Source organism: Brevibacillus brevis (assembly GCF_900637055.1).
GTDB lineage: Bacteria > Bacillota > Bacilli > Brevibacillales > Brevibacillaceae > Brevibacillus > Brevibacillus brevis.
The window spans coordinates 1,233,864-1,289,011 of sequence record NZ_LR134338.1 but is presented as its reverse complement, the minus strand read 5'-3'; the positions used below and the strand labels follow the sequence as shown (position 1 = coordinate 1,289,011).

Below are 55,148 nucleotides of genomic sequence, written 5' to 3'. Positions count from 1 at the left end.
CTTCTAGTAAATGGGTCGAACCCTCATCCAAAAGCCCTGATACGCTAGTCGTGCCGTCCTTAATAGCCCCGCCTGTAAATGTGAACGTTTTACTAAAGGACAGAGGATTTACCCCATCAGCTGATGCTTGCATGATTAGATAGTTAACACCTTTATTTACACGTACATAGACAGAAACGATATCACCAGGATCGGTGTCCAATGTGGTTCCTGTCACCGTATAGGTGTTGCCCACAGACAATTTGATTCCGTTTGCTGGTGCTGAAAGTGTCAGTGTCTGACCAAAGTTGTCTTCATAAGTAACGGTTACGGTATAAGCATAGTAGTAGGTAAAGTAAGTTTGAGAAGGACCATAGACTGTACCGGAATAGCTTTGCGAGTAATTGTAAACCCGTGTGTCCGGCTTTGAAACCTGTCCAGAATAGTTCCCTGTTGCGGAAGCTGTATACAAATACTTGCCGTCTCCATAATAATAGCGTTGGCAAGATCCAACAGACGTCCCAGTCCGTTGCAAAACCCCTGAATACCCTTCACCGTCTGAATAAGATACAGAGGCTGGCAGATTCGCTAATGCACCGCTTTGCGCCTGCGAACAATCTATCGCGCGTTCATGAGAAGCTGATCGAGTATCAGATGCTGTTTTTTGACCGGGAGGACTGCCACTCACGACAAAGGAGGTTGAACTTCCTGACTTGGACAATGTTCCGCTATAAGTACCATCGTTGTAACTGATCGACGATGGAAAACTATCAGTGCTGCTGGTACGAGTATCCGATACGGTTTTTGTGTTCGGGCTGCTGGATGTGGTATATCGGGTATATGAGCCATCGCTGACATTGACCGTCACTTCGCTGCCATTGACAGAGTGTGTAACTTTGCCCGTATTGACTGCAACAGAGACAACTCGTTTTAGGTTTGGGATGGTTATCTTTTGTGATCGACTCTGTGATGTAGACTCAGGGATGCTAACAACGGTTGATTTACTAGCCATCTAACCGCCTCCTTTCTTATGTTACGGCTATTTTCACACTATAAGTATCGATTGACCCTCGTCGCATACGTTTCGCCGCTGTATCAATTTCCACGGTTGACCTTGCCAGGATGGCATTTGCAGAATAGGTTGCTGCTGGAGCTGCGTTTAGTGTGATAATTTTTGTAGACGCATTAATTGCTGTGATCATACGCTCCTCCTGATTGTTGACCGAGGCTAACGTAACCTCTTGCCCCACTGCAAAGCCTGTCACCGATGCAACGGTAACATTCGAACCAGAAATAGACTGAATTGTCGTTCTCGTCTTATCCAAGGAAATGACCGCATCCTGGATGCCGTCAAACAAATCAACAAAAATTCCACTATTCCCCGCAGTCCTGTCTCCTGTCGTGATCTTGGCGTGCAGGTAGAGAATGCGATTTTCTAATCTGATAACAACGCCATCGATGTCCTTAATACCTTCTTCTATGTGATTCATACGCCGTGCGGTAAAACGAGTACCATCTTGGATCGTTTCACCTGTTTCCGTATTTACAAGTCGGTCAGTCCAATATTGCCGATCATAGGGCATTTCACACACTCCTCACTTCGAAAGGGATTTCGAATAGCAACAATGCCCCTGTTTCGTGCGAGGTAATCTGTGCATCAGAGGTAATCATTGCTGTCCCGCTTGCGTCCACTAGTTTTGCCTCTGTAATGGTGCCTGCTGCATCCACGACGTCCAAGTAGACGTACAACTGCACAACTGTTTTCTGGGCACTGGTAAGATGCTTCGTCAGTGTAATTGGATGAATGACAGGTTTCCCGTCCACGGTGATTGTGGCGTTACTTATTTTTGCGCTCACTGTATTTCGGATGAATTCCAGGAAAGCAGGTTCCACTTTAATAGCCATTTGGATCACCCTTTCCCATAAGCGCGAAATGGAGAAGTTGTTTTGATGATGACTTGGGTAAACGGCTCAAACGATTCTTCAAACACTTCGCCTTCTTTGACCGTAAAAGTGTAGTTGTGAATCGTAAATGTCAGATCATTCGTTCCGTCATTTTTAATGACAAAGCCATGCATTTGCTCGGTGAAAATATGATCTGTGTCAGTTGAGCCGCTAATAGGCTCTTTCGCAGATAAGCCGCGAAGTTGCACAAACATAGCTCCTTTGTTACCCTGAATTTCCTGAAATTCATCCTTCGTAACATTGAAATATTGCGGGACCGGAAGTAGACCGCCGTCACGTAATATATGTCTTGTGCCAATTGGCATTTGATACCCTCCTTCATCATTCCGTTGCTGTAAACATAGGCATGCCAGGCGCAACAAAGACGGGCAAGCTTGGAGCATTGACAACAATTTCGTCAGGGTAGAAGGTATTGCACACAAAGTAATCAACGATAAATCTTTTAGCAGAAACATCTACTCTGATCGTGGTGGCTATGATCTTGAACACAATGTCATCCAACCAAGAGCTCTTGCGCTTCACACCTTCCACCAGACGACGGAACTTTGCCAGATCCCCCGGCTCAAAAATCAACTGTTCTGTCTCGATTCGAAAATGATGCGGTTCCCCACCGTATTCGAACCATTCGCGGACCGATGAATTTTTGAACAAAATAGATGCGACCTGTTCGATTGCCCAGGGCGTTCCCTTATATCGATGAGCTCCTATTGCCGTTTTGACGAGCTCCCTCCGACTTTCAAGAGATAACGATGAATCATAGAAATCGACGTGCAATTGGTGGGCCAGGATGTCCACCACCTCTGAATCTAGTTCATCGATCCGGGAAAACATAAGCACCAGTTTCATATCAGAGGATATGTCCTGCATTTCCTTTGTAATGGCTGCAGCCAACGCTCGAATCTTCTTGTCTTCTTTTATGGACGATGGAAGGATGTCCGACAGCTTTGCGTTGTAGATATCAACCACTTTCCAACCCTCCATACACCACATTGACCGTGTGTTCTTTGGCTACTTGCGATTCAGTCAGTGTGGTAAAAACTGGACTTGTCACAGATACCCGTTTAGCTCCCGCCTGCTTCATGAGGAAAACAAGCTCAGACGGATCAATGTCACGGCCAAGCTTGGCTCTTTGCCAAAGTTGATAGCTAGCAACGGCTTTATTCACATTTGCCTGAATCGTGGTGACAGCACTTTCCTTGTCCGTATCAATCCAGTATGTGGCCTCGATGTTGTATGTTTTTTGAGTCGGGGCCAAAACAAAAACTTGGTCAGTGAGTGGCCGAATCTTTCTATCGTTGCAAACAGCCGCGACTTGATCGAGGATTGTCTGATCAGGTATCTCTCCCGTTTTGAGTAGAGGTCGAATCTCCACCACTCCAGCCCTTGGGCTTGATACATTCACATCCCCCAGAAGGGTACTGGCTGACTTTGCCCAAAACTCGTAAGCTCCAGATGGACCAGCTACAGAAAAGCTCTCTGGTGCCTGCCGGATTCGTTCTGCGTATGAATCGTCGTCCTCTTCATCTGCCCCGCCGCCCGATTCTGTGACATTAGAAACCGATTGGACAAATGGCAGAGGGTCAACCAATTGGTTCAGTTTTCCCACTGGATACCCATTGCCAATCACACCCACGGAAACGCATTCCGCTTTGACCTCTACTTTCGTCTCCCCACTTGTGACTGTGACGTCCGCTGTTGTTGCAAAAAATACGTTGTCCCCTGCTGTAACTCGGGTCCCTTTCGGTATGATCTGAGATACTGGTGTCGATAAGGTAAAACGAACCGTAGTCTTAGCCTTTGTAGCCAGTATTCTTAATACGTTCAGCAAGATACCAATGAGGTCCAGGTACTTACCTCTCGCATATTTAAGCAAGTTCTGTTTTGCAGAGTCGTCGATAATGACTCTTTGCTGTACAAAAAAAGGCACGATGCTCTTGATAAAGAGTCGTACCGGATCAGCTGCTGCAAGTGGTTTTTTGTATTCTTTTTCATAGTTTGCGATCAGATCCGCTTCGATCTGTTGCGGCGATTTATTGGCGAATGATACATCTGGTAAAAAATCAAACCTAGACACCTTTTATCGCCACCTTTACCAAAGGTTTTAACATCCCGTTTTCATCACCTTTATACGTAACTTCCTGGACCTCTGCGCGTGGTTCATATTGTTGGATTTTTTCAATGAGTCGTGCCGAAGTGATTGCCATATAAGCATTAACAGGTGCGTCGATGTTAGGGTCCCAACCAAATGATCGGTACATCGGAGATGTATGAATCATGCTCAGCATGATGGTCCTCACGTTTTGGATCACTTCTGTTTCTCCGGTCGCGCCGAAAATAACCTCTTTAAAATCACTTGTAATCGTTACGATTTGAGCCATTAGCTTCCCGCCTTTTTCGGATACTCCTTGAGACGCAGCTCAACGTTAACAGATAGTAAACGACCACGACCGTCATAGTTTTTGTGTTGTTCGCTGACCGACTCGGTAATCCATTGGCTGGTTGAAACAGGTTTGTTTCCGATGACCAATAAATCCCTTTGGCCCGTATCCCTTTTGATCCGCAATGTTTTCAGCTCCGCTTCTGGATCAACCCCGAGCGAGGCTTTCAACTGAATGGAAAGACTAATTTCTTCAAGCCCCGGACCAACGAATTCAGGAATCGGTTTGTTTCGATGGATGTCATGGGTTACCCACCGGCTCGAGCCGTTTCTTGTCATATCATCAAAAGTACGAACACGCTGGGAAGATACTTCAAAAATCACTTCTCCAAGACTTCCGATGACCGCCATTCTGGTTCACCTCGCTGCGTCGTTTGGTTGTTTATGATATTGGTGTTATTAAAGACGATTTTCCCAGGATGAAGAAAATCGACTGTCAGGGTATGCGTTTCTCGATCATAGTCGATGAATGTCCCATCACCAAAACGGATGTGGCGTTTATTTTTGTTCTTGATTGGCACTAGGTCCTCTTGATTGTACGTTGATCCGAGAATAATCCCATCTGCATTCCCTGTCGGCAAAAACAGGCACCATACCTGTTCATTCACATCCGGCAGCCAGTAATCTTTTAACAAAAAAGAACCACGAGAAAGGATGTCCATTTTGTAGGACACCACATCCTCGCGGTCACCAAAGACGACCCTTGCTGTCGCATCCCTCTCGTCTACGCTCGATACAATGCCGACACGCAATATGTTTTTCATATCCATTACCAGCCCAATACCTTTCTGCATTCAAGCGAAGTTTCGTAGCCATTCCCGCTATAAGCATGAACAGCCTGGGTAATGATGTATTTCCCGCTCACAGCCCCAAAATTGTTCAGCATAAACGTCATACCAGCTACCAGGTTAACGTCTCCCATCAAGGTAATGCTTGCCTTGTGCTGCTCCTTATTCGCTTGGCGCAGCGCACTTTTGGCTTTTCGTTCTGCCTGACGTCCATCCTTTACGCGCTCATTGATATACAGCGTACGACCCGTTTTTGGGGCGTTTGGGGGCATATAGGTGTAGTGGATCTTCTTTTTCCCTTTTGGACTGTGATAGTTCACAACAGCCCGACTATAGATGCCTGTCGTGGTCACCTGTGCCGAAAAGCTTTTGATCTTGGACGTTGCATAATTGAGCGAAAAAGCAGGAGGTTTCTCCTCGTATTTGGCTTCATCAAATAAACTGATCTGTTTGCCTGTCAGCTTAACAGCAATGCCAGCATCATCGCACAGGCGCATAAGGAAACCAAGATCGGTTTCCTCTGTCTGTTCAATCCGATCGTAGTCCTCGTCTTCTGCATCAAAAAGAAGTTTGAGCCCATTCTTGCCTGCAATATCTTTTGCGATCACAGACAAACGTGTTTGCTCCCATGCACGGAATTTTCGTTGTGCCCGGATCGTTGACGAATCTGGCACAGACACGCCTTGGATACTGACGGCATTGGGTGGACTTGTTAGGTTGATCTCGTTGATTTCGAAATACCCGCAATTTAGAGCATCCGTTTTCCCGTCATCGATCCAGTTTTCACGAATGATTTTTGCCTTTATGCTTGCATACAATTCTGGCATCCACGCTGCCCACCACAGGCGTTCCCGGTCTGCTAGGTTGATAGATATGGTATCCGCCGTGCCAGAGAGATTGTCGGTGTACTCAAACGAGATGAGGTACGGCTGCAGATCATTCGAAATGTTCTTGTTGTCATAGAGTAGTTCAAATTTGACTCGTCTTGGCTGTGCCATTCGTCGTCACTCCCTCTTCCAAGGAGGCAGATTTGATGTGTCCTGCGCCATGCCATCGTCATTGTCTGGAACAACCAGGACGATTCCGGATGAAAAGACTACCGTCTCTCGATGCTTTAGATTGGCTTCAATTAACTGTGGCATGAAGTACTCGCTGCCCATCGTTTTATACGCGATCCAGTCCCACATGTCACCTGCATTCGTTGTATATGTTCCAGCCATCAGGAAAACCTCACCGCCCTCTCATTCCTTATGAACCGCTGCATATTCGTTTTGAATTCATGATAGGAGTCTCGGAGCATCGATTCGTTTTCTGACCGATTTCCGCCAGAAAGGTTTGGCGAGAACTGAAAAACAAGCGTTTGATTTCCGTTGCGTGACGACATCGCCTGATTTGCTCTCGACCATAGATTGGAGTCGAGATTACGATTCTGTTGGGCAGTCAATACACGTTCCCCTTTATGAAGCTCCGCTCGGTATCCATCGAACGGGACATAAGATAATCCGTTTGCATGGGAACCATTTACCCAATCCCACGCTTTTTCGTACCATGCAGGTTCCGGCCCTGCTGTCATGGTTGCGTTTGGCCCACCATAAACAGGCGTAGTGGTCGGATCTTGACCAGCAGCCCTCATGCTCTCTATTCGGGCTTCCAGTTTGCTAAAGGGAGTCTCCAGCTTGTTTTCTCCCCACATTCCATCCCAAATGCCTTGAATAATCGATTTGCCGACATCATATCCTACGTCCTTGGCGATTGGAATGAGAGGTACAGCTGCCGCTTTGATCAACTCACCGAGCTTCGATGCAATTTCATAAGTGACACGTTGTGTAGCTTCACTCCCTCCGGAGCTCCACCACTTGTTGAATGTATCGTATACATCCGCTACGATAAACTCGATTTTCCCCCAAACATCCAACTTCTTATATTCAGGATTATTGAAAATCGTCTGTAGCTTATTAGATGCAAACTGGACGGACTTGGTAACAGTTCGTCCCATTTCCGCAAAAGCATCTGAGCCCAGCTTCGACAAATCCTGAAACGCTTCTGTCTTGGTCAAATTGTCGATTTCTTTTAGCGTTGGTTTCAAAGCGTCTAACGCTTCTACCCCCATTTTCGTCCAGGTCAGTTGAAGCTTTTCCACGAGCTGTTCATACATAACAAGACCAGTTGTATCCACATCACTCAACAGCTTGGCATCGATGTTCTGTTTATCTAGCAGCTCATTCATGCCCTTGATAATGCCGTCAATTCCCGATTTGGCAAACTTCTTGATGTCTGACCTTGGCATGTTAAAACGCTCAACGATAGACTGAGTATCGCCAATCAATAACTCGTTGAGAGCGATCGCCGCCCCCTGCATCCCCTGTTGTTTATTGATCGTCCCTAGCTTCTCGGATATATCAATCAGCCCTTGGACTTGCCTCAGGTCCTTCGTTTTAAACAAAAATGCCTGGCCGGATTCGAAAAAGTCCGTCATCCCGAAACGGGATTCAATGGCGCGCTTCTCCATCCAGTTGAACAACTGATCTGCTTTCTTTTGGTCCCGGAGCAATGATTGGATGACTTCGATGTTGTATTCTCGATCAGCCGCTTTGCTGACGCTATCCATCATCAAGTCAAAAGCAGATTTCGCAGTCTTTGCTCCGACAGCAATCCCAGCCAGACCAACCCCAACCGTACCAAGATACCCTCCAACAGGTATCAATGCAGCCCCTGCCAACGCAATTTCCCCTATGGAGACTCCCGCAGCAAGTGCGTTTGCCTCCATGGTTTGAAGTTGGCGAGAATAAGCGTTCAGATTGTTTGATTCACTTCTCATTTCTCTATTTAATTCGGCTATGTTCCGTTTAAACTTATCGACCTGTGAGGCTGCTCTCTTTTGTACGTTGGTAAACCGTTGAAGATCGTTTTGCAGCTTCTGGCTTTCCCGTCTGTACACCTCTTCGCTGATCGCGCCACTTCGGTATTTCCGCTCCAAAGAGGAAAGGCCACGCTTGGTTTTCTCTATCGCTGCTGACATTTTCGAGTGCAAGGTTGACATGGATTGCAGTTTGCCATTTGCCTTCTCAATAGATGCCTGATACTCGCTGATTTTTTTTCGCATATCCTGCATACGGCGGGAAGCGTTATCGAACGCGCTGGTGAACGATCTATTCATTTTCCCAGACATCTTGATTGTGAATTCATACAGTTTCCTACCCATCCGTTTCGCCTCCCTCCGTAATTTCCATGGCTGCTGTTACCCATTCATTTAAATCGTTCAAAGTCATGCCAAGGAAAAACTCCATGCTGGTATGCGTGTTCCTCGCCATATTGAGTACAAGTTTCCGTAACTCTCTTATTCCTCCGTCTTCTCTATCTCCTCCATCTCCTTCAAATCCATACCGAGCAAAAAAGCATGCGCCGCCGTTACTGCTCGGTAAAAATCCCGTGCTCCCAGTCTTAATAGATCATGGTAGAGGACTCCGCAAGCTTTTGCGGCAAGCACCGCCCGGAAAGCCGATGATTGCATGTCATTCGGGGAAAATCCGATAATCTGACGGGCCTCATCAGTAGCATTAATAATATCCGCGCCTGTCAGTTTATCGAACTCGAACGTGAGGGAGGTTATCTCCTTATCGTCTACCCTCAATGGTTTTTCCAATGGCAGTGGTAATTTCATTTTTGCAAAACTCCCTTCTATAGCCCAAGCGCCCGACGCGTATCAGCCAGCTGATCCTTGCCGTTCACTCGATAGATGTAATTTAATTTGTCGAGCTCCAGAACGTTCTTTCCGTCCATGTCGATCTTGATGTAGGTGATTTCCAACTCTGTACTACTGTCTGTGGTTGTGCCCTTTTCTAACTTCCCAAGTTCGCCACTGGTTGTATTCCCTTGAACGACTATTCGTAGCGCACGGGTAATCAAGCGACCAGAGCCACGGTCATGCTCTTGGAGAGCTCCACGACAATCTAGTCGATGAGCACCGAGCTCCAGAAAGTCAAACAATCTATCTGTGATCGAGTGCCAATTTAAGGTGATTTTTTGGCTACCGAAAGAACCAACAGAGGTTTCAAAGCTGCCAAATACACCAGCTCCTTTGACTTCCTCCGTACCAAAAGAAAAGGATGGCAATTGGATATCTGCCACCCCCACGAGGTCAGTTGTGCCGTTTTTGTATACCATGAAATCCTTTAAGCGATCAGGAATTGCTTTGTTAGCCATTGTTTATCCACCTGCCTTGTATGATTAGGCTGCAAAGAGATTTTGAAGATAGGCCACATCAAATTCAAGTTTGAACTCAATGTTTTCAGCCGGTACGGGAGCCGCCAGGAACAACCGATAAGAAACTTTTCCGTCCAGCAGCGATGTGACCGGATTATCCGCTGCTCGGAATTCTACACGTCCGCCGAGTATGGAACCTTGCGCTGTCAGTCCATTCAGCCAGATGTTTGTTGAGTCCACAACCGTGTCAATCAACCTTCTGTTTGTCGGGTCGTCCACTATTTTCCAGTGTGTCAGGATCAGCGTACTTCCGATCCAGTTGAACATCTGACGAACGGAAATAAATCTGTCCTTCACGTCTGTATTGGATGGATAAGCAGACGTGTTGTTTCCCCACAGCTTCCATCCGCCGACGAAATTGATTGCCGTAACAATCCCTTCGCCGTTGAGGAAGGCCGCCTGATCCACGCCAAGATTGATCTCAGCTCCTGCTTCGTTAACCACAGCGTTTGCTTGAATGCTTTTGTTGGAAGGCGACACGTAGGGGACGTTCCCATTGTCAGCAATGACTTTGCTGTTCAATGCTGCAAATTGCGTAGACAGATGATAAATCTCGTCACCCAATTTCGGTTTCAAATAGCAGGCAACGAGGTGTGGGTCGCTATAATTGTTGGAGTTTTTCCATGTCGGTGCTTCTGTGTAAACCGCGGCACCTGTTGAAGAAGAATCAATATCGGCAATGGCCATCGCTTTAAACAAACTATTAATGCCAGTAGACTTTGCTTTCATGACAGCTGCAACGGCTGGCTTTTTTGAATGCTTCGGTACGACTATTTGCCCTGGGACTAGTCGATACAACGGGAATATCTTGTTGATCAACTCTAGTCCTGTCACCTTGCCTGTTGCTGAATCGATTCCACCAATGATTTGTGCATCTGTTACGGTGGAAGGCGTGAGTTTATCGTAGGATACAGTCAATGAGGTTTGGTTCGCTGGGATATCCCCACCATCCACGCGAGAAATGACGGGATGCCCGGATCCATTGAATACAACTGTATAGTCCTTATTTCGCACCAAGGCATTACCCGCACCGGTGAGTTTTACGACCAGGGTCGACAGCAGCACGCCGTCAACAGCAATTGTGTATTTACCTGATGAGAGAGTAATTGCGCTGTCCGCCACGTTCTCCTTGTGGATGGAAGGATCAAGCACGTTGACAAATACAGCAGGCGCAACGTTAAAAAGCTGAAATTGAGCTTTGATAGCCTCGCATAGTGTATAGTCGTTCCAGTCGGAATGGTATCCAAGAGCCTTTACCGCTTCCTCATAGCTGTAGGCCAGTACCGGCTTATTCACATATGCGGATGGATTGTCTGTCAAATGGATAGGAGCCGTACCGAAATAGACGGGCAATCCGGCTGCAGCTTCAACAGGCGAAAGGACACTCGTACCACTTTCTGAGATAGATACCTGGTGTTTATAGGCCACTATTCTTCAACTCTCTTTCCTGCGGCGTAATCAGCGGTCTGCTGGAAAAAGACGCTCTCCGGTGTTCCATGATCTCTGATCGCCGCTTCTGCTTGGGACAGCTTTTCTACAGGCACAAACATTTTCTTGATGGCAGGGCACGCTTCGATGTGCTTGCTCAGATGTTGTGGAATTCCGTCCGTAAATAGCGCGTATCGATGCAGAGTGCCATCACGTAAACTACTCCCGCAGTAGATGACGTGCATTGGTTCTTTAGCAGTCACCTTTGATTCTGCTTTGCTCATTTATAAAATACCTCCCAATCAAATTCGGACTGTACTTGTGGAATCAGTACGTCGAACGTGATGTATGTCGCCCATTCTGGGAATGGCTGCTCGTCCGGTTGCTCTGTTTCGAAAGATTCGTCATCGATCTGAAAGCGATCGTCAATGATCGGATCTCTTTTTAACCCAATCTTTATCCGATTCGCTACATTCAGGCTATCAATCCAGCCGTTTTGTTCATCTTCGCTGTATGTGATGACGATTACACGAATTTTAACAATGTTTGCCTGCCTCCCGTCGTTCTCTCTCCGAAAACGAACAACAACGGCGGGCAGCTCCGCTTTGATTTCTTGCGGATCGGCTACCGGTGATTGCTTGCTCTCACTCAGGAACCCGCTGACTACCTGTGGTGCTTTGTAATCGTGGCCATTTACGTTGGTGGGTAGCACAAAATCTTTTACAAGCGTTTCAATACGCTCTTTCAGCTTATTAACTAGGACAACATTAACCATCTAGCACCCGTCCTATTTCATGCTCGAGACGCTTGTCTAATGTCTCCAGCATTTTATTCTGTATTGATTTTCGTACCTTCTCGTTGTCTAGCATTTGCGGTACAGCAGGTGCATAGAGTCCTTTGATTGGAAACCTCTTTGGTGTCGTGCGTCTGTATACGGAGGCCACATTTCTGACTTTTGCAACAAACGCACCAGGAATCGGAGATTTCCCGCCAGCTCGTAATACTTGGGCCAAGATCGGTTTTTTTCTACCAGGCTGCGGCGATTTCGGCGTGACACGAAAACGAATCAGTGGCATCACATGGCCCTTTGATTCCAGACTGCCGTCCAGATTATTCGCGGATGCTTTTTTGAGCTCCATCGTCTCGCTGACGTCTCTTTTTCGGACAAGGTACGTATCCCTCACCCTGGCAGCCGCTTCCGTTTTCCCGCTGGACAGGGCACGGTTCATTGCCCGTGCCTGTACCTTTGGAATTTGCTTCGGAATATGTGCCAAAAGATTTGCCGCTTCATTCAGTCTCTGTTTGATGGAGTTGTCGAAATCAATCATGGGTTTGAATTCCCTCCAAGACGGATTTCCAAAATGCCCTCAAGATCAGAAGGTGGAGCTACAATTACATACGCTTTTTTGTTTATTTTTAACGTGTGTCCAACTGGTGGAATGAATGTAAAATCGGCTCGGCTCACATAGAGCATTATTTCTTCCGTGTATTCGCGGTCATGGGTCGGGTAGGAGTACGATCGATTCCCCCCACCAATCGCGACAGGCTCAATCAATCCCGTAATCTTCTTCCCGTCGATGTCAATTTCATCTGCAAATTCGCCTGTATTGAGAAAGACAGTGGCATCCGCCTTTAGTTGGTCCTTGAATGTGCTCATTTGGGCGCGTTTACAATCAATTTGTCCGTATCAAGATTTAAATTAAGCTCTTGATTATCGTCAGAATGCCCGTCCTGTTCCGTATCCTCGCTCGTTATTCCACCAGAGCCTACATCACTATCAGTTTTTCTGTCAGGTTCAGTCTCTTCAAACTGCACTACTGCCCCTTCACCGATCAGATGCGCTACATCCTTTTTGTGAGCATTAAAAATGGCGCCCTTCTCATGAAAGACACCATTATGCTTCACTATTCCAATTTGCACTTGAAATCGCATGATAGTTTCCTCCTACGCGCGCGTTTTGATAACAGACCATGCAGATACGTCAAACGGCTTCGGCAATGGACGGCTCTTCACAATAAGAGATTTCACATCGGTCTCATGGTTGACTGTTACCTTTGTCGCACGAGGCCCTGCTACAGTAACATAGTTGATACTACCTTCTGGGATGAAGGTATTTGCACCGTACAAAAGCTCCCCGATATTTCGTGGCGCGACAATGACCTTTTCGGGGTCGATGTATGGTTTAAGAGACTGCGTTGTGTCATCATAGTACCACGCATCATATCGGTACACATCGAGTCCAAGTTCGGTTAAACGGCCAATGTAAGTATAACCATTTCCATTCTCAATGCTGAGCTGGGGATTGATCGTTCCGAATTGCGCGTATCGCAGGTCCATAAACTTCGTCATGAAATTATCGTCTGCTCGAAGATTAGCCCACGCCTCATCACCAAGGAGGGCGACAGTTGGATTGTATCCAGCCTTTCGAGATTTTCTGACCGCTTCCTCCAAGTCTTCATACTTTTTGGACGTAGTCTGGTTCCATTGGCTTCCGGCTGTAAGGTTGATCATGTTGTCAAACCCAAAGTCGATGGTATCAGTACGAACAATCGTTGCGGCATCATCAATGTAACCGGATACTGTTAGTTTACCCGTCTGCAGAAGTTCTGCACCCATTAACTCTTCGCGGCGTGTGACCATGTCGGAGAGCTCCAAAAAGTCGCGGTTCATCTGTTGTACAGCCCGCTCATCTGGCGACATACCGCCAAATACCGCTTCCCCAGGCATGCGAGTTTGTAGCATGCTGATGTCAATTGGGGAAGATAGGTTGATAAAAGGTGGCGTATAAATTTTCGTTTCAAATCCATCTCGCTTGATATTAATTGGCATACTGCCTTCTGCAACAAGTGGTGCAACACGTTGGCGGTTTTTGTAGAAATCCACTAGAACATGCTTTGTATCGAAAGTCTCCTCTCCAGGGAAGAACATGTCCCGAAGGAACGTTGTAACTGGCATTCTTCGTTGAAACGATGGAAGCATGGTTTGTGGTTCGTAGATGCTAATGCCACCACCTGTAACAGTTGCGGCATTTTGCGGACTCATAAAACGTCCTGCGATGGCAGATTGTTTAATTTTCACGGTTGTTTACCCCCGATCAGTTTTGTAATGGATATTGACGGTGCGAAGCTCATCTTTGTGGTTGGCCACTGAATCGCCGGCCGCCACTTTCAGAGCGTCATATCGAAAAACACCCGTTTTATACGCTACTGCGTTTACATCAGCTCCGGTTGTGTCCACGTCCTCAGATAAAACCAATGACGCGATCTGACTTCCGTCTGTTGCTGCTTTATTTACCAACGCATACTTCCCGTTGGCGGTGATCTTGCCAAGTACCGATCCGCGTTTGAGCTTCCCTTGACCAGCAAGTAATGTCACAGATGTGGTCATTGCGGACACTTCCGTTCCCGCGAAAAAGGACTGATTATCCACCGTGCCAAATGTAGTAGAAATGTTTGCCATGGTTATTCCTCCTTATTTTTGTAGGCGCTGCATTGAATGCGCATGTGCGAGTTGCTGGAAGACTGCATTCACGTCTTTCAAGTTGTTCAAGTCATACTCTTTTTCCGTGTTTTGTTGTTGTGATTGAGCTGTCACACCAGGAGCTCCAGACGCTTGATTAGCTGCTACTGCCGCATTGAATATGCCGTTATTGATCATCTTGCCCTCTTGTATAGCTTTGAGAGCAAGATCAGCTGCTGTCATTGGGTTTTCCCCATACTTCGCTTCGTTGACTAAGGCAGGGTCGATGTTTGCGGCAATGGAGTCAATGGCGCGAAGACGTTCCCGCTCTTGTGCAGCTGCATCCTGCGTATTTTGTACCTGAGTCGGTGCGGGTGGTTGTGGCGCTGCTGCTGTATTTGACGCTGTCGGTGGTTGGGGATCGATTACTTGAGTTTGATTGGTTACTAACATACTGCTCGCTCCTTCCGTTTGGAACTTCATAATTTCATTTCGGACACGGTCTATCACCTGTTGGGGAATCATTTCGATGCCTGCATGCGCGACAGCACTGAGCTGATTCGAATCGTCAAACATGATTTCATCAATAAACCCTTTCGCCAATGCTTCTTGTGCCGTCATCCACGTTTCGCGGTTCATGAGGGTACTCAATTCGTTCTGAGACAACCCTGTTTTTAGTCGGTATGCATTCGCAATGGACTTATCGACCGCTTGGAGGAAATCTGCTGTGTGACGATGCTCCCACTTATCTCCCTGAGTCCGAGTCTTGGCGTTATGAATCATGAATTGTGCCGTTGGTGACATTCTGACCTTCTTTCCACCCATGGACGCGACAGAAGCAGCACTAGCTGCCACGCCAACGATTTGGACGTCAACACCAGCTGGATGGCTTTTCAACATGGTATAGATTTCACTGCCCGAATAAACATCACCACCGCCTGAGTTGATAATGACCTCAAGATCATCGCCGTTTGCTTCCGCAATAGCTTTCGATATTTTTCCTGGGCTTGTTGCATCCATTTCGAATAAGTCATAAATCCATTGATGGTCATTCGGTATGATTACGCCTCTAACTTCAATCCGTTTTGGCATTTTGTTTGTCACCTCCTTTCATGCCCGGAATATGTGCTTGTGGCAGGTCCCGACGTGCCTCCCACTCACGCGTCAGCACGTCAATATTGCTATCCCAGTCCATCCCTGTGAGCTCCGCCGTTTCCCGTTCGTGCGTGCTAAATCCGTTGTTGATTCGTTTCACGGCAGCATCTACTTCTTTCTCAGGGTCGATTTGACCGGGACTCGGTCCAATCCAAATGGCTTGGCCCCAAAGCTTTCGCATGACTGGATCGTTAAAGAATCCAGGTGCCTTAATACGTCCGGTTGCCACGGCTTCAAACAACCATGTTTCGTAGACCGGCTGACAGAAATCATGCGAGAACCAATCACGACGGTCCCGGAAGGATCTCCACGCTTGCAAGAGTGCAGCTCGACTCGCTGAATAGCTACTGTTGAACACAGAAAGCAGCACTTCATATGGCATGTCCAGCGCTGCGCCTGCTAACTGCGCCATGACCTTTGTAAACGAATCAAAGCCAGCATTCGGATGCGTCGGATCGCCAAAGGTCACTTCCTCACCTTCTGCCAGCATGTTGATGGTTCCTGGCCCCAACTCGTAACTGGAGAGCCGTTCCTCTGGTGACAGTTTCAATTGCTCACTTTCAGGAATGGGATTGGTAAACGGTAATTCGTTTTTTGCTCCTTCTTTTCGTGTAATAAAGGCAGCGAAAAAACTATTGATAATCGCCGCTGCAATCTCTGCCTCGGCATAACGGTCCATTTGTTTGACTTGCTCGATGACAGGTGCAAGATACGGTACACCGCGATATTGCTCTGCCCTCTCCGCATCCATCACAAAAAGCACGTTAGGTAATCCGGAAACCGAATTCTGTGCCTCAACGCGCGCCCATTGTGTTATATGTCCTTGTGGAATCGTACTATTCGGGTGTTTATTGCTTATCCAGTAAGCGATCACTTTACCATTCGGATCTGTCTCGATTCCATTTCGGATAGCACGACCATCTGATAGCTCCACATATTCGGAAAGCGAGAAGCCCTCAGTAGTAAGGATTGGGGAGTATCCTTGCGTATGATTCGGATTGTTGAGCCTGTCCCCTTCAATGAGGTGGAGCCGCATACGATAAGGATTTAGTCGCTCTGCGGCATCTGCATATTTCATAACAGCAAGGGAATCACCGTTCAGCAGCCATCCGGTCAACATGATCCGTTGTGCATCGTAGAAGTCATTCAGCCCGGTGTTATCGATCTTGGATGATGCCCAAAGATTAAATTCAAACTCTGTACGATCTTCCCACTCTTTCGCCTGTTCTGCCGTAATGCCAAGCAGCCGGTAATTGAGTTGACATTTGAGTGTGAGCCCCGAACCGACGATGTTTGACTGATTCTTCTTAATGGCCCCTGTAGCAAGACCGCCACCCATGTAAAGGTCACGGCTACGTTCCCGAAGCACAGCAAGGTTTTGCCCGATGTCCTCTTGCGGACTTTTACTATCGCTGTTCCAGCCTTTCATTGAGTTTTTTCTCCGACTGGCCCCGCTATTCGAATAACCACTATTCGTAGCCTTCCGAAGTGCCGATAGCTTTGCGCGATTCACTTCTCGCTTTAACGCCATGGTAGGCGAAAGCCATTCTATTGTTTTGTCTATGAACTTCACAAATTACTCACCCCCTTACAAATCTCGATAGATGACTCGGAATGCTTTTCGCTTTGATGGACTCTCACCCGTTGTTAATGCATTTTCCAGTTCGTTTTTCCGGTCTTGTAACTTCTCGATCTCATCTTTAATGAGTTTCAAGTCGCCGCGACGCAAATTCCTTGAGCCAATTCGGTATTCCTGTGCGCCTGTTAAAATAGCCGTTTCAGCCTCGTAGTATTTACTCAGGCGGTCTTTAACAATTTCTAATTCATCTTGTATCCTTTTCTGCTGCCGTGGATCATAAGCCATATCCTACACCCCCTCACCAAAGTTTTGAGCGCTTGACTAGCTGCTTTGCTTGCTGGCCTGATATCTGCTTTGCTGCAGCTGTATGTTTTACGGGAGGATCGGTTTCTCGCAAGCGTTTTTCGAGTGCTTCAAAGTCTGGTTTCAGCAAACGCAACGCTGCAAGACTATAGACCCGTAAATCCAGCGGCTCATTCCTCTTGTCTTTGGCGACATTTTCCCAAACCATGACCGTTTGGCCATTCTTTCTTCGAAACACTTGCCGCTCAGAAACAAGACCTTTGAAATAAATCTGATCATATCCGCGCTCTTCCTCAATCGGGAAATGAAAATAGTGCGGTCCTGGCTCTTGGATCAGCAAGCGCTGCATGATCGTCGTCTTTCCAGAATCCACACCAAGGAGGATTAGAGGGAGCTTGTATTTGTTGTTTTTGGAGACCTTTCGAATTAACTCAAGGCCTGAACCGCCTTCCCCTTTTATGGCGAAAACACGGCTTTGGAGTCTCTGCCCACAGTATTTATAGACTTCATCGGTGTAATGACCGCCTGAATCAACAAAGGTACACGCTACAATCAGTCCCGCACCATTGGCGAATTTCCAGACTCGTTCCCGCTTATCATCGAGCTCTCTCCATGTTTGCGGATTGTCTGGCTTTCCCCAGATAACTCCTTTTTCGATTCCCCAAGACTCTTCTTCTTTGCCCCAGCCGACAACTTCGTACTCTAATCGATCATTCTGGGTATCGACTGCCATTGTAAGGATGAGAACGCCGTTCGGTAGTTCTGCATCGTAGCTTTCTCGCCGTTCCAGGAGAATGTTTTCGTCCTGAATATCACCGCGATCCTCCCATGTTTCGCTTAATAACGTATTGACGAAAACCTGCATCTGCTCGGGATTTCCTTTTTTCAACTCTTCCTGTGCGATCAAAAAGGCATCGATCATTTCTTGCCAGCGTGTCCATGGAGACGCTAACGCGTTCATGTGGAATCCCTTTACTTTTCGTTCCGGGAATTCATGTATCCATTCACCTTTTCCGGCAATCTGCTGTTTCTTCCAATCGATTTCAGGGGAATCAAAGCCACAATGCAAGCAGCGCATCGATACGCTATCGAAAATGATCCGATTCCACTCCAAGGGTTGAAGTGCCTCACACTTCGGACATGGAAGATGCCATTCACCTTTCGAAGAGTTATTGTATAACTGCTCGATCCGCGAATGGCCCTTAATTGTCGGCGTAGAAGCAACTACAATTTTTCTATTGTGGAAAGTGGCCGTCCGTCTTCTTGCCAAGTCCAACGCGTCACCCTCAGAAGTCGCCTCGAAACGGTCTAATTCATCGACCAGCAATATCCTGATCGGACGGCTCGCCAGGGAAGCCGGGGAATTACTACCCACAATGGTGATATGACCGCCTGGGAATGATTTGTGCAAGATGGTATTTCCTGAATCTTTGGCTTTCGAATCAGCTACCTTTTTAGTCAGAACTGGCGTATCGCGTATCATTGTGCTTAGTCGATCTTTTGAAAAGCTTTTTCCCATATCTAGTGTGGGGACAACCAACATCATAGGAGACGGGTCCTGATCAATGTAATATCCGATGATGTTTTCTTGCGATAGCGTTTTTCCAACCTGTGATCCCATCATGAATACTACTTCTTCCACTTCTGGATCACTAACTGCATCCATCATGCCCTTTTGATATGGCGCCCGATCGCTTCTGTACTTCCCAGCCTCCGCTGCCGATTCAGGAGACAGATATCGGTAGGCATCTGCCCACTCAGTAATTGTCAAATCGGTAGGAGGAGAAACGATTTGGGCGATGGCCTGGTAAAGTCTACGATGTTTCTGGTTCATGCTCTTCACCAGTTGTTTCAACCGTACCCTTCTCGGCAAAGTAGGCGTAATGATCGGCCAGCTCTTGCAATGCTTCTTTGATCTCTTTTTGCAAAATCCCCACGATTACCGGCAGTTCTGTTTCATATTGGAGTAAAGGAGATACTTTCGATGGAATTGTGAGGCAACGTGCTTTGAATAGACCGACCATCCGCTCCAGGATCTTCACCACTTCATCCATCTGAATGAGCGACAATTCTTTTTCAGCCAGCTCCAATTCGGCAATTTTCCGCTTGGCGCGTTCATGTAGGGCTTTTTCATCGTTGTATATCACATCAGTGTTGTCACTCGAATGCTGCACGTATTTGATGTACCGCTGAACGTTGTCGGCTAGATCGTATTTTCCTCTGCTGATCTGTTCGAGGACACCCTCACGGGTAAGTGTATTTACCCATTTTGGGGTTTTTCCGATCACATCGGCCAGCTGCTGAGTACCCACAATCATATCCATGATTTCTCTCCTTTCTTTCGGAAGTAAAAAGGCAAATCGCTTCCTCTTCTTGACCCAAGGCAGATCGGGACAGTAGATGAAGCGATTTTTTCAGTAGTAGCAACGATCAGTGAATAGGAAGTGACTTTAAAATTTTGAGTCTAGCTGGATTTCGGGGCTCGATCGACCCGCATGGTATCAGACTGTCTGGAAGTACCTATTGACACGCCATTTTACTGATCTGACCAGGCTTCTCCAAGGCTTGCATTGACCCACCACTTCAATGGCTCCATGTTGCCAACCTCAGCTTGCTCCTTTGCCTTATGGAATTCCTCTATGATCGTCGTCCAACGTTTCCATGGTGAAGCTAACTCGTTGAGATGGAAACCACGAACCTTGAGAGTAACAGATTGAGCCATCCATTTGCCTTCCCCCTGCCGGGTCTTCCATGTTGATTCATCGAACTGCGAACCGCAGTATTTGCATGCCATGGTTGCATCTTCAACATGAATTCTTCCCCACTCTAATGGCTGGTGCTCGTCACAGTCTGGACAAGGCAGACACCATTGTTCTTTCGTAGAGTTTTCGTAAGCTCTCTCGATTCGGCTAGTGCTTCTAGCCGTTGGCGTAGAGACAAAAACCTTTTTCCGATCTCGGAAGGTTGTCGTTCTTTTTTCAGCCATACATAAAGGGTCACCCTCAGCCAAAATTGGGTAACGATCAATCTCATCTGCCAATAGAATTCGAATCGGCCGACTTGCTAAACTTGATGCTGAGTTTGCTCCAGTGATTGTGATATGACCACCATGGAATGTTTTATGAAGAACTGTGTTTCTGATGCCCTTATCGTCCATTTTGTCACTGAGCACCTGCGTATCACGCAATATGGGAGCAAGCCGATTCTCTGAGAATGCTCGAGCCATTTCCAATGTCGGCTGAACTACCATGATGGGGGCAGGATCATAGTCGATGTAATAGCCGATCGCATTTAGCAGCATCTCTGTCATGCCCATCATAGCAGATGACATCACGACTACTGACTCCACACTCTGATCGGTAATAGCATCTAGGATTTCACGTTGATAGGGGACGCGGTCAGTTCGCCATTGACCTGTTTCCCCTGATGATTCGGGGGACAATTTTCTGTAACGATCTGCCCATTCTGATAATTTCAGTCCGTTTATAACCACGATCATCACCTTCGTTTTTGAGTTATACCACGCAAAAAGCCATCCGATAGACCGGATGGCTCCCACGTTTCGCTATTCATATTTTTTCGATGTTATCATAGTAACACGGAACGATTGGCGCGGTAATAGCGTCTTTTTCTCACGCTTTTCTCACCCGAAAAGCTCAACCCCATCTACCCCAAAAATCAGCACTGACAAGGTTTTGGCCGCCTCATTAATGTTTCGATAAACTGTGCTGACGTCAATTTTTTCGCATTCGGCTATTTCCTCGGCTGTAAATTTTTCTTCGGAAATGTACATGTTTTCAATAATTCGATATCGTCGGAGGTCCTCTTGTTGCCCCGATTTTTCGCACGTTGCCTTATAGACAGTCACCATTCTTTGAACGAACCTGACCATGACCATCGTCCTTTGCGTACTTCGCTTGATTGACTCCAGTGCTAACTCCTTGGAGTGCAGGCTTTCTATGGCTTCGGCATAATCATGAGCTGTGACCTTTTCCTTGGCTCCTTCTACATGGCTCACAAACGACCGATAGTGTTTCAACAACAGCTTTGTATTCCGGAGCCGCCAGTCCCGTTTTTCTTTTTGCTGCTTCTGTTTCTCTTTTTCAAGAAACTCTATCGCTGCCTTAACCGCAGTTTCCGCAGACAGCTTGGTTACTTCTTCTGCTAGTCTTTGATTCAAGGCGACCACCTCCACTTTGCTGTTTATTTCAACGGGCTTTTGATTCTCTCGTGATGAGGTTTGTGGTTCTCCACCCAGAGCCGATCCGCTTTGAAATAGTTCCCGAAATCGTCCTGTTCAGGAAAACCTCCATTCGTCGCATCACGTCTGACATGCTTCGTATTGCATTCAGGGCAATAGACGGACAACTGCAATTCCTTCACGAACACTTTTTTTCGTTTCTGGCATTTTTGATTTTTGCAATAAACGTATGTTTGATAGTGCGGTACTCCATTGATGTTCCGAATAGCCGGATACTCCTTAGTTGGATCAATGAGTGATTCTTCAAGTGGTATGGTCATATGAGATTGGCTCTCTTTAGGAACAATTGGATTTTCCGATCCATCCACCCAGGCCGCGCCCTCCTTCACTTCCAACCCAAGAAGCGGCCCCAACTTTTCTCCAAGAGACTGAGACAAAGTATGTCCGCCATTAATGAGCGGTAGCTGTCGCAATCCCTTTACCTGCTTGTCCACTTCTTCGGAAGCTTCCGGCATCTCAAAGGGTACAAAGGGTATTGGGATACCTTTCGATTCAACAATAGGCTCCTCTTTATTTGGCGCTCCTGGATCAGAAAAAATCGGGCCGTAACTCATACTTTGCTGAATCGGCTTTGTGATTTCTTTCAGCTCGTATCCCAAGAACCCAAACATCCCTTGAATGATGTTTAACACCTGCAGGTTATTCGCTTTACTCAACTCAAGCTCTACGCGCTTTGATCCTTCGGAAACATACAGTTTTACACTCATCGTACAATCCCCCTATTTTCAAAAGTATTTATACTGCTCTTTGATCGCTGGTTACTTCCAACCCAAGGCTATACTTCTCATTGATGTGCTTGAGGTATCCTTCAAACTCGCCGTAGCTTGTGTCATAGATTTCCTGCGATGCAATCATTTCGAATTTCACCCGAGTGCCTTTCTTGGTAGGCTTGTACCATCTTATGGGCTTCATTTTTCCTTTCAACATGTCAAACCAAGCGAAAGCTTTCACACCCGCATATGCTGCTTCATCCTTTGCTAATTCGCTTGTCATGCCACTGTAGTTCTTTTCTCCACCTAGAACTCGGAAATTTGATATGCTCATCCAAAACACTCCCAAGAATAATTTTTGGAATAATTCGAGTTAATCTTGACAAAAGTCATTACAACCATTTCTCCTAAAAACCGAGAATTTTACAACCAGTTACCGATTTGTTAATTCAAAGTAGCTCTTTCAGTAACGCTCGCATCAGCTCAATTGTTCTGTCATTGTTAGACTTTTCATCGACATTCGGGATATACTGACGATTAGGTAATTTCATTTCCTGTTTCAGTTGGGTGAGCATTTCTCGGAGCTCATTCAACTGTTTTTTTGTTTCTGCATGTTCAGCGGCCAATTCGTCCATTCTGGCCATAACTTCTTCAAGCGAAACTTCTACAGGAGCTGCATCGCGTTTATTACCAGCGCCAGACGCCTCTAGTATTCCCCAGTTTTCTTTCATCCGTTTCAATTGCGTCCAACTCGAAAGTCCGTATTCCTTACGAATATGCGAATCGATTTTGCCTTGCTTGACCAATTTCAGGTAGACCTCTTTGGTCAAATCCTTCCTACTTTTCGTTGCAGCACCCATCGTATTCTTATCTCCCTTCACGAGACGTTCCATTTCTTCTGGAGAGAGCCGATAGGTAATAACCTCGCTCGGCTCCATAGCCTCTTCGTTATGTGGAAAACGGATATCACCACGTCTCCTGGTTCGTCCAACAATTCTCGCTTTGCTTACCATGACTGATTCAGCACAAGGCTACTGCAACATTTTTCATGTTTTTTAGTTTCCTAGACACGTTGACCTGGCTCATCCCTAGCTTTCGCCCAATCTCTTTTTGAGTGTATCCCTCCAAAGCAAGCAAGGTGATATCTGGCTCTTGACGGATCAGCTCCGTGAACAACCTTTTAGCTTCGACCTCTTCTTCCACCGAATCAAAGTTTGCGAGTAAATCCGCCAGTGATTCCTCTTCATTACCGACCCAATCCATGGAAATGACATCACCTGTCCGCTTCGCGGTCATTTGCATACGGATGGCTTTTCTTATCTCATTCTCAATCCATACTCCTGCATACGTCGTGAATTTAAAGCCCAGAGACGGATCAAACTTTCTTGCGGCTTGAATAAGTCCAATGCATCCAACTTGAAAAAGGTCATCGTAATCAAAGCCAGTAGGCGGATAATAATTTTTCAAGATATGGTGAACGAATGGCAAACTGTTCCGAACTAGCGTATCAATGTCGTCGCTCATTACAGCGTTCATTGTTTAATCCCCTTTCCCCCATGTGCATTATTCTCATACGCTTCTTCAAGCCAGTTAACGAGCATGAGCATTTGTTTAATGACCAGCGGATTGTCCCGATACTTCTTGCTGATAGCAGCGCTTGAGTCGGCCACCCATGCCCAGAACTGCTCGGTATGCATCCCATACATAACAGCAGCCTGGTTTGCCTGATTGATCCAGCCGACAACATCGTCGTAAAAGGCTTTGTAATCCATAGGCTATACCTCTTCGATGCGAATATAGATTCCCGGGAGTTTGGCCCAGAACTTCTCCGCGATCAAGCTGACCACTAGGGCATCATCCTTCCAGAATTTCAAATCAGTCATGCAGTCAAACAGTAGTTTCTGACTGTTGTCGATATCCGGTTTCGTAGCCTTGTACTCCCCGTCTTGTCGCTTGCCTGTGATCGGGAAACACCACTTGACGATCAACCTGACAGGTTTGGTATACATATGCTCTGGCGCTTGCCGCCCAAGGTGAGCCATCAACTTCGCCCTGGCTGCTTTCAATTCGGCAGGCTCATAAAATACTGGCTTGTCATTTATGATCGTGACCTGTTTCTGTTGATGGGTGACGGTCGGGGGATTTTTCATTGGCATAAAGAATTCAGTTGTCATTGTTTTGATCCTCTAGCATCTCTTCCCAGTCACTTACTGTCCCTCGCAAGTAGGCCGGAGCCTCTTCGCTGGAGAACAATGCCGTTCTGTCCAAAACAAATTTGACGATAAACTTGCCGTCGATCTTTACGCCGAATTGAAGTTTTCCGGCTTTATCAAAACAACGCATGAAATAATTTCCGAATTCGATCGTTTCGGGAGTTTCATTTTCCCAATATTTTTTCGTCATGATTTTTCTCTCCCTTTTCTCTCGCGCTTACGTAGTCAACGTGAGAGCAGGGGGCGCCGCAGAAACGGCAGCGGCGACCTTCTCTCTCACTACGTTTTACACTAGTAGATTAATCATTATTTTATTTATTACATCGCGCGTATATATATAGGGGTGCTTTTTTCCGCGCGGCGGCGACCATAAATTCATGGTGTTCGCCATCTTCTGCATTCGGCGGCGGCAATCATATTTTGATGGTCGTTGCCGCCGTGTTCTAATTTGGCGGCGGCGGCATTAATCATGATCTCCGCCGTTGTCTTTGACAATCACGCCGTCCTTTAAAACGTAACCGTACTTCTTGATCCAGTCCCTAACCGTCCGCTCAGAAACCTCTTTACCGGACTTCCCGAACCATTCCACGATGTCTTTGACAGTCGGAGGCTCACCAAAATTGCAATTGTTCACAGCATCCTCAAATTGTGCCTCTTTGCTACGCTGTTCTTTCTTGGCAGACGATTTCCGCTTATCGGTCGCCTTCTTCCATGCTGGCGCTTCCCCTTCTGGCTCGATGTCCTTCAAGCTGCCCACGTCATCGACTCGATGAATCGGATACTGGAACCACATGTTGACTGCATCGAATTTTGGATACTCGCGCAGCGTGCCCTCCACTCGCCATGCCGAACGTTTGCGGACACTGCGCACCGCTTGTTCAATGCTCTCTCTGGCTGCTTCCGCTTGTCTTGGAATGGCGCGTTTGGCGTGATCCTCCATCGCCCGGGCACTCAGTAAATCGTCCTGGGAGATATGCTCGTCCAAATAGTTCAGATTGAATTTTTCAAAGAGCTGCCTATATACGGCGCATACCGCCTTGTTTTCCTCTTGCTTGAGTAAAGCCTCGGTTACATCTAGCTCCACTAAGTCGATCAGCGCGTCTGGATCGCGGGCAAATACGCCGCTGCCACTGGCCCTGTCCATCGACTTTTTGCCGCCTTGTGACCCCTTTGAATGGTGGTGACAGTAGATGACGCTGGCACCAAGCTCCGTTGCGATCTTGTCAAACTGGTTTGTGAAATGCGCCATTTGGTCAGCGCTGTTTTCGTCGCCAGTCAGGACCTTGTAGATCGGGTCGATGATGACCGCGATGTAATTCTTCTTGGCAGCTCGCCGGATCAATTTGGGCGCCAGCTTGTCCATCGGTACGGATTTGCCGCGCAAATTCCAAATGTCGATCTTGTCAATGTTTAGGGGCTGCAACCCTAGTGCTTGGTAAACATTCTTGAAACGATCTAAGGCACTGGCGCTGTCTAGCTCCAGATTGACGTAAAGCACCTTGCCCTGCGTGCATTGCCATCCTAGCCACTTGATCCCCTCTGCGATGGCGATACTAAGCTGAATTTGCAAGAACGACTTACCAGCCTTGGACGGACCCGCCATCAGCATTTTATGGCCTTGCCGGAGCACACCTTCGATTAACGGTGGTGCCAATGGAGGCATGTTGTCCCAATAGCTCGCCAAACTCTCCGGGTCAGGAAGATCGTCGTTGATTCCCTCAATCCATTCATTCCATTCGGCCCAACTGCTTTTTCCAATGTGGGTGTCTACAATGAATTGCTTTTTCCCGTTCCTCTCAATGCCTGGCATTCGGGAAAGTCGAGATGGGTTACGGTTTTGATTGTCGATGCTAAGACCGTTCTTTTTGCACACGTTGTACAGGTAATCGACGCGCTTCCGATATTCGTCGTAGCTGACAGCATCGATGCGAACGATCGCGTGGAGGCTCTTCCCGCCGCTATATACGAGGACAGCGATTGGCAGCTCCAGCTCACGCATAATCGCGTGTTGCTTTTCAATATCCATCGTGTCGGACTCTACCAAGGCGTACCGAAATTCGGTCACATTGTCGTTCTTCACGCCCTTGCCGTCGAGCGGATTGAATCGTATCCAAGCCCCTGCTTCGGGATTATAGTCACCCAGCACTGACCCGATATCGCCATTGCTTTGATTCAGCAATTGAATCAGCTCGCCTGCCGTCCGGTCCCATGCCCCTTTGGTGGGCAGGTATTTTCCTTCATCGTTTTGCCATGTATCCACCACGTATCCGACATTTTCGGATGCCTCAAACAGTGTGGCCAGATACGTTGTGAGCTGTTGCACTGGATTCCACGAAGCAGGCTCGTGGATCTCCTTGCCCTCGATCCAGTTTTTATCGACCACTACATAATCGCCGGCAATCTCATCATCCCAGCCCAGCTCTCTGTCTTCTACGCCAGAACGCGGCAACCAGCCGTTGTCCTTCGCCATTTGCGTAATCGTCGCACCAGTAATTGGCTTACCACCTGTGCCTTCAAAGGTCGTCCACTTCTTAAAGCATTCTCCGGGATGGTAACGGCCCATGTCACGCTTGCTCCATTCATCCCAATCGCTGGCTGTATAGCCCTCATACTTGAGGGCCATGCCAACGTTTAACCATTCCTGATAGGTAAGATAGGCCGGGTCGATGTAAGCCAGCAGCGCAACGAGATCCAATCTATTTTCCATAGGCTTTACAACCCTTTCTGTCGTCTCACATAGACAATTGCAGCTGCCCTTCTTGCTGTTTGTATCTCTCGAACGCCAAGGAATTTCCTGATCCAGTACACATCTCCGGTAGATTCGCTCGGACCAATGCTTCTGCGAAAGGGGGCGGTACTGAATTGCCGCAGCGCGCTACCTGGGCACTTTTTGGGTATGATTTACCGTCTGCGTCCCGATCGATGATGTATGTGTCAGGAAAGCCTTGGGCGGCAAACAACTCATGTGGCTCCAGCATCCGCATACCGATGTCGACAATCTGATAGTCTTGCCCATGAATGGTCACCAGTCCAAATCGATCCCGAGTCGTTACTGTTCCAAGTGGTTCATCTGTCTTCTGCCCGACACTGCTGCCGTAGTAGGCCATCAAAAACGCTCTGACCTCCCCGAAGTGATTGCCGCCGGCTGTCACCGTCTGCAAAGGAACATCAACCCTCTGTCCGGTATTGGTCCCGCGCATCTTGACCAAATGGCTTGTTACAAGCGCGGACTTACCGCCTCCTCCTGCTGTTATCGTAGCTGCTGGAGCATCTGCGGCATGTCCAACTGATTGTCCGAATTGGCGTGATAGAAAAGCTGTTACCATTCCCATTGCGTGAGCTGCTCCAGCAGGACGTTTACTTCCCGCACCAGAAGTTACAGTGTGTAATGGCTCGTTGACATCATGGCCAGTAGCTCCAGTCCGGAACTTGGTAATATGGGGAACAGCGATTAATTCAGCGGTCGCAAGTCCGAATTTGTTACCACCTGCTGTAACTGTTCCGATTGGCTTTTCAAGATCAAGAACGCGCGGCTGCTGTCCCTCCCTTTCTCCGTAGCCCATCTGGATGAGTGCTGGACTAATTAGCATATGGTGACCGCCCGTGGTGACTGTTCTGAGAGGTTCATCTACCGAACTTCCTGGGTGCCCTGATGTATTGACCCCCAATACTGGCGTCACGAGTAGATGTTCAGCTTTTGTTATGATTGTCGTTAGAGGTTCTTCCACTTCATACTGCAATCGATCACCGCCAAATCCGGTCTGCCCGATCCGAGCAATGTAAGGAGTGACAATACCCCACCCATTTTTTGCTGTTATGGTCTGCATCGGCTCGCTGATCTGTTGCCCACGGAATTGCTCTCCTTGATGATTGACCTTTACGATAAAGGGATTCGGATTATCGATCACAAAACGCTGGATTCCTCGTGCGATCCGACGCAACGTATTCTCTGCCAGAGGCTTCTTCCGTTCAAAAATGGACGGGCATGGCAACGACCAATCAATGATCTCCGCTGCGGTCCGCCAGGGCAGTAGCTTTCCAGATTTGACTTCTGCACTCTCTGGATCTCCGTGAGTCGGTTCCGGCCATACAATCGGGCGTCCATCGCACCGAGCAATCAGAAAGAAGCGTTTCCTAATCGTTGGCGCGCCGTAGTCGCATGCCCGCAACTCTCTGTGGTCAACCTGGTATCCTTGACGTTTTAGCGCATTGATGAAAGCATTGAACTCGCGGCCTTTGTTTTTCGGGTCTGGCATACCGTCTTTTAACAACGGCCCCCACGTCTTAAACTCTTCAACGTTCTCCAGCATGATTACCCGGGGTCTTACCGTTGCCGCCCAACGTAGGGCCACCCATGCCAAACCTCGGATTCCTTTCTCTTTCGGCTTACCGCCCTTTGCTTTACTGAAATGCTTACAGTCTGGACTCAACCAACAAAGCCCCACAGGGCGCCCCCGTGTAACTTCACGTGGGTCAACGTCCCAAACTGACTCGCAGTAATGTTCTGTCTCAGGGTGGTTTGCCAGATGCATGGCAATGGCTGCTGGATCATGATTGATTGCTATATCTACAGAGCGTCCGAACGCAAGTTCCATGCCCACACTTGCCCCGCCGCCACCCGCGAAATTATCAACTGCAATTTCCTGCATCCTATTACTCCCCCATCACTGAATCGAACGCCTTTTTATTCCGGGTATTGCTTCGGTGTACCCGGCTAGCTCTAGCCGTATGCCTTTGTAGAACTGAACCCTATAATTCATAGCGTTTATTGCACATTGAAAAATCTATTTTTCTTAACCCAGTCCAATCCATCAGGAGTATTGAAAAACTCCTCCGCCTTTTTGCAATGATCGATACGCTTTACGTAGCCCATTTTCTGCAATTCATTAACACTGACATAACCGAAGAATCTATCATCTTTATCATGAATCTCGTAAATCTTTCTTGGCCCAATAGTCGCCCAGGCTGCTATGGTCAGATTTAGCAAAGGCTTATCATTTTCATCCACTTCAATACTCCATCCGCATTTGCAACTGCGTTTGAAAATATCGTCTTCAATGAGCAAAGTCCCTTCACCATTACCAACTTTGTCGTTACCGCATTCCTTACAATTTGCATACTTGCGCATCAATTGAACAGATTTAAGAGCGTTCATATTATCCTCCTCTTGTCTACTCCCCACGGTACTCTTTGGGATTTATGCCGTCCGGCAAACGCCATCCATTAGCTGCGATACGATCGATCAGACGCTTTGCATTGTCGAATGACCAAGTGCCAACATGCTCGAATCCTCGTTGCTCCAGGAACCGGATTTGCTTCGGCGTGGTCAACCCTTCCTCACGCCGTTTGTCCAAGCGCTCCAGCAGCTTCGTAGCTTTACCGGCGTTATGGATGTCATCTGGCAAAATGCCCAACTTCTCCAGCGTCTTGATTTGCTGATCACTCGGCGGTGCCATTTCCCAGCCAAACGATGGAACATAACTAGCTAGATCCTCCGCTTGGATACTCATTTCAAATTGCAATGGATCGACCAGTTTGCGCTTCCGTTTCTTCATTTCTTCAAGTTGCTTGGCGAGAGCTTCCTCACGCTGCGCAATCACATCTTCCACAGCTTGCTTTTCGACATCTTCCAGATCGAGCGCAATTCCGGCTTCCTCAATCTGTTTGGTCATGGCCTTGGCGATTTCCTCATTCTCAGCAATTAAATGCGCTGGATGGCAGAGCTCGTGCCGCTCGGTATGCCACAGGAAATCCAACAACAATAAATCAGTTTTTCCAGGATGTAGTCGGGTACCGCGCCCGACCATCTGGCTGTATAAGCTGCGAACTTTTGTTGGCCGCAAGACAACGACACAATCAACGCTTGGGCAGTCCCAGCCCTCTGTTAGCAGCATGGAGTTGCATAGGACGTTATATTTGTCCCGATCAAAGTCTTCCAAAATTTGCGCTCGATCTTGTGAATCGCCGTTTACCTCTGCAGCCTTGAATCCAAACGAATTCAAAATATTGGCAAATTTTTGACTTGTTTTCACCAACGGAAGGAATACCACAATTTTTCTGTCCTGCGCCACTCGCCACATTTCCGCCGCTATCGATTCCAGATACGGGTCCAGGGCTGTTCCCAAGTCGCTTGATTTGAAGTCACCAGCCTGCTGACCAACTGCTGTTAAGTCCAGTTGTAAAGGGATAGTCATAGCCTTGATCGGGCTGAGATACCCACCCTTGATAGCCTTCGGCAGCGTGTATTCATAGGCCAAGCTCTGGAAATAGCTTCCGAGATTGCGCATGTCTCCACGGTCCGGTGTAGCAGTCACGCCTAAGACATTTGCTGAATCGAAATATTTCAGAACACGTTGATAGCTCTCTGATAAGCAATGATGTGCTTCGTCAATGATGATCGAGTCGAAGAATTGACGATCAAACTTTTCCAGGCGCTTTTCACGCATCATTGTTTGCACGCTGCCAACCACAACACGGAACCAACTTCCGACTGACGTTTCCTCGGCTTGTTCCCTAGCACATTTCAGACCAGTAGATTTTTCAAGCTTGTCAGCTGCCTGATCTAGCAGCTCGCCTCGGTGGGCCAGGACGAGCACGCGCTCGCCCAGCCTTACCCGATCTTCGATGACCTTCGAAAACACGATTGTCTTGCCGCAACCAGTCGGAAGGACCAAAAGCGTTCTTTTCACGCCGTTTTCCCATTCAGATTGAATGGAATCCCGCGCCTCCTGTTGGTAAGGTCGTAAATTCATCGTTTCATTACCTCCACGTTCCCGCCAGAAATACGGTGCTGCGGCCCAACCATCGACGTCGGAATTAAGTTCCCACGGCATACCGGGCATTTCCCATCTGGCGTGTCATGTTCCCACTTTAGTCCGCACCCTGGTAAATCCCGCCACTTTTTGAAAAGCCCATATGCAGGCTTACCAATGCAAGTAAAGCGTTCGTCTTGAATCAATACTGTTTCAGACATACGCCCCTCCTAAAACTGGCCAGGAGTAAATCCGCCACCTTGCTGCTGTCCGCCTGTCGGAAACGGTGCTTGATACTGCTGTTGTTGTTGCTGATATTGTTGTTGCTGTTGATACTGATTTTGTTGCTGGTATTGCGGTTGCGTTGGCTGTTGTTGCTGCTGTCCGAATACCTCCTCATATGGATAAAAGGACTTTACCTGGTTATTAGTCCGCTCCTCGCCTTTGCTATTTTTGAATCGATTGATCTCCAATTTCAGTCGGCCTTTAGAGCCTACAACCGCGTTCCAGTTCATACGTAGCTTTTCGCCCTTCTTCTTTTGGCCGATACCGGCAAAGAAATTGGACAACAACCCTTCGGTTTTCGTATGCAAGAACAAATTATGGAATACAACAACGTCACCATGTTCGGGAGAATGGATCTTTAGTTCCAGTTTCGCCTGATTGCATGGCGGCATTTTCTCGCTGCCCCCGAACCGACCGCGCTCAAATTTCGTAACTGTAAAGTTGTAATCACCGTCAGGCAGGACAATAAATTCCCCGCCGTCCTTCTGAATCTCGTCATCCCATCCAAGTTCTCTATCCATTTGGGTCATGTGTAATTCCTCCCGCTGTTAATTAAATGGCAAATCATTTCTGGTATCTTGAATCATTTGGAGTACTTGCTGCCACGCACCCACAAGAACGCCTTCAACAAAACCAAGATCATAATTCGCAATCGGTGTATCCATCGGATAGTATCCTCTTTTGCTCACCACGATCTGAATCTCGTTTTCTGACACCTGATGTTGAACCATCAGGTCGCGCAATGAAGGTGGAATATTACTAGGGATGTGCGGTTTCAATGCATCCTCGGCAGAAGGTTGTTGCTCCTGTGCCATCTGCTGCTCCCCGGTCATCTGGCCCCAAGCTTGCTGCTGTTTCTGTTCATCTAAAATAGCGTTCCGTAAACCATTTACAAGGTCATACTCTATTTCCTTGGCACTACGCTGTACTGGTTGAGGTGGTGTACTTGTTGTAACTTTTGTGGAACCATTGAAGATGTGGGCAATATAGGAGTAGTCCAGTGGGAATTCGTCCGGTAGCCCGTGACGGTTTTTCGCATCCCACGCTGGATGATGCGTGGCATAGACCGTGCGTGCTCCGCCTTGCCCCTTGTTCTTCTTGCCCTCCTTGTCCGTAGCAACAGAGAACGTTTTGTAATTAATGAACAGGACCATATCAGCCCATTCCTTGACGAGTGCTGCCGTTCTCGAACCAGTTTTTGGTCCAAGCTTGAGCTGGTAACGGTCATAAGCTCCCATCTCGTCCGGCTGCTCAAACTTGATGATCTGTGAGTGAGCAGTCAGCACGACATGAATACCGGCTTCGATTACGTCGCTGAGAAGGTTCAAAAAGCGACCTAATTCCTCCGCTACGTAGATGTAACCTTTGCCATAGCCGAAGTCCTCAACGCCATTCTTCTGATGCTTGGCACAAATGCATTCCACGCACAGCATTTCGGCCCAATCGACCGTATCGATTATGAGCGTTTCATATCTCCCAATTTGTGTCATAACCCATCTAACTTGTTGGTTGATCATCTCCCAGCTTGACGGCTTGGGCAGACGGTTAACATCAAGTTCCGTCGTCGATCCTTCTGTATCAATGAAGATGGGCTTTGGGAACATGGCCGCCAGTGAGGATTTCCCGATACCCTCCGGCCCATAAATTACCACCTTCTTGGCCTTTTCTACCTTTCCACTGATGACTTGCATTAAAATTCACCTGCTTTCCATGTTGGGGCCGGATCGATCGCTCCTGGCTGCTGTTGCAACTGAACGCCTTCCTGCCCTGCAACGTACCCGTCTTCGATGATGATCGAGCACTCATCGCCAGTGCTGACGCGTGTTGCAATTGCCTGCAGCCCTTCCTGCTCCAGCCAACGACCGAATTCGTTCAAAGTCTCCAGATCCATTTGCTCAAGCTTGTCCAACAAGATAAATCCGCAATTTGGCTTGAGCCTGCGTACAATCGCGGTGGCTACCCTCAATTGCTCAGCGCCGCTCATGTTGTCCCACTTCTGCCCGTTATAGGTCAGCTCTCCATCCTCAACGGACAGCCCAGGCAGCGGCAAATTCGCATTCGTCAACAAGTCTGTCTTTTGCTGACGGATCGCTGTGATATTGCCTGTCAATGCCTCGTATTGTACGCGGTAGTCGTTTGCATCCGTTTCGGCCTTGTCCTTGTCCAGGTTAGCTCTGACCTTGCGGTTGATCTCGTCGATTTGCTGAATATTGGCTTCCAATTCCGCGGTCGATTCGTCGCGTAGGTCAAGCGCGTCTTTTCGGGCAATCGCCAAATCTTCGCCTATTTTCATATACTCTTCCTTGAGCTTTAGCAATTCTGTTTCCAATCGCGCAATTTCTTTTCCCTTTGCCTCGCGCTCTGTTTCTAAGTAATTCAATTGTTGCCGCTTGCGCTGATTCTCGCCGTTTCGGGCAAGAATTTCTTGTTGCTGGCGGATCAGCTCGGACGCAGAAATCGGTTCTTTCGGTGCGTCTGGAAAATACGGTTGTTCCTTGGCAAATTTGGCTTTCTGATCAGCAATCTGACCGATGGTATGGCGCTGGTTGTAAATTTCCTTTTCCTTGGTTTCCAGCTCATGAAGCTTGTCACCAACACCGATAATGCGGAGCAGGATATTTGCCTTTTCCTTGCTCGTGGAATTCATGAATTTCGGTAAATCGATTGCCAGCTCTTCGACAAAACTATCAAGCAGCTGCTGACCGCCTTTCTGGCCGTTCGGATCGATGACTTTTAAGTCGGAGTTTTTACCTTTACGCTCAACGATCAGACCATTGGACAGGACGAGATGGAGATATGGAGGAACAACCGACCCTTCACGGTCGGGCTGGGAAGGGCGATACTTATTACCGCCCAATGCCCAAGCAATGGAATCCAACACGCTCGTCTTACCTTGACCGTTCTTCCCACCAACCACCGTCAATTCCGAGCTTGTCGGCTCGATTTTGACTGCCTTGACACGCTTGACGTTTTCGATTTCGAGCTTGCTAATTTTTATCATGGCTTCCTCCTCGATTTCTCTCGGTTATGTTTGAGGATTGATTCAATATTTTCTGTCATGGTAATAATGATTTGCCCGTCATTTGCCTTCACTTTGCACCAATCCCGGGCAATCCCCCATGTATCGGTTACGATGCCTATTTCGCCGGACTTCATCTTGACTTCATCGCCCTTCATACAAAGCAATGTTCTTCCCTCCTGGCGTCATCTGTGGTAGCATGAAGCCAACCATAGTTGTACTTAGGACTCCGTTGCAGCGGAGTCCTTTTCTGTTTGGATAACTAAGCGATAATAGTAACTTTCCCACTGTTGATTTCTTCCTCAAGCGCACCTTGCAGATACTCCTTGATTCTGGCAATCGCAGTCAGTTCCCATGCTCCCCCATCTGCTTCAAACAGAGCAGCGGATGGCCCAGACTTCATGCGGAAAACGAATTCGCTTTCGGGCTGCTCGATTTCTACAAATGTCCGGAACGGCTTCAAAGAAACTGGATTAGGAACAACGATATTTTCGACCGTTGCTACGCCCGTCTTTGCTGTCACCTGTTGTGAAACTCCGTCATCCCCGACATTGGATACCGTCTCTTCCTTTAAGTTGCCAATTACTTTTAGCACGATGGCCCGAGCATCATTAGGAACAAAGCAACTTTGCAAAAGAATATTGAAAGATTCCGCATCCATAAATTGTCCGAAAGTTATCCTAGGAAGGAGTGCTTTTGCCTGAATCAAATGATTTCTGTTGAAATCCTGGTTGTAAGAACTGAAAACATCGACCATTGTTGGACTAGCTACATGGACAAGGACTGGAGGCTGGTCATCAAAGTTGTGAATCAAATAATCAACAAGTCCTGACAGATTCCGAACAACTAATGCTTCTGGTGTTGGATTCTTTATCAAGTGAATTGGTTGAGAAGCGAACTCTTGACCTGTTCGAGTAGTAAAAACTTCTGTATTACCAAGACCAATCAAATATTGCAAGGCTTCTTTTAACACAAATATCCCTCCCGATTATTTGAATTGCACAACTTTGTTACCCTTGTCGTCTGCAACATCGCCTTCTTCCGTGATGTACGTTTGACCAACTGCCCCTGATTTCAATTCGGCAGCCTCAACCTTCCCCTGTCTGTCACGTCCCATGATGATTTTGGTTTGTACGCCTTTTGATGGAGCAAGTGAAGCTTTCGTGTTGATATCAACCATAGCCAGTTCACGGTTATCATCTGCTTTGAGCGTGATTGTCATGGTGATGGTTCGCGCTTTCTTTGGGTCTGTATTCGGATCAGCAATGTTTTCCAAAACCCTTTGCGCCTCCATGTTGAATTTTTCTGTGAGAGCACCATTCGCAAAATCGTCCAATTTGAACATTCTTTCTCCTCCTTTCTCTTTTTTGCGAGGCCGCCAGCAGCCCAACCTCTCTGCCAGCCGTACAGCTCCTCTGACTGATCCCGATGGCCCCGCTATGTATTACTTGGAGGTTCGAACCTCCGTGCAACCGACAAATTCCTATCAGCTGCACGCAGGGCCGAAGCCCGCGTTGGCTCAATTTATGTTCCTTTCCTCACACGTCCACGTCCCTTTCCTCTTATTGCCTTATGGCAAGCATCTGCTATTTGAGAGGCCATTTTCATTACGAATGAAAGCCGCGTGTTTTGAAGGACAAAATATTCCATGAATCCTCCGACATTAACGATTCCGTATATGTGTGCGTCACCGACAGTTGGTAGCTCCTTCCCTACACCTTCACCTGGTTTCAGGGCACCGCAGGCTACTTCAATATCGCCCACATTTTTGAAATCCCCAAGGCTTGCATCTACTGCAATAACAAAATGGTTCGGATAGTTCTTCTCGATTTGAGTAAGTGTTTCGGCAATATTCATTGCATGCACAGGCTCGTCCAGTGTTCCCAACACGTCAAATTTGAGTTTTTTCAATGCAGTACCAACCAGCGGACCAAGAGAATCACCTGTTGATCTATCTGTACCAACGCACACGAACAAAACTTTTTTCCCTTTGGGGATAAGTCGCTTAATTTTTGTTGCGAGCTTTAACTGTCGTTTTATAGGCATCCTTTGCACACCAACTTTCCACTCTTATGAGGATGAACGTTTTCAACACTCCCACACAAAGCGCAACCAGGGACATACTTCTGGAGAATGATTTGGTTATTGTTCACGAAGACTTCCATTGGAGTACCTTCCGGAAGATCAAGAGTGTTGCGAAGCTCCTTTGGCAAAACAACTCGTCCTAAATGATCGATCTTTCTTACAATTCCTGTTGATTTCATGTCCTTATCCCCCTGTATTTTCAGTTAGATTCAAGATCATAGCGTGCATTCCAACGATCTATATACACCTGGTACATTCCGTTTTTTCTCAGTTGATTAACCGTGGTTCTAATCGTGTGTTCCGTTCTTCCTAATGCAAAGGAAAGTGATCTTGTTGCATCTGTTTCATAGAACTTGCAGAGGTATTCCAGCTCATCTTCTTCAAATGGTGCTTTATGATTAAAGTGAAATTCCGGGTGGTATTGCATTCGGCCGTATGAATCATAAGCAATTCCGTCTTCGATGACGACGGCTGTAGCAGCTCGTGTCATAGTGCTTGTCCACCTCCAAGAAACTGTGGTAGGATAGGACTATTCAAATTTGTTTGAGTGTTGAATTGGTCACTGTTACGAGCAGTGGCCATTTCCTTTTCCAGCTCGTTTACTTCATTCACGATCCACCAGTCCCATGTGCCGTCAGCTGGCTGATGTCGCAAGGAACGGTAGATGCTCCACAGCTTTGCTATTCGCGTAATCGCAGAATCAAAGTCGTACTTCACAGCCTTTCACTCCCCCATATTCCATTCAAAATTCCGAGGATTACGAATTCTGTTCTCGTACCCCTCCATTGTCCAACCATTCATCTAAAGCACTTTTCTTGAATCTGATAGTGGGTTTTCTTGAGTTAAGTTGGCCCAAACGTGAAGCCTTTAACGAGCCTTCTCTGACCATGGTGTAGATTGTGTACATGGATACTCCCAGATACTCCGCAGCATCATTTACCGTTAACCACTGATCGGGCTTTTGAGAATTACCACCAAGCCTTTCCAAAAGTCTAGGAATGAGTTTCTCAATTAGTCGTTCATCCTGTGCGATTTGATCAACCAACGCTTCCAAAAAATCGACGCTTTTTTGATCTGCCATTTCTCTTTTCACCTCCCAGCAAATTAAGCATTCATTTGACGATCCCATCTGTCCCTGTAGTAATCGAACAGCGCCTTCTTTTTGAGATACGCAATCCTGTACTCCAGTGACTTTTCTAAGCGGCCTAGGGCAAGTGACAAAGATTTGAGAGTATCTGTTTCGTAGAATTTGCAAAGATAGGCTGTCTCTTCATCCGTGAATCTCTTGCCTTGGTTTGGATGGAATTCAGGATGATAGATCATCCTCCCCCGCTCGTCATACTGAACCTCATTTTTCCTACTTAACTCGCCTTTTTTGTTGTTTTTTTTTACGTTTTTGTGTGGTGCATACAACACCATCATCAAAAAAAATTTCTCGTATATCGCGATTGAAGTAGGTGCAGATTCTTAACATCAGTTTTCCACTGGGAACCGCGCCATTCTCTATCGCACTGATCCGATCTCTTGATGTGCCAAGCTCCTCTGCCAGTTTCGCTTGGGAAAGATTATATTCTGGAAGACTACGTAGAGACTTAATGGTATTTTTCATTGAGACATTCACCCCCTGGGGCGTTGCTTAGATGCAACATTATGTAGATTGAACTCGACATGTTGTGGTGTTTATACGTCAGATTGTATGGTGAACAACACAAAACGTCAATAGTTTTTTTATATTTCTCCGTAAAAGAACAAATGATCTCTTCCTATTTTGTCGTGTATATACTACAATTTGTAGTGTCTACACTACAAAGATGAGGTGTAAATATCCAATGCAAAACGAACTTGGTAGAACCCTTGAAGCCTTGAGAAAAGAGAAAAGACTCTCTTTGAGAGAAGTTGCTGAGATGACTGGATTAAACTTTACATACATCCGTGATTTAGAGCTAAATAAGAATCGGAGCACAAAACAACCAGTAAACCCAACTGCCGAAACTCTTCAAAAGCTTGCAGCTGCTTATGACTATCCACTAGAAAATCTATTGAAGTTGGCCGGACAGGTAGAAGTAGCAAATGCCTTCGAAAAAATTCTCAATGACCCAGATGTAAGCGAAAAGAAGAAAGAGGCTGTTCGTATCCTGATGGCAATGGAGGACAATGACGAAAGCCTGGATCGTGTAATCGGAATATTGAATGCCCTGAAATAAGAACGACCAATCTCAACGGAGAGACTGGTCGTTCTTTCTTTTATTTGGAATTTCTTTCGAAACGATGTCTTCAATATTTTGGAGAGCTTCACTATGGTCCTCTTTCAAAAGATTATGTAACTTTCCTACCAGTTCTGGAGTCCATTTTGTTGACTTAACAGTGATCACGCACTTCTCCCCCTTGAATCGAACGTAAGTTCTTATTTATTGTATGAGTATCTTGTACATTTTGCAACTGTTTCCAGCCCTATAACAAAAAAAGAACGACAGGCTTATATGCCTACCGTTATTTTATACCAATCAAATTCTTTTTTCTGTAAAGTGCAACAACTTTTTTCTCCAAAATTTGTAAGCCACTTTACATTAATGGTTTAGAATTACCAACCGTCAGGGGGGCCTCCAAGCGGAGAAACTCCCCAAGTCGTTGGCTCGGAATCTCCAGTTTGGATCACTTTTGTTTCTGGAGCTATCCCCCAGCCATCTGGTGGTCCGGCCAGAGATACCTCGTTCGCAGTGAATAATCCGATTAACAACGCAAGACTCGGGATGAAGATAAGCTTTTTCTTCATGAACAAACCTCCTACAACGTGATACCTATATTCTAACTGACAATAATGCTCTTTCTAGGACAAAATTCTTAGTAAGCAACAATTCATCTTTCAAATGACTTTTCTCAAGCTCCTGCAGAATATTATCGACTTCTCTTGTTACATACTCCCCAGTCTCAACAGCCTTTAGCATCACTTTGTTACGACGTAATAACATATCTTCATCATCGTAATGTCGCCAGTCACTCTTTCTTGCTAACTTGAGAATTTCGTCGCATTCCTTGATTTTGACTCTAGCACTTTCAAGGTTCCCTAATCTAATCTCCATCATGATGATATCGTTAAGGGAATGTGTCCGCTCGGGGTCATTCTTCCCAAGTCGTTTGAAAGCAGATTCCCAATAGATTTGTGCATCTTCATATCTTCCTGTCATATAGTAGAGGCGTGCAAGACCTGCATTGATAAATTTGAGAAAATCACTGGTTGGTTCCAGAATCTCCAAACATTTTAGCTCACATTCTAATGCTTCATCGTAATTGAATTTTTGCAAACAAATCATTGCGTGCTTGTGGTAGATAAAGTGAGTATGTTTATAAACCTCTCCATTCATTACTTCGATGGCTTTAGACATCTTCTTGTAAGCCTTGTGTTCATCGCCTGTATAGTAATAAGCATTTGCTTGGTGTCCCAGCATATAAGATAGTTTTCTGTTGTCCAGATAAACTTTGTCTTTAATTGCCTCGGTTATAGTAATGAATGCTTCGTAATTTTTGGATGAGCCAGATATTGCATAAAGCTCGTCTGTCAGCTCGATAAAAAGGTCGGGATCTGGACCAAGATTCTCAGCTATTCTGATTAACCAGCTGCTTTTCTTCGGGTTAACCTTTTTCTTAATCTTCATGTCCCACATCACAATTTGAAACATGGCGGGAAACATAGTTTCAAAATCATTCGTCTTCAACGATCCGCGAATTACCTTCTTCATGATCTGCTTGGCGACTGAATAATCTACCTCTGCTACGAAATTTGCAAGAGCTATTAGCTCTCGTTTGTCATCTTGAATAGCGGCATATGCCTTGACGATCTCTACCGATTCAAATAGTCGAAACACATGCTCTACGAACCTAACCTTTGGGACGTTCTGTCCTCTCTCGGTATTTGCAATAGTTTGCCGCGAAACGTCCAATACTTCTGCTAAATCTTCCTGGCTCCACTTCTTTGTGTGCCGTAGCTCGCGCAATAGTTCCCCGAAATATTTTCTTTTGTTTGGCATTTATTACTTCTCTCCTTTGAGAAGCAAAAGCCTTACACCAATTTTATGATGGCAGGATTTAAGTAAAACACCGAATTTGTACCACTTGTTGTATAATAATGTTTAAGTCAATGGAAAGTGGCTCCGGCCCGCCACCAAGGGTGTGTCTTGGTGGTAAAGAGTTTGCATAGCTACCAACTATGCAGACCCCGTTGGCTTTTTGCTTTTACCTATTTTAGATTGATTCTTAACAAAAGTAAATTTTACCCAAATAGTATAGCATTTTCCTTAACAAAATTTTATAGTATCGGCAAACTTTTTTAAAAATTACATCCACATCGCTGCGTGCTCCTCGACTCTTTTCTCTTCGATCCGCTTCATCGTCCCGTAGAAACATTTTAGGAATCGATCAAGCTCCCACTCATTTTTATCCCTCTTGTACTCGTTCTTGGTGTATTCCCAAGCGTCTGTAGCAACTGGCAATACGTTTTCGTTACGGGTCCATCCTGTAACGTTTTTAAACATCACCACCTTGCTCCAGAACTGTTTGATCACTCGTCCACATGAAAATCCTTGCTGGATCAACTTAGCGAAATCTTTCGGGATGTAAGAGGGAATTACTAAGCTGTCTTTCGCGAGGTGCGTTCCGTTTACGTTATTTTTCTTAGTTTCTTTTGGTCTTTTTGGAGTATTAAAAACCCCTGTATTAGTATCCTGTTTGGGAGCCTCAACCTTTGATTTCTCAGGCGTTTTGGGCTTGTCCAACCCCGTCACTTCAACCCCGTCATTCAGGGGTAAAAAATAGTAAATGTTCGCCCCTTGGAGTCCCGTTTTTCTGGATGTTGTCACTCGTTTTATGATCCCTACCTGATCCAACTTTCTAATCGCTCTTTCCACGCTTGCCCGGCTTACTTTTGTTAAAGTAATGATTGTTTCAATTTTTAGATACGCGACTCCATAAATCTTCTTGGAACGCATTCTAATTGCATCAAGAACTTTCAATGTCGCAGGAGTTAGTTTTTCTTGCAGACTACCCAAGTGTTGATTGATTGTGGATATTAAGTCTTCTCGTGACGTAAAACGGCTATACTTTTCCATTGTTTCCAGAGTATAAGCATTAATGTGAATCGCCTCCATCAGCACGTTTTTAGGTATTAAAAAATCACTTTGATGTAGTTATATTACCTACTCTTTCACACTAATGTCAACAAAAAAATCACATATGCGTATTTTTCATTTGCTTCACAGCACTTTTAAGGATATACTTACTTCGAAAGGGAGGGGTTTTGTTTGGGATTCACTTACAAACCTTTATGGAAGTTGTTAATTGATAGAGGGATGAAAAAGAAAGATTTAAAAGAACAGATTGCGCTTCATTCAACAACAATTGCAAAGATGGGTAGAGACGAGTTTGTCGCAATGGAAGTGCTCGATAAAATCTGCAATCACTTTAATTGCCGCATTGAAGACATCATTGAACACATTCCAGATGAAGAATAGGAGGGAATAGGAATGGCATCTTATCAGAAGCGTGGAGAAAACTCCTATCTCCTGGTAGTGGAAGCAGGATATGATGCAAAAGGTAAACGGATCAAACGTACGAGGACACTAAGAATTACTGAGAAGTTCACACCAAAGAAGTTAAAAGAACATCTGGAATTGGAACTGGCGAAATTCAAAATGGAAGTCGAGGCTGGGGAGTTCATTTCACCTGAGAAAATGACTTTCGGGACCTTTGTTGACCAATGGTACAAAAATTTTGCATCAAAAGAACTTGGTCCAAAAACGCGAGACATTTATATGGGCTACCTTAAAAGACGCATTCTTCCTGTTTTTGGGCATATGCGGTTAGATCAAATAAAACCGTTTCATATTGTGAGGTTCATTTCTGAATTAGGTGATCCGGGTAGCCGGCAAGATGGGCAGGAAGGATGTTTAGCGCCAGGAACAATTAGATATATTCATCGTGTTATCAAAAATATTTTACAGCGGGCAGAGGAATGGAAAGTCATAAAAAAGAATCCAGCGTCCGATATTAAGAAGCCCAAAGAATCGTATAAAGATGTTGAGGTGTACGATGAAAAAGATGTTGCCGTTCTCTTTGAAGCTCTGGAAAAGGAGCCTATACATTGGCGACTGTTGTTTACCTTCGCGATCACAACTGGCCTGCGCCGGGGAGAGATTATAGGCTTGGAATGGAAACATATCGACCTTGAAAACGGAACAATTGAAGTAAAACAGAGCATAACTATGCGGATCAATGGCGAAACAATCATCAATGAACCAAAAACAAAAAAATCAAAGCGGAAGATTAGCCTTCCTGATGCTTTGACTGAGCAGTTAAAAGAATATTATCTTCATGCTCGAAAGATGCGATTACAGATGGGTGACAAGTGGAATGGTGGAAATCACTTCTTTGTATTTTGCAATCCTGATGGAAAACCATTTCATCCATCAACCCCATATTTACACTTTAGACGTTTTTTAAAAAACAATGGACTTCGATACATACGCTTCCATGCACTACGCCACACGTCAGCATCCCTGTTAATCAGCCAAGGCGTTCACGCAAAGATTATCTCTGAACGTCTAGGACATGCCAGCATAACCACTACTATGAATATTTATGGACATGCTCTCCAAACCGCAGACAAAGAAGCAGCAAATAAATTTAACAATATCATCCCAATAAAGAATAAGAATGCATGAGGAGCAGCCACACAGCAGCTCCTTTTTTTCGTCAACAATCCGTCAACAACTCATATTTCATACGCTAAAAAACCCTTGATATATAAGGGTTTAAGCTTGTTAGTATGTATCCGGAGAAAGTGGATAATCGGTAGAGTGATCAGGTGATGAGAAAGAAAAAACCCTTATTGTAAATAAGGGTTTTTTCCTTTTCCAATTAGAAATCAAGGTCGTGATCGTTGGTGTGATTCTATTCCTTCTGCTACGGTTTACTGCGGAAGGAGGTGATACTATGACCAAGCATCTGTATTTTTACGCAAGTTTCGAAGATGCAGCGCGACTCAATCGGGAGTTGATTCAGCTGGGCTACAGGAATTATTATCTGGAGCCGCACGAACACCTGGTTGCTTTTGTTTTCGAGCCTGTTACCGAGGTGAGCCACGCCATCTTGAAACACTTGTTTGATGCAGATGATCTGTCGCACCTAGAAAACTAACTCTGCAGGGCTGGTGCTCCTCGAAAGGGGCATCAGTTCCTATTCCTTGGTTGCTGCTGTTTTTCAACTTTGATGAGCTGCCTAAGTGCTCCTTTAAAAAAGGGCGCTTTTTGGTAATATTTCTCATCTGAAGATGTTGCTAAAATATGGATATGAAGGTAATGTATTATTGGATATCAATAAATTGGAGGTGGTAACATTGAAAAAATTTATCCAAACCACACTTCTCGCGTTATCTGCCATGCTTGTTATTCCGACCAGCGCAATAGCTAGCAGTGCCCAACCACAGTCTACAGAAGCGGTTGCTCCTGTTTCAAAGACCACAGAAGTTTTGAGTTACACTAAATTAGGAAGTAGAAGCTCTGTTGACTCTAAATTGTTCGAGATTGAATCCCCTGGAAACATTACTGTTCATGTAACGCAGAAAAGTAGGCTTTCTTCCATTACACCCAACTTGACCTATCGAATCTTGAGTTTTGGTCCAGATGGTAGTTCTACATTTGGTACTGGACGTTTTGACGGCAACGGGTCCTTTACATTTACAAACACCAAAGAATTACCCGCAGGAAAATACTATATATTGGTTAGGAACAGCGGAATCGGGAGAGCAATGGGAACCGTGTCTGTGACAATTCCTTAAATGTTTGGATTATTTATGGAGGCTTTCGCATATGAAAGCCTCTTTTCTCTACGCAACTAGTTGCTAACGGATACTTACTATAGACACTTAACCACTTAACGATTGTGTTCATCTCTCGTTCATATTCAACGATTACACTTACAAGCGTAGTCAAAAGAAATGATGCAGGAGATGATCTAACATGTTAACAGCGGCTGTCATTTTTATAAATCTCGCTCTACTTGCCTATACGATTGGCGTATGGAGCGAAAGACGTTCTGGAGAACTAAAGCTGAAACACCTTTTCTATTTTGGTTTCGGTTTAGCATTCGATACCGTCGGAACCACTTTTATGAAATTGCTCGCTGAGAGCTCCAGTTTCAATTTGCATGGCATTACTGGGTTGATCGCTCTGATCTTGATGTTCTTCCATACAGTGTGGGCGTGTGTCGTCCTGTGGAAAAAGAAGGAACATCAAATCAGGCAATTCCATAAATTTAGCCTGATCGTATGGCTTTTATGGCTTGTTCCTTATTCCATTGGCGTCGCTTTAAGCTTTATGAAATAGGAATGCTCTCTATTACGCACCGCGCGCGGACAATCTACCCTTACCTCAACCCTCTCAACCGATGAGAGGGTCTTTTGCTTTTCTCGCGGCTGTTCAACCTATCATCAACTTTGCCTACCATTCGACAATATCTCCTAAAGTAATCAGAACGATAATCGTATAAAATGTAATAAATTACTATTTTTAGAAATATAAAACTTTTAGCTACGACTCGTTAATCGTTTTCTAAACAACATTCACCATTTCAGAAAGGTTGATGCTCATGTTTAAAAAAGCACTGATTATCCTGTCATTAAGTTCAGTCGTCGTAGTACCCTCTCTAGCCACACAAGTCCAAGGGGCAGCGCTCCCTACACAGGAAAAGGCAACCACCTACGCTTCCAATAAAAAAATCAGAAACGCCACGTATGGTGAAGAAATCTGGGTGTCGCTTACCTCACCTATTCCAGCCGGATGGGTTATCGTTAGAACTTTAGGAACGCAGAACCTGATCAAGAATGTGAACGGTGCTTCTTATGGCACGGAGGTAGAGGTGCTGCTAGCTTCGCCTATCCCAACCGGATGGGTCATGGTTCGAGCCTTTAGAGGATCGAATGTAATCAAGAATATGAACGGTGCTTCTTATGGTACGGAGGTAGAGGTGATGCTCGCCTCGCCTATTCCTGAAGGATGGGTCATGGTTCGAGCCTTTAGAGGATCGAATGTACTCAAGAATATGAACGGTGCTTCGTACGGCACGGAGGTAGAAGTGATGCTCGCTTCGCCTATCCCAAAAGGATGGATCATGGTTCGAACCTATGGAGGATCGAATGTGATCAGAAATGTTAATGATGCTCCTAACGGAACACAGATTGAGGTACTGCAAGCCTCGCCTGTTCCTGAAGGATGGATCATTATCAGTTCAGGTGGAAATTCGAAAGTGATCAGGAAAGTTGGCTAAAACAAAGCGCACATGACATGCATCTAGTCCGCAGGCTGACGTCGAAATGCAATCGGCATCAGCTTGTGGGCTTTTTTTTATTCATAAGTTTCCATCAATCGTGGAATTATAAGGGAAGCAAACGTCCTAAGGAGGCCAATGATGAGCACGTTTTACGAGAAATATGGTGGGGAAGATACGGTCGCAAAAGTAGTGGACTACTTTTATGATTTAGTTTTAGCTGATGACACCGTGAACCACTTTTTCAAAGACACCGATATGGAAAAACAGCGTAAACACCAAACAAAGTTCATCAGCTATGCCCTCGGTGGTCCGAATCAATATTCTGGCCAGTCTATGGCAAAGGCTCACGAAGGGATGAATCTGCAACCCATCCATTTTGATGCTATCGTTAGGCATCTGCGTGATGCCTTGACTCACTTTGGTGTCAGCGAAGAAGATATTGCCGATGCGCTGAGCAAAGTAGCGTCACTACGGGATGATATTTTGTATAAATAACCGAGCGACCAGGTGGATTACGTTCCTCTCAGTGGCCCTTCGTTATCGATTGGCCATTTTTAGTTTGCTCATACACATTTTGTAAAATTCTTAGCAACTCTATTTTCTTCCTTACGTATATGATAGGAGCAATATTTGAACAATGGAGGAAGTTTCGAAAATGGAAGATCAATATTTTGTTGGTTATGGTACATTGGCCCTCATCAACGCCGGACTAGCTCAAGGAAAAAATCGAAGCGGTCTTAACTGGTTTTTTCTCTCTTTATTCCTCGGCCCGATCGCAACACTAATCATTGTAGTCTGGGAAAAATTGCCCGAGCAGAAAGACTTGTCACAGTGAGCATGTTGATAAGGAGGCAGACATGATGCAAATCCGAAATGTACAAGAGCACGACTACCTCAAAGTTATTCCGGTCCTCAACGATTGGTGGGGTGGGCGACAAATGTCTGATATGTTACCCAAGCTGTTTTTTATCCATTTCCAGTCAACGAGCTTTATTGTTGAAGAGAATGGAGAAGTCATCGCTTTCCTCATCGGCTTCTTGTCCCAGACGTTCCCTGGAGAAGCTTACATTCACTTCGTTGGGGTACATCCGGACAAGCGAAAAGATGGGTGGGGACGCGAATTATACCACCATTTCTTTCAAACTGTAAAACAAAAAGGATGCGATACGATTCGATGCATTACCTCTCCTGTTAATAAAGGCTCAATCTCCTTCCACACCAAGCTAGGTTTTGCGGTTGAAAAAGGAGATAAAATGGTGGATGGAATTGCTGTGACCTCAAATTATGATGGAAAAGGAAATGACCGGGTTACTTTTGTTAAGAAGATCTAATCTTATGGCAACCCGTAATCACAGTTCAAATACCCAAAAAAGTAGGTCGTTCACATGCTTAAAGCACTTGGTTTCGGCGCTGTTTTGCAGATTCTCTGTATGATCATAGCGATAACGACGGGGAACATCGATCAAGCAGGCAATTATGCTGAGTACCTTGCATTTGGTCTCCTTACACTAGCTGGATTAATGGTTCTGTCCCCAGTGGCATTTTTGCTGTCATCTTTTCATTTACGTAACCAAAAAGCACCATTTCACGTACTTATCAATAGCCATACCAAAGTAATCTTTCACGTGGAAGGATGCGGTCTGATTTGAAAAGCGTAAAAGAATTATGGGGCTGGACCAAAACGTTGGGCATCTCCATCTCACTCGCAATGCTGGTTAACATATTTGTCCTCCAACCATTTAAAGTGAATGGACAATCGATGGAGCCCACTTTGCAAAACGATGAACGCATCTATGTGTCGAAATTATCCCACACATTCTCTTATCTCCCTGAGTACAACGATATTGTCGTGGTCGACAGCCGTGTAAACCGGGATCGTACGTTACAAGATGACATCCTTGAAAATCCTTTACTCATGCTCGCCACGGGGAAAAGCGAAGCCAAAACATTCTGGGTAAAACGAGTCATAGGCAAACCCGGCGATACTTTGGAGTTTAAGAACGAGAGCCTGTATCGGAATGGACAGCCGTTAAACGAGCCGTACATAAAAGAAAAGATGGTCAACGTACCTGATGCTAAAATCGTCATACCGGAAAATCATGTGTTTGTGATGGGAGATAATCGTAACAATAGCGATGATAGTAGAGTCATTGGCGTGATTCCACTCGATCATATTATGGGAAAAAAACTGTTTTAATCAGATGAGAGCCTTTTCCAATGAGGAAGGCTCTCAGTTATTGAACGCATAGACGAATGTCCGTTTCGAAACGCCTGACAAACGCATTTACTAGTGATAAATGCATACAAAGGGGCGTTTCTTGATGAGCTCTCGGCACTCTCATTCCTTACGCTTTATTCGATTTGCCGATCGGCCCGGGCATTTTCATGGGTATGACACACTGACAAGCATTTCGGGTCGTCATCGTCACCGAATACGTGGCAGAACGTCACCCCCTCAGGGAATGAGAGATCGGCACGTCCATTACTACGAAGGTACCACTACATTTGATGATGGACATGTGCATCGCTACAGGGGATGGACGGGGCCGCCTATACCGCTGCCGGACGGAAGTCATTACCACGAGTTTTCAGGGCAAACCACCTATGATGACGGGCACACTCATTACTACCGGGGTGTAACCAGCGAGGCCCTATCTTAAGCGAAGAAGGCTGTTCCTCCCCGGAACAGCCTCTCGTTTCCTCTACTTATTTTTCCAACACTGACGCCAACGGACAGTCCAATGTATATAGGTTGCGATACCTTGGATTGTCCTGATACAACTGCTCATGTGTCCCCCGCATCGAGATGACTCCCTGCTCCATAAAAATGACCTCGTCCATTTGCTCTACACCGCTCAAGTGATGAGTCACCCAAATCAATGTTTTCCCGTGCAAGACACGAAAGATCGTTTCCATCAGATCGCGTTCAGTCAACGGATCTAATCCCACCGTCGGCTCATCAAGGAGAACGATCGGCTTGTTTTGCAGCAAAATCCGGGCAAGAGCTATACGCTGCCTTTCTCCGCCAGAGAAGCGCAGACCAGTTTCCTGCATCCGTGTTTGATAACCGTCCGGTAGGGATTCAATCAGCTGATCCAGACCGACTTGAGCTGTCACAGCACGAACCTCTTCATCGGACGCATTGGGCCGACCAAGCCTGATGTTATTGGCTACGGTTGTGTCAAACAAATACGGTTGCTGATTCAGCACGGAAAACAAACTAGCAGAGGCCTCTTCTGATTGGACAGGCTGCCCATTTACTGTCACCTGGCCCGCTTCCGGCTGTATGGCACCTCGAATTAAGTTCAGTATCGTCGATTTGCCAGCTCCGCTGCGACCGAGCAACGCGATTTTGCCCCCTTGAGCCACCTCAAAAGACACGTCCTGCACACTCCAATTGTTGGCTTGTGGGTAGCGAAAATGAACATGATCGAACTTCAAACTGCCCCCCGCTTGATCTGCCACCTTTTCCTTCTGCGCTTTCACAATGGATTCACGACTACCCTCGATCTCCCGAAGCCGCTCCAGAGACTCCTTGTATTCTGGCATCCGCACAACCGCGTCAGAAATACGGGCAAACGCATCCATCAACGGAAATGCAACCAACCCAATCGCAGCAATCAACGTAACCGGAATCTGATTCGCAGCGGCAAGTCCGCCCGCCCAAATGACCAGTAAGACAATGGCACCACCGATTGCACACTGCGACATCCACTGTACTCGCCATTCTCCGCGTCGAATGGAGTTTTCGATCTCGGCGGCCGTCTTTTGCCGTCTTGTAAACAACTGGAGAAACTGCTGCGTACGACCACTGAGAATCCAGTCACTCATGCCAAAAACAGCATCAGTCAGCTCCCGGTATGCTGCCTGTCTCTCCTGCTTGAACTGACGACTCTTGGCAATGGATGACCACAAGACTACTGCCGGTGCAACAAACAGCAGAAAACCACAGTAAAGCGCCATCAGCAGCGCGAACATCCCGTCCATTCTTCCGAGTGCCACAATACCTGCCCCGTAGAGGAGGACCGCTGAGACGGCTGGCAGCACAAAGCGCAGATAGACATTCTGTAGTTGTTCGATATCATCTGCTAGTACGCCAAGTAAATCTCCCGTGCGAAAACGAGTGCGGAGGAGCTGCGCTTGCGGCTCGATGGCCTGGTACAAACGAACGCGCATACGCGACAACACACGCAAAGCTGCATCGTGTCCAACCAAACGCTCCAGGTACTGAATGACTGCTTTGCTAAAGCCAAAAGCCCGGACAAGTACGATGGGAACATAGACCATTAAGACATTTTCGGGCTTGAGTGCGGAGCGGGAAATCAAATACCCAGACGTATACAGCAAAGCACCCGCACATGCCACTGCCAAGGTTCCCAGCAAAGCCGCTGCGGCAAACTGCCAGAAATACTGGCGAAAGTATGGAAGAAACCAACCCTGATTGCCTTCTCGCGCTTCCTTCATCCTTTCTCCCCCTTGGCACCAGCTGTCAACAACCGATAAAATACGCTTTTTTGTGCAACGAGCTGTTCATAGGTACCCGCTTCTACCAGTCGTCCCTTGTCGATTACCCAAATCCAATCCATGTCTCGCATCCAATGCAAACGATGTGTAGCCAAAAATACGCGCCTGTCACCCAACACCGACAACATGGTCTGTTTGAGCTCCCATTCCGTTTCAATATCTAAGTGAGCGGTCGGCTCGTCGAGCAAAACCACTGGTCGATTGCCAAGCAGCGCACGTCCCAATGCAACCCGCTGTGCCTGTCCGCCGCTTAACGTACGTCCCCCTTCGCCAATGATTTCGTCACAGCCATTTGGCAAGCTGTCCATCAGCTCTCCCAGACCGACATCACGTATCACCTGCTTCACCTGTTCCTGCGTCGCTTCCGGCTCATAGAAGCGAATGTTATCCGCCAACGATTGATTGAATAAATACGGATGCTGTGGAATGTAAGCGATTTGCCGCTGCCACTCCTGCTTCGCATCCCCCGTAATGGGTTGCCCATCTACTTGAATCACGCCAGCTTCGGGATCAGAAAAGCCGCCTAGTACTCCGAGGAGGGTTGATTTTCCTGCCCCGCTCGCCCCAACAATGCCCACTCTTCTCCTATTGCTGCCCAATTCCGCAGATATCTCACCCAGTACCTGTCTGCCATCTTCACCGACGACTCGAATATCGGACAAGGTAATCGTTCCATCCCATACACCAGTCAGCGACGTCTGGCTATCCGTTGCCTGTGCTTTCTCTCTTTGTTCATCTGGAGCGCCAGTATCGATAATGGTACGAATAGTTCCCAACGCCTCTTTACCATCTAATGAGGCGTGGTAGTCCGATCCCAGCATCCGTACTGGCAAAAAGTATTCCGGTGCAAGAATCAGGATGACCAATGCCGTTTCAAAGCCAAAGTTTCCTTCAATCAGCCGCAACCCAAGACCGACCGCCACAAACGCAACCGACAGCATGCTGAAGAAGTCGAGTGCCAAAGAAGACAGGAAGGCGACACGCAACGTACGCATCGTAGCGGATCGATATTGATCACTCACTCTACCGACGGTCTCCCCATGGTCTTTGCTGCGCCCCAAAAACCGGAGCGTCGCAAGCCCGCGAAGCGAATCGGTGAAGTGATGGGATAGCATTCGATACGAGCGCCATTGTTTGTCTGCCTGTTTACGTGCCGCCAGACCGAGTACGATAAAAAATCCGACGAGAACAGGCATTGTTACTGTCAGGATCAGTCCAGAAATCACATCTTGCATGTAGACAAATGCCAGAAGCGGAAACGTAACAAAAACCATATCCAGCGTGCGCGGAACAGACAACTCTAGGTAGGTACGAACACGATCTACACCTTCCAGGACAAGCGTAACAAGCTTTCCGCTTCCTTCACTGGCGGCAAAACGTGGACCACGCTCGAACAATCGGGATAGAACACGGCCTTGCAAAGACTCACTGGAAGCTTCAGCAAAACGGCCGGCCACTTTCTTTTGCAGCCAAACGATGGTATGACGAGCGGCTATCATGACCAAAAACAGCGCAAGCGGCTGGTACGCCATCTGGACCGCTTGACCTTCAAACAAGATCGCGATCGACTTCGCCAAAAGCAGTGCCTGACCGATAATCGCCGCACTTTGCAGGAGGGAAAGACCGGCTAGCAGCAGCATAACCGGTCGGATTCCTTGTAATCGGAACAATTCCTTGTCCATTAGTACTCCAAATGATCCTTTTCAGTGACGCGTTTGTGGAAAACGAAGTAGCTCCAAGCCTGATAGGCTAGTACAAACGGTAAAAGCACTGCTGCAACAATGGTCATTGCTTTTAACGTGTATGGACTCGAAGCTGCATTATAGAGGGTCAAATCAAACGCGCTATCAATCGTGCTGACCATCACCCGTGGGAACAAACCGATAAACATCGAGACGAACGTCAGCAGGATCATCGCACCTGTCATCCCGAAAGCCCATCCTTCCCTGCCTTGTCTCAAGAAGTGGCGAGCCAGTACAAAAGCCACAACACCTAAGAGTACGGCTGCTGTCAACAAAACACCCTGGCGCTCAAACAGATCAGTTACCATGAATGTCCACCCTACAAGCACCGCCATGAGAACCGCTTGCATCGGCAACAGCTTCGCTGCCAGCACACGTGATTTTTCACGCAGCTCGCCCACAGTGCGCAGCGAGATGAAGTTGAGTCCGTGCAGCAAGCATAAGCTCGTTACTGTCACTCCTGCCCACAACGAGTATCCATTCACAATGTCCGAGAAGCCCGCAGTCATTTCCATATTCTGATCAATCGGCACCCCCTTCACCAAGCTGGCAAAGACCATTCCGAACAACATCGGCGGTACAAAGCTTCCAATCAGAATCGCTGCGTCCCACGTCTTTTTCCAAGCCTCGCCTTTCCCCTTGCCTCTAAATTCAAATGCCACCCCGCGTCCAATCAAGGCAAGCAGAATCAGCGTAAGCACGAGATAATACCCGCTAAACATCGTGGAATACCACTCTGGAAACGCTGCAAACATCGCACCAGCGGCTGTAATCAACCAAACTTCATTGGCATCCCAGAACGGGCCAATCGTATTGATCAAAACCCGGGTTTGCAAATCATTTCGTGATAGCAGGCGCGTCGCCATGCCGACACCAAAGTCGAAGCCTTCGAGAAAGAAAAATCCGGTAAACAGAACGGCAATGAGCAGGAACCACAGTTCATTAAGCTCCATAACGTTCACCCCTTACACGATCAAATGGATCCTGGAGCTGTAAATCCTCTACTTCCTCATGACTATCCATATCCGGTCCTTTTTTGGCTACACGAGCAAACAGATAAGCCAAGACGCAGAGCAGGATGAGATAAATCGTCGTGAAGGCGATCAGAGAGAACCATACCTCTCCTGTGCTAATGCTTGGCGAAACCGAATCTTCAACCCGCAAAAGCCCGAATACCGTCCACGGCTGACGACCTACCTCCGTCATGATCCAACCTGCTGAGTTTGCGATGAATGGTAGTGAGATACCCGCAACCATCAACTGCATGAACCGCTTGTTTGGCTGTTCCAGCTTTTTGCGTAAAGCGAGATATGCCCCGTACAAAGCCAGCAAAATCATGGCACTACCGCCTGCTACCATGATGCGGAAGCTCCAGAAGGTAGTCCGAACTGGTGGAATGTAGTTTCCTGGACCGTAAGTTTTCTCATACTCTTCTTGTAGTTCCAACATGCCCGGTACAGAACCTGAAAGTGAGTTGTACGTCAGAACGCTAAGCAAATAAGGAATTTTTATTTCAAAACCGTTTTCTTGTTTTTCTGGATCAATCGTTGCAAAGACCGTCCAAGGAGCTGGGTCCGAGCTTGTTTCCCACAGTCCTTCACTCGCTGCCATTTTCATCGGTTGGGTAGCAACCAAATACTGTGCCTGACCATGACCGAATTGAGCAATAGCCAGCGAGGAAATCAATGCTACCACGATCGCGATTTTGAAAGATTGCACAAAGAATGTAACGTCTTGTTTTTTCAACAGCTTCCAAGCACTGATACCTGCTACCAAGAAGGCACCTGTCGCAAATGCCGCAAATACGGTATGCGGGAATTCATATAGTAATTGTCCATTGGTAAGGAGAGCGAAGAAATCGACCATCTCTGCACGTCCGTTTTTGATAGCAAAGCCGACTGGCTGCTGCATGAACGAGTTGGCTGCCAAAATCCAGAGAGCCGAAAGAATCGTTCCGATGGATACAAGCCATATACATGCGAGATGCACTCCTTTGGACAACCGATCCCAACCAAACACCCATAGTCCAATAAAAGTCGATTCGAGGAAGAATGCTAAGAGGGCCTCAATCGCTAGCGGTGTCCCAAATACGTCGCCGACGAATCGTGAGAAATCAGACCAGTTCATCCCAAATTGGAACTCCTGCATAATCCCTGTCACGATCCCGACAGCAAAATTGATGAGCAAAAAGGTTCCCCAAAACTTGGCCATTTTTTTGTATAAGTCATTCTTTTTTACCACATACATCGTTTCCATAATGGCTACTAATAATGACAGCCCGATGGAAATCGGCACAAAAACAAAGTGAAAGATAGTTGTTATCGCAAATTGAAGTCGTCCCAAATCCACTATATCCATGTACAAGATCCCTTTCTATTCGCGTTTTGGCCTTTATGTACCGGAATTATACTAGTGGGGAAACCAGCATTTATGACGATTTTGTGAAAATAATCACAAATATATGTGAAAAAATTCACAAATGATTCTCTCTCTTGTAACCCCCTTTTCGCATTCATCTTCGTGAGAGAGTTTTTTGTTTTACCCTGTATATTTCCGGTCATGTATCATTGTAGCAGGACTTTTGACCCTAGAGAGTGTCCGATTCGTTACATGATTTTTAACACTCTGTGACTGTTTAGGATTTTCCTATCATGGGCGATTAACACCGGAAGGATCGAGTACGCTACGATTCCAAGTATGAACAACATGATGAATCCGTATCTTTGCATATTCCTCCACAGACTTTCGGTACACTTTTTCTTTTTTAGCAGATTATGAAAATACCCAGACGATCACCGACCTCGAAAAGCATTCGAAGTCGGTTGTGCCTGGGTACGTGGTGAAGTAACAACCGCTTATTTTTTGGCGGATTTCGTTGACAAG

74 protein-coding genes (2 of these 74 cut by a window edge) are annotated in these 55,148 nt (G+C 46.5%); 13 read left to right on the top strand and 61 right to left on the bottom strand.

Features of this window, described 5'->3' with window-relative positions:
- The 52 genes from EL268_RS06860 to EL268_RS06600 form a co-directional block, all read right to left on the bottom strand.
- Window positions 1–991, bottom strand: the 5' portion of a protein-coding gene (locus tag EL268_RS06860) for an Ig-like domain-containing protein (protein WP_106656067.1). It extends 680 nt beyond the left edge of the window; the window shows 991 of its 1,671 coding nt (coding positions 1–991); it begins with the start codon at window positions 989–991; its stop codon lies off the left edge, out of view.
- 16 nt (window positions 992–1,007) lie between these two features.
- The gene (locus EL268_RS06855) at window positions 1,008–1,562 is read right to left on the bottom strand and encodes a hypothetical protein (RefSeq protein ID WP_106656066.1); all 555 of its coding nucleotides are present in this window, start codon (window positions 1,560–1,562) and stop codon (window positions 1,008–1,010) included.
- A gap of 1 nt (window position 1,563) precedes the next feature.
- On the bottom strand, window positions 1,564–1,884 hold the full coding sequence (locus EL268_RS06850; protein ID WP_106656065.1) for a hypothetical protein: 321 nt from the start codon (window positions 1,882–1,884) through the stop codon (window positions 1,564–1,566).
- 5 nt (window positions 1,885–1,889) lie between these two features.
- Window positions 1,890–2,249, bottom strand: a complete 360-nt coding sequence (locus EL268_RS06845; protein ID WP_106656064.1) for a hypothetical protein — start codon at window positions 2,247–2,249, stop codon at window positions 1,890–1,892.
- A 16-nt stretch (window positions 2,250–2,265) separates the two neighbouring features.
- Window positions 2,266–2,910, bottom strand: a complete 645-nt coding sequence (locus tag EL268_RS06840; RefSeq protein ID WP_164724444.1) for a phage tail protein — start codon at window positions 2,908–2,910, stop codon at window positions 2,266–2,268.
- Window positions 2,903–4,018, bottom strand: coding sequence for a baseplate assembly protein (locus EL268_RS06835; RefSeq protein ID WP_106656062.1), 1,116 nt, complete (start codon window positions 4,016–4,018; stop codon window positions 2,903–2,905). The genes EL268_RS06840 and EL268_RS06835 overlap by 8 nt, the downstream gene beginning before the upstream one ends.
- Window positions 4,011–4,322 (bottom strand): hypothetical protein, encoded by a 312-nt coding sequence (locus tag EL268_RS06830; protein ID WP_106656061.1) that lies wholly within the window; start codon window positions 4,320–4,322, stop codon window positions 4,011–4,013. The genes EL268_RS06835 and EL268_RS06830 overlap by 8 nt, the downstream gene beginning before the upstream one ends.
- Window positions 4,322–4,732 (bottom strand): phage tail protein, encoded by a 411-nt coding sequence (locus tag EL268_RS06825; protein WP_106656060.1) that lies wholly within the window; start codon window positions 4,730–4,732, stop codon window positions 4,322–4,324. The genes EL268_RS06830 and EL268_RS06825 overlap by 1 nt, the downstream gene beginning before the upstream one ends.
- Window positions 4,702–5,145, bottom strand: coding sequence for a phage baseplate assembly protein V (locus EL268_RS06820; protein WP_164724443.1), 444 nt, complete (start codon window positions 5,143–5,145; stop codon window positions 4,702–4,704). Before EL268_RS06820 ends, EL268_RS06825 begins: the two co-directional genes overlap by 31 nt.
- A gap of 5 nt (window positions 5,146–5,150) precedes the next feature.
- Window positions 5,151–6,167, bottom strand: coding sequence for a phage late control D family protein (locus EL268_RS06815; RefSeq protein ID WP_106656058.1), 1,017 nt, complete (start codon window positions 6,165–6,167; stop codon window positions 5,151–5,153).
- A 6-nt stretch (window positions 6,168–6,173) separates the two neighbouring features.
- Window positions 6,174–6,389 (bottom strand): tail protein X, encoded by a 216-nt coding sequence (locus EL268_RS06810; protein WP_106656057.1) that lies wholly within the window; start codon window positions 6,387–6,389, stop codon window positions 6,174–6,176.
- Window positions 6,389–8,371, bottom strand: coding sequence for a GumC domain-containing protein (locus tag EL268_RS06805; protein WP_126435397.1), 1,983 nt, complete (start codon window positions 8,369–8,371; stop codon window positions 6,389–6,391). Before EL268_RS06805 ends, EL268_RS06810 begins: the two co-directional genes overlap by 1 nt.
- 135 nt (window positions 8,372–8,506) lie before the next feature.
- Window positions 8,507–8,830 carry a phage tail assembly protein gene (locus tag EL268_RS06800; RefSeq protein WP_126435395.1) on the bottom strand — a complete coding sequence of 108 codons (324 nt, stop codon included), beginning with the start codon at window positions 8,828–8,830 and terminating at the stop codon, window positions 8,507–8,509.
- A 17-nt stretch (window positions 8,831–8,847) separates the two neighbouring features.
- On the bottom strand, window positions 8,848–9,372 hold the full coding sequence (locus EL268_RS06795; RefSeq protein WP_106657339.1) for a phage major tail tube protein: 525 nt from the start codon (window positions 9,370–9,372) through the stop codon (window positions 8,848–8,850).
- Window positions 9,373–9,396: 24 nt separating this feature from the next.
- The gene (locus tag EL268_RS06790; RefSeq protein WP_126435393.1) at window positions 9,397–10,860 is read right to left on the bottom strand and encodes a phage tail sheath family protein; all 1,464 of its coding nucleotides are present in this window, start codon (window positions 10,858–10,860) and stop codon (window positions 9,397–9,399) included.
- Complete coding sequence (locus EL268_RS06785) at window positions 10,860–11,144, bottom strand: hypothetical protein (protein ID WP_106657767.1); 285 nt, start codon at window positions 11,142–11,144, stop codon at window positions 10,860–10,862. Before EL268_RS06785 ends, EL268_RS06790 begins: the two co-directional genes overlap by 1 nt.
- Window positions 11,141–11,635, bottom strand: coding sequence for a hypothetical protein (locus tag EL268_RS06780; RefSeq protein WP_106657783.1), 495 nt, complete (start codon window positions 11,633–11,635; stop codon window positions 11,141–11,143). Before EL268_RS06780 ends, EL268_RS06785 begins: the two co-directional genes overlap by 4 nt.
- A complete protein-coding gene (locus tag EL268_RS06775) occupies window positions 11,628–12,188 on the bottom strand; it encodes a phage tail protein (RefSeq protein ID WP_106657784.1) in 561 nt (186 codons plus the stop codon). Before EL268_RS06775 ends, EL268_RS06780 begins: the two co-directional genes overlap by 8 nt.
- Window positions 12,185–12,517, bottom strand: a complete 333-nt coding sequence (locus tag EL268_RS06770; protein WP_106657785.1) for a sugar transporter — start codon at window positions 12,515–12,517, stop codon at window positions 12,185–12,187. Before EL268_RS06770 ends, EL268_RS06775 begins: the two co-directional genes overlap by 4 nt.
- Window positions 12,514–12,792 carry a hypothetical protein gene (locus EL268_RS06765; RefSeq protein ID WP_126435391.1) on the bottom strand — a complete coding sequence of 93 codons (279 nt, stop codon included), beginning with the start codon at window positions 12,790–12,792 and terminating at the stop codon, window positions 12,514–12,516. The genes EL268_RS06770 and EL268_RS06765 overlap by 4 nt, the downstream gene beginning before the upstream one ends.
- 12 nt (window positions 12,793–12,804) lie before the next feature.
- The gene (locus EL268_RS06760; protein ID WP_126435389.1) at window positions 12,805–13,938 is read right to left on the bottom strand and encodes a major capsid protein; all 1,134 of its coding nucleotides are present in this window, start codon (window positions 13,936–13,938) and stop codon (window positions 12,805–12,807) included.
- 6 nt (window positions 13,939–13,944) lie between these two features.
- Window positions 13,945–14,319 (bottom strand): head decoration protein, encoded by a 375-nt coding sequence (locus tag EL268_RS06755; RefSeq protein WP_106657769.1) that lies wholly within the window; start codon window positions 14,317–14,319, stop codon window positions 13,945–13,947.
- A gap of 12 nt (window positions 14,320–14,331) precedes the next feature.
- A complete protein-coding gene (locus EL268_RS06750; RefSeq protein WP_126435387.1) occupies window positions 14,332–15,411 on the bottom strand; it encodes a head maturation protease, ClpP-related in 1,080 nt (359 codons plus the stop codon).
- The gene (locus EL268_RS06745) at window positions 15,395–17,047 is read right to left on the bottom strand and encodes a phage portal protein (RefSeq protein WP_106657456.1); all 1,653 of its coding nucleotides are present in this window, start codon (window positions 17,045–17,047) and stop codon (window positions 15,395–15,397) included. The genes EL268_RS06750 and EL268_RS06745 overlap by 17 nt, the downstream gene beginning before the upstream one ends.
- A 15-nt stretch (window positions 17,048–17,062) precedes the next feature.
- Complete coding sequence (locus tag EL268_RS06740) at window positions 17,063–17,338, bottom strand: DUF6148 family protein (RefSeq protein WP_106657457.1); 276 nt, start codon at window positions 17,336–17,338, stop codon at window positions 17,063–17,065.
- Window positions 17,339–17,351: 13 nt separating this feature from the next.
- Window positions 17,352–19,190, bottom strand: a complete 1,839-nt coding sequence (locus EL268_RS06735; RefSeq protein ID WP_126435386.1) for a phage terminase large subunit family protein — start codon at window positions 19,188–19,190, stop codon at window positions 17,352–17,354.
- A complete protein-coding gene (locus EL268_RS06730; RefSeq protein ID WP_106657772.1) occupies window positions 19,171–19,680 on the bottom strand; it encodes a hypothetical protein in 510 nt (169 codons plus the stop codon). The genes EL268_RS06735 and EL268_RS06730 overlap by 20 nt, the downstream gene beginning before the upstream one ends.
- A gap of 212 nt (window positions 19,681–19,892) precedes the next feature.
- Window positions 19,893–20,849: a terminase gpA endonuclease subunit gene (locus tag EL268_RS06725; RefSeq protein ID WP_197724041.1), complete on the bottom strand. Its 957-nt coding sequence runs from the start codon at window positions 20,847–20,849 to the stop codon at window positions 19,893–19,895.
- Between the two features lie 150 nt (window positions 20,850–20,999).
- Window positions 21,000–21,545, bottom strand: coding sequence for a hypothetical protein (locus EL268_RS06720; protein WP_232030285.1), 546 nt, complete (start codon window positions 21,543–21,545; stop codon window positions 21,000–21,002).
- 14 nt (window positions 21,546–21,559) lie between these two features.
- Window positions 21,560–22,324: a hypothetical protein gene (locus tag EL268_RS06715; protein ID WP_106657680.1), complete on the bottom strand. Its 765-nt coding sequence runs from the start codon at window positions 22,322–22,324 to the stop codon at window positions 21,560–21,562.
- Between the two features lie 28 nt (window positions 22,325–22,352).
- Window positions 22,353–22,661, bottom strand: a complete 309-nt coding sequence (locus EL268_RS06710; RefSeq protein ID WP_106657679.1) for a hypothetical protein — start codon at window positions 22,659–22,661, stop codon at window positions 22,353–22,355.
- 115 nt (window positions 22,662–22,776) lie between these two features.
- Complete coding sequence (locus tag EL268_RS06705; protein ID WP_106657678.1) at window positions 22,777–23,265, bottom strand: hypothetical protein; 489 nt, start codon at window positions 23,263–23,265, stop codon at window positions 22,777–22,779.
- Window positions 23,266–23,347: 82 nt separating this feature from the next.
- Entirely contained in the window at window positions 23,348–23,863 is a 516-nt protein-coding gene (locus tag EL268_RS06700) for a sigma-70 family RNA polymerase sigma factor (protein WP_106657677.1), read from the bottom strand.
- Entirely contained in the window at window positions 23,860–24,099 is a 240-nt protein-coding gene (locus EL268_RS06695; protein ID WP_106657676.1) for a hypothetical protein, read from the bottom strand. Before EL268_RS06695 ends, EL268_RS06700 begins: the two co-directional genes overlap by 4 nt.
- A gap of 3 nt (window positions 24,100–24,102) precedes the next feature.
- Window positions 24,103–24,501, bottom strand: a complete 399-nt coding sequence (locus EL268_RS06690; RefSeq protein ID WP_106657675.1) for a RusA family crossover junction endodeoxyribonuclease — start codon at window positions 24,499–24,501, stop codon at window positions 24,103–24,105.
- A complete protein-coding gene (locus tag EL268_RS06685; protein WP_106657674.1) occupies window positions 24,491–24,730 on the bottom strand; it encodes a hypothetical protein in 240 nt (79 codons plus the stop codon). The genes EL268_RS06690 and EL268_RS06685 overlap by 11 nt, the downstream gene beginning before the upstream one ends.
- 273 nt (window positions 24,731–25,003) lie before the next feature.
- Window positions 25,004–27,247: an AAA family ATPase gene (locus tag EL268_RS06680; protein WP_106657673.1), complete on the bottom strand. Its 2,244-nt coding sequence runs from the start codon at window positions 27,245–27,247 to the stop codon at window positions 25,004–25,006.
- Between the two features lie 25 nt (window positions 27,248–27,272).
- The gene (locus EL268_RS06675; protein ID WP_126435382.1) at window positions 27,273–29,189 is read right to left on the bottom strand and encodes a DNA cytosine methyltransferase; all 1,917 of its coding nucleotides are present in this window, start codon (window positions 29,187–29,189) and stop codon (window positions 27,273–27,275) included.
- Between the two features lie 116 nt (window positions 29,190–29,305).
- Entirely contained in the window at window positions 29,306–29,695 is a 390-nt protein-coding gene (locus EL268_RS33830) for a DUF3797 domain-containing protein (protein WP_106657715.1), read from the bottom strand.
- Between the two features lie 16 nt (window positions 29,696–29,711).
- Window positions 29,712–31,292 (bottom strand): DEAD/DEAH box helicase, encoded by a 1,581-nt coding sequence (locus EL268_RS06665; RefSeq protein ID WP_106657716.1) that lies wholly within the window; start codon window positions 31,290–31,292, stop codon window positions 29,712–29,714.
- Between the two features lie 230 nt (window positions 31,293–31,522).
- On the bottom strand, window positions 31,523–32,107 hold the full coding sequence (locus tag EL268_RS06660; RefSeq protein ID WP_115984558.1) for a hypothetical protein: 585 nt from the start codon (window positions 32,105–32,107) through the stop codon (window positions 31,523–31,525).
- A gap of 18 nt (window positions 32,108–32,125) precedes the next feature.
- A complete protein-coding gene (locus EL268_RS06655) occupies window positions 32,126–33,268 on the bottom strand; it encodes an ATP-binding protein (RefSeq protein WP_106656600.1) in 1,143 nt (380 codons plus the stop codon).
- Entirely contained in the window at window positions 33,268–34,578 is a 1,311-nt protein-coding gene (locus EL268_RS06650) for an AAA family ATPase (protein ID WP_106656599.1), read from the bottom strand. The genes EL268_RS06655 and EL268_RS06650 overlap by 1 nt, the downstream gene beginning before the upstream one ends.
- Window positions 34,575–34,763 carry a hypothetical protein gene (locus EL268_RS06645; RefSeq protein ID WP_106656598.1) on the bottom strand — a complete coding sequence of 63 codons (189 nt, stop codon included), beginning with the start codon at window positions 34,761–34,763 and terminating at the stop codon, window positions 34,575–34,577. Before EL268_RS06645 ends, EL268_RS06650 begins: the two co-directional genes overlap by 4 nt.
- Before the next feature lie 95 nt (window positions 34,764–34,858).
- Entirely contained in the window at window positions 34,859–35,569 is a 711-nt protein-coding gene (locus tag EL268_RS06640) for a hypothetical protein (protein WP_106656597.1), read from the bottom strand.
- Between the two features lie 15 nt (window positions 35,570–35,584).
- A complete protein-coding gene (locus tag EL268_RS06635; protein WP_106656596.1) occupies window positions 35,585–35,941 on the bottom strand; it encodes a replication terminator protein in 357 nt (118 codons plus the stop codon).
- 179 nt (window positions 35,942–36,120) lie between these two features.
- Window positions 36,121–36,642 carry a spore protease YyaC gene (gene yyaC, locus EL268_RS06630; protein ID WP_126435379.1) on the bottom strand — a complete coding sequence of 174 codons (522 nt, stop codon included), beginning with the start codon at window positions 36,640–36,642 and terminating at the stop codon, window positions 36,121–36,123.
- Window positions 36,633–36,860 carry an AbrB/MazE/SpoVT family DNA-binding domain-containing protein gene (locus EL268_RS06625; protein ID WP_106653944.1) on the bottom strand — a complete coding sequence of 76 codons (228 nt, stop codon included), beginning with the start codon at window positions 36,858–36,860 and terminating at the stop codon, window positions 36,633–36,635. Before EL268_RS06625 ends, yyaC begins: the two co-directional genes overlap by 10 nt.
- A 20-nt stretch (window positions 36,861–36,880) precedes the next feature.
- Entirely contained in the window at window positions 36,881–37,171 is a 291-nt protein-coding gene (locus tag EL268_RS06620) for a DNA-entry nuclease (protein WP_106653943.1), read from the bottom strand.
- Window positions 37,168–37,398 (bottom strand): hypothetical protein, encoded by a 231-nt coding sequence (locus tag EL268_RS06615; RefSeq protein ID WP_106653942.1) that lies wholly within the window; start codon window positions 37,396–37,398, stop codon window positions 37,168–37,170. Before EL268_RS06615 ends, EL268_RS06620 begins: the two co-directional genes overlap by 4 nt.
- A gap of 40 nt (window positions 37,399–37,438) precedes the next feature.
- The gene (locus EL268_RS06610) at window positions 37,439–37,762 is read right to left on the bottom strand and encodes a helix-turn-helix domain-containing protein (protein ID WP_164724442.1); all 324 of its coding nucleotides are present in this window, start codon (window positions 37,760–37,762) and stop codon (window positions 37,439–37,441) included.
- A 276-nt stretch (window positions 37,763–38,038) separates the two neighbouring features.
- Complete coding sequence (locus EL268_RS06600) at window positions 38,039–38,290, bottom strand: helix-turn-helix transcriptional regulator (protein ID WP_106653939.1); 252 nt, start codon at window positions 38,288–38,290, stop codon at window positions 38,039–38,041.
- Between the two features lie 220 nt (window positions 38,291–38,510).
- Here EL268_RS06600 and EL268_RS06595 point away from each other — a divergent pair, with 220 nt between their 5' ends.
- The gene (locus EL268_RS06595; RefSeq protein ID WP_164724441.1) at window positions 38,511–38,885 is read left to right on the top strand and encodes a helix-turn-helix domain-containing protein; all 375 of its coding nucleotides are present in this window, start codon (window positions 38,511–38,513) and stop codon (window positions 38,883–38,885) included.
- Window positions 38,886–38,897: 12 nt separating this feature from the next.
- On the opposite strand, the gene EL268_RS32680 is transcribed toward EL268_RS06595, so the two are convergent.
- From EL268_RS32680 to EL268_RS06580, 4 genes are all read right to left on the bottom strand, one after another.
- A complete protein-coding gene (locus EL268_RS32680; RefSeq protein ID WP_164724440.1) occupies window positions 38,898–39,053 on the bottom strand; it encodes a hypothetical protein in 156 nt (51 codons plus the stop codon).
- Window positions 39,054–39,262: 209 nt separating this feature from the next.
- The gene (locus tag EL268_RS06590) at window positions 39,263–39,454 is read right to left on the bottom strand and encodes a hypothetical protein (RefSeq protein ID WP_106653937.1); all 192 of its coding nucleotides are present in this window, start codon (window positions 39,452–39,454) and stop codon (window positions 39,263–39,265) included.
- Between the two features lie 25 nt (window positions 39,455–39,479).
- Window positions 39,480–40,706 carry a helix-turn-helix domain-containing protein gene (locus EL268_RS06585; protein ID WP_106653936.1) on the bottom strand — a complete coding sequence of 409 codons (1,227 nt, stop codon included), beginning with the start codon at window positions 40,704–40,706 and terminating at the stop codon, window positions 39,480–39,482.
- Between the two features lie 306 nt (window positions 40,707–41,012).
- Window positions 41,013–41,822, bottom strand: a complete 810-nt coding sequence (locus tag EL268_RS06580) for a Fic family protein (protein WP_126435377.1) — start codon at window positions 41,820–41,822, stop codon at window positions 41,013–41,015.
- A gap of 153 nt (window positions 41,823–41,975) precedes the next feature.
- Between EL268_RS06580 and EL268_RS06575 the strand changes: the two genes are divergently transcribed.
- The 12 genes from EL268_RS06575 (at window position 41,976) to EL268_RS06520 (ending at window position 48,659) form a co-directional block, all read left to right on the top strand.
- On the top strand, window positions 41,976–42,185 hold the full coding sequence (locus EL268_RS06575) for a helix-turn-helix domain-containing protein (RefSeq protein ID WP_106653934.1): 210 nt from the start codon (window positions 41,976–41,978) through the stop codon (window positions 42,183–42,185).
- A 12-nt stretch (window positions 42,186–42,197) separates the two neighbouring features.
- On the top strand, window positions 42,198–43,394 hold the full coding sequence (locus tag EL268_RS06570) for a site-specific integrase (RefSeq protein WP_106653933.1): 1,197 nt from the start codon (window positions 42,198–42,200) through the stop codon (window positions 43,392–43,394).
- Between the two features lie 271 nt (window positions 43,395–43,665).
- The gene (locus tag EL268_RS06565; RefSeq protein ID WP_056491295.1) at window positions 43,666–43,869 is read left to right on the top strand and encodes a hypothetical protein; all 204 of its coding nucleotides are present in this window, start codon (window positions 43,666–43,668) and stop codon (window positions 43,867–43,869) included.
- 199 nt (window positions 43,870–44,068) lie between these two features.
- Window positions 44,069–44,509, top strand: a complete 441-nt coding sequence (locus EL268_RS06560; protein WP_106653932.1) for a hypothetical protein — start codon at window positions 44,069–44,071, stop codon at window positions 44,507–44,509.
- A 181-nt stretch (window positions 44,510–44,690) separates the two neighbouring features.
- On the top strand, window positions 44,691–45,056 hold the full coding sequence (locus EL268_RS06555) for an HsmA family protein (protein WP_106653931.1): 366 nt from the start codon (window positions 44,691–44,693) through the stop codon (window positions 45,054–45,056).
- Window positions 45,057–45,318: 262 nt separating this feature from the next.
- Window positions 45,319–45,996, top strand: a complete 678-nt coding sequence (locus tag EL268_RS06550; protein WP_106653930.1) for a hypothetical protein — start codon at window positions 45,319–45,321, stop codon at window positions 45,994–45,996.
- A gap of 141 nt (window positions 45,997–46,137) precedes the next feature.
- Window positions 46,138–46,494, top strand: coding sequence for a group I truncated hemoglobin (locus tag EL268_RS06545; protein ID WP_106653929.1), 357 nt, complete (start codon window positions 46,138–46,140; stop codon window positions 46,492–46,494).
- A gap of 160 nt (window positions 46,495–46,654) precedes the next feature.
- On the top strand, window positions 46,655–46,834 hold the full coding sequence (locus EL268_RS06540; RefSeq protein WP_106653949.1) for a hypothetical protein: 180 nt from the start codon (window positions 46,655–46,657) through the stop codon (window positions 46,832–46,834).
- A 25-nt stretch (window positions 46,835–46,859) separates the two neighbouring features.
- Window positions 46,860–47,330: a GNAT family N-acetyltransferase gene (locus tag EL268_RS06535; protein ID WP_106653928.1), complete on the top strand. Its 471-nt coding sequence runs from the start codon at window positions 46,860–46,862 to the stop codon at window positions 47,328–47,330.
- A 54-nt stretch (window positions 47,331–47,384) separates the two neighbouring features.
- Window positions 47,385–47,648 (top strand): hypothetical protein, encoded by a 264-nt coding sequence (locus EL268_RS06530; protein WP_106653927.1) that lies wholly within the window; start codon window positions 47,385–47,387, stop codon window positions 47,646–47,648.
- Window positions 47,633–48,196: a signal peptidase I gene (gene lepB / locus EL268_RS06525; protein ID WP_106653926.1), complete on the top strand. Its 564-nt coding sequence runs from the start codon at window positions 47,633–47,635 to the stop codon at window positions 48,194–48,196. Before EL268_RS06530 ends, lepB begins: the two co-directional genes overlap by 16 nt.
- Window positions 48,197–48,296: 100 nt before the next feature.
- Window positions 48,297–48,659, top strand: coding sequence for a YmaF family protein (locus EL268_RS06520; RefSeq protein WP_331251416.1), 363 nt, complete (start codon window positions 48,297–48,299; stop codon window positions 48,657–48,659).
- A 46-nt stretch (window positions 48,660–48,705) separates the two neighbouring features.
- Here the strand turns inward: EL268_RS06520 and cydC are convergent, their stop codons facing one another.
- The 5 genes from cydC to EL268_RS06495 all read right to left on the bottom strand — a co-directional run.
- Window positions 48,706–50,463 carry a thiol reductant ABC exporter subunit CydC gene (gene cydC / locus EL268_RS06515; protein WP_106653924.1) on the bottom strand — a complete coding sequence of 586 codons (1,758 nt, stop codon included), beginning with the start codon at window positions 50,461–50,463 and terminating at the stop codon, window positions 48,706–48,708.
- A complete protein-coding gene (gene cydD / locus EL268_RS06510; RefSeq protein WP_106653923.1) occupies window positions 50,460–52,205 on the bottom strand; it encodes a thiol reductant ABC exporter subunit CydD in 1,746 nt (581 codons plus the stop codon). Before cydD ends, cydC begins: the two co-directional genes overlap by 4 nt.
- Window positions 52,205–53,218: a cytochrome d ubiquinol oxidase subunit II gene (cydB, locus tag EL268_RS06505; protein ID WP_106653922.1), complete on the bottom strand. Its 1,014-nt coding sequence runs from the start codon at window positions 53,216–53,218 to the stop codon at window positions 52,205–52,207. The genes cydD and cydB overlap by 1 nt, the downstream gene beginning before the upstream one ends.
- The gene (locus EL268_RS06500; protein ID WP_106653921.1) at window positions 53,208–54,623 is read right to left on the bottom strand and encodes a cytochrome ubiquinol oxidase subunit I; all 1,416 of its coding nucleotides are present in this window, start codon (window positions 54,621–54,623) and stop codon (window positions 53,208–53,210) included. Before EL268_RS06500 ends, cydB begins: the two co-directional genes overlap by 11 nt.
- 497 nt (window positions 54,624–55,120) lie before the next feature.
- Window positions 55,121–55,148 carry the 3' end of a hypothetical protein gene (locus tag EL268_RS06495; protein WP_106653920.1) on the bottom strand. The gene runs 728 nt beyond the window's last position, so 28 of the gene's 756 nt are visible here — the last part of the coding sequence; its start codon lies beyond the right edge, outside the window; the stop codon is at window positions 55,121–55,123.

Excerpts from the sequence above, each read along its gene's own strand:
- EL268_RS06855 (WP_106656066.1), bottom strand. The coding sequence starts at position 1,562 with ATGCCCTATGATCGGCAATATTGGACTGACCGACTTGTAAATACGGAA.
- EL268_RS06850 (WP_106656065.1), bottom strand. The coding sequence starts at position 1,884 with ATGGCTATTAAAGTGGAACCTGCTTTCCTGGAATTCATCCGAAATACA.
- EL268_RS06845 (WP_106656064.1), bottom strand. The coding sequence starts at position 2,249 with ATGCCAATTGGCACAAGACATATATTACGTGACGGCGGTCTACTTCCG.
- EL268_RS06830 (WP_106656061.1), bottom strand. The coding sequence starts at position 4,322 with ATGGCTCAAATCGTAACGATTACAAGTGATTTTAAAGAGGTTATTTTC.
- EL268_RS06825 (WP_106656060.1), bottom strand. The coding sequence starts at position 4,732 with ATGGCGGTCATCGGAAGTCTTGGAGAAGTGATTTTTGAAGTATCTTCC.
- EL268_RS06820 (WP_164724443.1), bottom strand. The coding sequence starts at position 5,145 with ATGAAAAACATATTGCGTGTCGGCATTGTATCGAGCGTAGACGAGAGG.
- EL268_RS06815 (WP_106656058.1), bottom strand. The coding sequence starts at position 6,167 with ATGGCACAGCCAAGACGAGTCAAATTTGAACTACTCTATGACAACAAG.
- EL268_RS06810 (WP_106656057.1), bottom strand. The coding sequence starts at position 6,389 with ATGGCTGGAACATATACAACGAATGCAGGTGACATGTGGGACTGGATC.
- EL268_RS06805 (WP_126435397.1), bottom strand. The coding sequence starts at position 8,371 with ATGGGTAGGAAACTGTATGAATTCACAATCAAGATGTCTGGGAAAATG.
- EL268_RS06800 (WP_126435395.1), bottom strand. The coding sequence starts at position 8,830 with ATGAAATTACCACTGCCATTGGAAAAACCATTGAGGGTAGACGATAAG.
- EL268_RS06795 (WP_106657339.1), bottom strand. The coding sequence starts at position 9,372 with ATGGCTAACAAAGCAATTCCTGATCGCTTAAAGGATTTCATGGTATAC.
- EL268_RS06785 (WP_106657767.1), bottom strand. The coding sequence starts at position 11,144 with ATGAGCAAAGCAGAATCAAAGGTGACTGCTAAAGAACCAATGCACGTC.
- EL268_RS06780 (WP_106657783.1), bottom strand. The coding sequence starts at position 11,635 with ATGGTTAATGTTGTCCTAGTTAATAAGCTGAAAGAGCGTATTGAAACG.
- EL268_RS06775 (WP_106657784.1), bottom strand. The coding sequence starts at position 12,188 with ATGATTGATTTCGACAACTCCATCAAACAGAGACTGAATGAAGCGGCA.
- EL268_RS06770 (WP_106657785.1), bottom strand. The coding sequence starts at position 12,517 with ATGAGCACATTCAAGGACCAACTAAAGGCGGATGCCACTGTCTTTCTC.
- EL268_RS06765 (WP_126435391.1), bottom strand. The coding sequence starts at position 12,792 with ATGCGATTTCAAGTGCAAATTGGAATAGTGAAGCATAATGGTGTCTTT.
- EL268_RS06755 (WP_106657769.1), bottom strand. The coding sequence starts at position 14,319 with ATGGCAAACATTTCTACTACATTTGGCACGGTGGATAATCAGTCCTTT.
- EL268_RS06750 (WP_126435387.1), bottom strand. The coding sequence starts at position 15,411 with ATGCCAAAACGGATTGAAGTTAGAGGCGTAATCATACCGAATGACCAT.
- EL268_RS06740 (WP_106657457.1), bottom strand. The coding sequence starts at position 17,338 with ATGGCTTATGATCCACGGCAGCAGAAAAGGATACAAGATGAATTAGAA.
- EL268_RS06735 (WP_126435386.1), bottom strand. The coding sequence starts at position 19,190 with ATGAACCAGAAACATCGTAGACTTTACCAGGCCATCGCCCAAATCGTT.
- EL268_RS06730 (WP_106657772.1), bottom strand. The coding sequence starts at position 19,680 with ATGGATATGATTGTGGGTACTCAGCAGCTGGCCGATGTGATCGGAAAA.
- EL268_RS06715 (WP_106657680.1), bottom strand. The coding sequence starts at position 22,324 with ATGAGTGTAAAACTGTATGTTTCCGAAGGATCAAAGCGCGTAGAGCTT.
- EL268_RS06710 (WP_106657679.1), bottom strand. The coding sequence starts at position 22,661 with ATGAGCATATCAAATTTCCGAGTTCTAGGTGGAGAAAAGAACTACAGT.
- EL268_RS06705 (WP_106657678.1), bottom strand. The coding sequence starts at position 23,265 with ATGGAGCCGAGCGAGGTTATTACCTATCGGCTCTCTCCAGAAGAAATG.
- EL268_RS06700 (WP_106657677.1), bottom strand. The coding sequence starts at position 23,863 with ATGAACGCTGTAATGAGCGACGACATTGATACGCTAGTTCGGAACAGT.
- EL268_RS06695 (WP_106657676.1), bottom strand. The coding sequence starts at position 24,099 with ATGGATTACAAAGCCTTTTACGACGATGTTGTCGGCTGGATCAATCAG.
- EL268_RS06690 (WP_106657675.1), bottom strand. The coding sequence starts at position 24,501 with ATGACAACTGAATTCTTTATGCCAATGAAAAATCCCCCGACCGTCACC.
- EL268_RS06685 (WP_106657674.1), bottom strand. The coding sequence starts at position 24,730 with ATGACGAAAAAATATTGGGAAAATGAAACTCCCGAAACGATCGAATTC.
- EL268_RS06680 (WP_106657673.1), bottom strand. The coding sequence starts at position 27,247 with ATGGAAAATAGATTGGATCTCGTTGCGCTGCTGGCTTACATCGACCCG.
- EL268_RS06675 (WP_126435382.1), bottom strand. The coding sequence starts at position 29,189 with ATGCAGGAAATTGCAGTTGATAATTTCGCGGGTGGCGGCGGGGCAAGT.
- EL268_RS33830 (WP_106657715.1), bottom strand. The coding sequence starts at position 29,695 with ATGAACGCTCTTAAATCTGTTCAATTGATGCGCAAGTATGCAAATTGT.
- EL268_RS06665 (WP_106657716.1), bottom strand. The coding sequence starts at position 31,292 with ATGAATTTACGACCTTACCAACAGGAGGCGCGGGATTCCATTCAATCT.
- EL268_RS06660 (WP_115984558.1), bottom strand. The coding sequence starts at position 32,107 with ATGACCCAAATGGATAGAGAACTTGGATGGGATGACGAGATTCAGAAG.
- EL268_RS06655 (WP_106656600.1), bottom strand. The coding sequence starts at position 33,268 with ATGCAAGTCATCAGTGGAAAGGTAGAAAAGGCCAAGAAGGTGGTAATT.
- EL268_RS06650 (WP_106656599.1), bottom strand. The coding sequence starts at position 34,578 with ATGATAAAAATTAGCAAGCTCGAAATCGAAAACGTCAAGCGTGTCAAG.
- EL268_RS06635 (WP_106656596.1), bottom strand. The coding sequence starts at position 35,941 with ATGTTCAAATTGGACGATTTTGCGAATGGTGCTCTCACAGAAAAATTC.
- yyaC (WP_126435379.1), bottom strand. The coding sequence starts at position 36,642 with ATGCCTATAAAACGACAGTTAAAGCTCGCAACAAAAATTAAGCGACTT.
- EL268_RS06625 (WP_106653944.1), bottom strand. The coding sequence starts at position 36,860 with ATGAAATCAACAGGAATTGTAAGAAAGATCGATCATTTAGGACGAGTT.
- EL268_RS06620 (WP_106653943.1), bottom strand. The coding sequence starts at position 37,171 with ATGACACGAGCTGCTACAGCCGTCGTCATCGAAGACGGAATTGCTTAT.
- EL268_RS06610 (WP_164724442.1), bottom strand. The coding sequence starts at position 37,762 with ATGGCAGATCAAAAAAGCGTCGATTTTTTGGAAGCGTTGGTTGATCAA.
- EL268_RS06600 (WP_106653939.1), bottom strand. The coding sequence starts at position 38,290 with ATGAAAAATACCATTAAGTCTCTACGTAGTCTTCCAGAATATAATCTT.
- EL268_RS06595 (WP_164724441.1), top strand. The coding sequence starts at position 38,511 with ATGCAAAACGAACTTGGTAGAACCCTTGAAGCCTTGAGAAAAGAGAAA.
- EL268_RS06590 (WP_106653937.1), bottom strand. The coding sequence starts at position 39,454 with ATGAAGAAAAAGCTTATCTTCATCCCGAGTCTTGCGTTGTTAATCGGA.
- EL268_RS06585 (WP_106653936.1), bottom strand. The coding sequence starts at position 40,706 with ATGCCAAACAAAAGAAAATATTTCGGGGAACTATTGCGCGAGCTACGG.
- EL268_RS06580 (WP_126435377.1), bottom strand. The coding sequence starts at position 41,822 with ATGGAGGCGATTCACATTAATGCTTATACTCTGGAAACAATGGAAAAG.
- EL268_RS06570 (WP_106653933.1), top strand. The coding sequence starts at position 42,198 with ATGGCATCTTATCAGAAGCGTGGAGAAAACTCCTATCTCCTGGTAGTG.
- EL268_RS06565 (WP_056491295.1), top strand. The coding sequence starts at position 43,666 with ATGACCAAGCATCTGTATTTTTACGCAAGTTTCGAAGATGCAGCGCGA.
- EL268_RS06555 (WP_106653931.1), top strand. The coding sequence starts at position 44,691 with ATGTTAACAGCGGCTGTCATTTTTATAAATCTCGCTCTACTTGCCTAT.
- EL268_RS06550 (WP_106653930.1), top strand. The coding sequence starts at position 45,319 with ATGTTTAAAAAAGCACTGATTATCCTGTCATTAAGTTCAGTCGTCGTA.
- EL268_RS06545 (WP_106653929.1), top strand. The coding sequence starts at position 46,138 with ATGAGCACGTTTTACGAGAAATATGGTGGGGAAGATACGGTCGCAAAA.
- EL268_RS06540 (WP_106653949.1), top strand. The coding sequence starts at position 46,655 with ATGGAAGATCAATATTTTGTTGGTTATGGTACATTGGCCCTCATCAAC.
- EL268_RS06535 (WP_106653928.1), top strand. The coding sequence starts at position 46,860 with ATGCAAATCCGAAATGTACAAGAGCACGACTACCTCAAAGTTATTCCG.
- EL268_RS06530 (WP_106653927.1), top strand. The coding sequence starts at position 47,385 with ATGCTTAAAGCACTTGGTTTCGGCGCTGTTTTGCAGATTCTCTGTATG.
- lepB (WP_106653926.1), top strand. The coding sequence starts at position 47,633 with ATGCGGTCTGATTTGAAAAGCGTAAAAGAATTATGGGGCTGGACCAAA.
- EL268_RS06520 (WP_331251416.1), top strand. The coding sequence starts at position 48,297 with ATGCATACAAAGGGGCGTTTCTTGATGAGCTCTCGGCACTCTCATTCC.
- cydC (WP_106653924.1), bottom strand. The coding sequence starts at position 50,463 with ATGAAGGAAGCGCGAGAAGGCAATCAGGGTTGGTTTCTTCCATACTTT.
- cydD (WP_106653923.1), bottom strand. The coding sequence starts at position 52,205 with ATGGACAAGGAATTGTTCCGATTACAAGGAATCCGACCGGTTATGCTG.
- cydB (WP_106653922.1), bottom strand. The coding sequence starts at position 53,218 with ATGGAGCTTAATGAACTGTGGTTCCTGCTCATTGCCGTTCTGTTTACC.
- EL268_RS06500 (WP_106653921.1), bottom strand. The coding sequence starts at position 54,623 with ATGGATATAGTGGATTTGGGACGACTTCAATTTGCGATAACAACTATC.